Annotated in this window: 54 protein-coding genes and 2 riboswitches (2 of these 56 only partly in view); of the genes, 23 read left to right on the top strand and 31 right to left on the bottom strand. The window is 71.9% G+C overall.

Features of this window, described 5'->3' with window-relative positions; all coding sequences use genetic code 11:
- The 3 genes in view from ACGFNN_RS26480 to ACGFNN_RS26490 are tightly spaced (each overlapping or abutting the next) and all read left to right on the top strand, a layout consistent with a single transcriptional unit that may run on beyond the window.
- Positions 1-682: the 3' portion of an AAA family ATPase gene (locus tag ACGFNN_RS26480; RefSeq protein ID WP_393559533.1), read on the top strand. It extends 362 nt beyond the left edge of the window; only the last 682 of its 1,044 coding nucleotides appear in the window; its start codon lies off the left edge, out of view; its stop codon occupies positions 680-682.
- Positions 682-2,055 carry a DUF58 domain-containing protein gene (locus ACGFNN_RS26485; RefSeq protein ID WP_393559535.1) on the top strand — a complete coding sequence of 458 codons (1,374 nt, stop codon included), beginning with the start codon at positions 682-684 and terminating at the stop codon, positions 2,053-2,055. Before ACGFNN_RS26480 ends, ACGFNN_RS26485 begins: the two co-directional genes overlap by 1 nt.
- Entirely contained in the window at positions 2,052-4,472 is a 2,421-nt protein-coding gene (locus tag ACGFNN_RS26490) for a DUF3488 and DUF4129 domain-containing transglutaminase family protein (protein WP_393559537.1), read from the top strand. The genes ACGFNN_RS26485 and ACGFNN_RS26490 overlap by 4 nt, the downstream gene beginning before the upstream one ends.
- Positions 4,473-4,709: 237 nt before the next feature.
- Here the strand turns inward: ACGFNN_RS26490 and ACGFNN_RS26495 are convergent, their stop codons facing one another.
- The 3 genes from ACGFNN_RS26495 to ACGFNN_RS26505 form a co-directional block, all read right to left on the bottom strand.
- A complete protein-coding gene (locus ACGFNN_RS26495; RefSeq protein ID WP_393559539.1) occupies positions 4,710-5,114 on the bottom strand; it encodes a DUF3040 domain-containing protein in 405 nt (134 codons plus the stop codon).
- A gap of 301 nt (positions 5,115-5,415) precedes the next feature.
- The gene (locus tag ACGFNN_RS26500; RefSeq protein WP_362665674.1) at positions 5,416-6,174 is read right to left on the bottom strand and encodes a methyltransferase; all 759 of its coding nucleotides are present in this window, start codon (positions 6,172-6,174) and stop codon (positions 5,416-5,418) included.
- A gap of 102 nt (positions 6,175-6,276) precedes the next feature.
- The gene (locus ACGFNN_RS26505) at positions 6,277-6,807 is read right to left on the bottom strand and encodes an SAV_6107 family HEPN domain-containing protein (protein WP_393559541.1); all 531 of its coding nucleotides are present in this window, start codon (positions 6,805-6,807) and stop codon (positions 6,277-6,279) included.
- 172 nt (positions 6,808-6,979) lie between these two features.
- On the opposite strand from ACGFNN_RS26505, the gene ACGFNN_RS26510 reads away from it, so the two are divergent.
- The 5 genes from ACGFNN_RS26510 (at position 6,980) to ACGFNN_RS26530 (ending at position 12,989) form a co-directional block, all read left to right on the top strand.
- Positions 6,980-7,807 carry an ATP-binding cassette domain-containing protein gene (locus tag ACGFNN_RS26510; protein ID WP_393559543.1) on the top strand — a complete coding sequence of 276 codons (828 nt, stop codon included), beginning with the start codon at positions 6,980-6,982 and terminating at the stop codon, positions 7,805-7,807.
- Positions 7,779-9,866 carry a YhgE/Pip family protein gene (locus tag ACGFNN_RS26515; protein ID WP_393559545.1) on the top strand — a complete coding sequence of 696 codons (2,088 nt, stop codon included), beginning with the start codon at positions 7,779-7,781 and terminating at the stop codon, positions 9,864-9,866. The genes ACGFNN_RS26510 and ACGFNN_RS26515 overlap by 29 nt, the downstream gene beginning before the upstream one ends.
- A gap of 29 nt (positions 9,867-9,895) precedes the next feature.
- Positions 9,896-10,507 (top strand): TetR/AcrR family transcriptional regulator, encoded by a 612-nt coding sequence (locus ACGFNN_RS26520; RefSeq protein ID WP_393559547.1) that lies wholly within the window; start codon positions 9,896-9,898, stop codon positions 10,505-10,507.
- A 336-nt stretch (positions 10,508-10,843) separates the two neighbouring features.
- The gene (locus ACGFNN_RS26525) at positions 10,844-11,461 is read left to right on the top strand and encodes a DUF4126 domain-containing protein (protein ID WP_362665684.1); all 618 of its coding nucleotides are present in this window, start codon (positions 10,844-10,846) and stop codon (positions 11,459-11,461) included.
- Between the two features lie 31 nt (positions 11,462-11,492).
- Entirely contained in the window at positions 11,493-12,989 is a 1,497-nt protein-coding gene (locus tag ACGFNN_RS26530) for a phytoene desaturase family protein (RefSeq protein WP_393559549.1), read from the top strand.
- 40 nt (positions 12,990-13,029) lie between these two features.
- On the opposite strand, the gene ACGFNN_RS26535 is transcribed toward ACGFNN_RS26530, so the two are convergent.
- The 6 genes from ACGFNN_RS26535 to ACGFNN_RS26560 form a co-directional block, all read right to left on the bottom strand.
- A complete protein-coding gene (locus ACGFNN_RS26535) occupies positions 13,030-13,944 on the bottom strand; it encodes a hypothetical protein (RefSeq protein ID WP_393559550.1) in 915 nt (304 codons plus the stop codon).
- A gap of 49 nt (positions 13,945-13,993) precedes the next feature.
- Positions 13,994-14,911 carry a methylenetetrahydrofolate reductase [NAD(P)H] gene (metF, locus tag ACGFNN_RS26540; RefSeq protein WP_393559551.1) on the bottom strand — a complete coding sequence of 306 codons (918 nt, stop codon included), beginning with the start codon at positions 14,909-14,911 and terminating at the stop codon, positions 13,994-13,996.
- A gap of 137 nt (positions 14,912-15,048) precedes the next feature.
- Positions 15,049-15,720, bottom strand: coding sequence for a thiamine phosphate synthase (gene thiE, locus ACGFNN_RS26545; protein ID WP_393559553.1), 672 nt, complete (start codon positions 15,718-15,720; stop codon positions 15,049-15,051).
- Between the two features lie 167 nt (positions 15,721-15,887).
- Positions 15,888-16,253, bottom strand: coding sequence for an Rv2175c family DNA-binding protein (locus ACGFNN_RS26550; protein WP_104789789.1), 366 nt, complete (start codon positions 16,251-16,253; stop codon positions 15,888-15,890).
- Positions 16,254-16,316: 63 nt separating this feature from the next.
- Positions 16,317-17,552 carry an NAD(P)/FAD-dependent oxidoreductase gene (locus ACGFNN_RS26555; protein WP_393559555.1) on the bottom strand — a complete coding sequence of 412 codons (1,236 nt, stop codon included), beginning with the start codon at positions 17,550-17,552 and terminating at the stop codon, positions 16,317-16,319.
- A 28-nt stretch (positions 17,553-17,580) separates the two neighbouring features.
- Positions 17,581-17,922: a hypothetical protein gene (locus ACGFNN_RS26560; RefSeq protein ID WP_393559556.1), complete on the bottom strand. Its 342-nt coding sequence runs from the start codon at positions 17,920-17,922 to the stop codon at positions 17,581-17,583.
- A gap of 51 nt (positions 17,923-17,973) precedes the next feature.
- Positions 17,974-18,086: riboswitch (TPP riboswitch) on the top strand.
- On the opposite strand from ACGFNN_RS26560, the gene thiO reads away from it, so the two are divergent.
- From thiO to ACGFNN_RS26590, 6 genes are all read left to right on the top strand, one after another.
- Positions 18,084-19,292 carry a glycine oxidase ThiO gene (gene thiO, locus ACGFNN_RS26565; RefSeq protein WP_393559558.1) on the top strand — a complete coding sequence of 403 codons (1,209 nt, stop codon included), beginning with the start codon at positions 18,084-18,086 and terminating at the stop codon, positions 19,290-19,292. Its footprint overlaps the riboswitch before it by 3 nt.
- Positions 19,289-19,522: a sulfur carrier protein ThiS gene (gene thiS / locus ACGFNN_RS26570; RefSeq protein WP_393559560.1), complete on the top strand. Its 234-nt coding sequence runs from the start codon at positions 19,289-19,291 to the stop codon at positions 19,520-19,522. The genes thiO and thiS overlap by 4 nt, the downstream gene beginning before the upstream one ends.
- 2 nt (positions 19,523-19,524) lie before the next feature.
- Positions 19,525-20,319, top strand: coding sequence for a thiazole synthase (locus ACGFNN_RS26575; RefSeq protein ID WP_393559562.1), 795 nt, complete (start codon positions 19,525-19,527; stop codon positions 20,317-20,319).
- 123 nt (positions 20,320-20,442) lie between these two features.
- Positions 20,443-22,365, top strand: a complete 1,923-nt coding sequence (pknB, locus tag ACGFNN_RS26580; protein ID WP_393559564.1) for a Stk1 family PASTA domain-containing Ser/Thr kinase — start codon at positions 20,443-20,445, stop codon at positions 22,363-22,365.
- A gap of 24 nt (positions 22,366-22,389) precedes the next feature.
- Positions 22,390-23,253, top strand: coding sequence for a deoxyribonuclease IV (locus ACGFNN_RS26585; RefSeq protein ID WP_393559565.1), 864 nt, complete (start codon positions 22,390-22,392; stop codon positions 23,251-23,253).
- 69 nt (positions 23,254-23,322) lie between these two features.
- On the top strand, positions 23,323-23,835 hold the full coding sequence (locus ACGFNN_RS26590; protein ID WP_393559567.1) for a DUF4396 domain-containing protein: 513 nt from the start codon (positions 23,323-23,325) through the stop codon (positions 23,833-23,835).
- A gap of 16 nt (positions 23,836-23,851) precedes the next feature.
- On the opposite strand, the gene ACGFNN_RS26595 is transcribed toward ACGFNN_RS26590, so the two are convergent.
- The gene (locus tag ACGFNN_RS26595; protein WP_362670206.1) at positions 23,852-24,484 is read right to left on the bottom strand and encodes a sulfite oxidase-like oxidoreductase; all 633 of its coding nucleotides are present in this window, start codon (positions 24,482-24,484) and stop codon (positions 23,852-23,854) included.
- Between the two features lie 156 nt (positions 24,485-24,640).
- Here ACGFNN_RS26595 and bfr point away from each other — a divergent pair, with 156 nt between their 5' ends.
- The gene (bfr, locus tag ACGFNN_RS26600) at positions 24,641-25,120 is read left to right on the top strand and encodes a bacterioferritin (RefSeq protein ID WP_362547481.1); all 480 of its coding nucleotides are present in this window, start codon (positions 24,641-24,643) and stop codon (positions 25,118-25,120) included.
- A gap of 52 nt (positions 25,121-25,172) precedes the next feature.
- Here the strand turns inward: bfr and ACGFNN_RS26605 are convergent, their stop codons facing one another.
- Together ACGFNN_RS26605 and ACGFNN_RS26610 are read right to left on the bottom strand one after the other, a co-directional pair.
- Positions 25,173-25,442, bottom strand: a complete 270-nt coding sequence (locus ACGFNN_RS26605) for a bacterioferritin-associated ferredoxin (protein WP_393559622.1) — start codon at positions 25,440-25,442, stop codon at positions 25,173-25,175.
- A gap of 160 nt (positions 25,443-25,602) precedes the next feature.
- Positions 25,603-26,949 carry a class II 3-deoxy-7-phosphoheptulonate synthase gene (locus ACGFNN_RS26610; protein ID WP_393559569.1) on the bottom strand — a complete coding sequence of 449 codons (1,347 nt, stop codon included), beginning with the start codon at positions 26,947-26,949 and terminating at the stop codon, positions 25,603-25,605.
- 104 nt (positions 26,950-27,053) lie between these two features.
- On the opposite strand from ACGFNN_RS26610, the gene ACGFNN_RS26615 reads away from it, so the two are divergent.
- Together ACGFNN_RS26615 and ACGFNN_RS26620 are read left to right on the top strand one after the other, a co-directional pair.
- Positions 27,054-27,110 carry a trp operon leader peptide gene (locus ACGFNN_RS26615; RefSeq protein ID WP_124277238.1) on the top strand — a complete coding sequence of 19 codons (57 nt, stop codon included), beginning with the start codon at positions 27,054-27,056 and terminating at the stop codon, positions 27,108-27,110.
- Between the two features lie 96 nt (positions 27,111-27,206).
- Positions 27,207-29,171 (top strand): anthranilate synthase family protein, encoded by a 1,965-nt coding sequence (locus ACGFNN_RS26620; RefSeq protein WP_393559571.1) that lies wholly within the window; start codon positions 27,207-27,209, stop codon positions 29,169-29,171.
- Between the two features lie 87 nt (positions 29,172-29,258).
- Here the strand turns inward: ACGFNN_RS26620 and ACGFNN_RS26625 are convergent, their stop codons facing one another.
- The 4 genes from ACGFNN_RS26625 to ACGFNN_RS26640 all read right to left on the bottom strand — a co-directional run bounded on the left by ACGFNN_RS26625 (position 29,259) and on the right by ACGFNN_RS26640 (position 33,171).
- Positions 29,259-30,263, bottom strand: a complete 1,005-nt coding sequence (locus ACGFNN_RS26625) for a 2-hydroxyacid dehydrogenase (protein ID WP_362547472.1) — start codon at positions 30,261-30,263, stop codon at positions 29,259-29,261.
- 173 nt (positions 30,264-30,436) lie between these two features.
- On the bottom strand, positions 30,437-31,126 hold the full coding sequence (locus ACGFNN_RS26630) for a response regulator transcription factor (protein ID WP_362547469.1): 690 nt from the start codon (positions 31,124-31,126) through the stop codon (positions 30,437-30,439).
- Positions 31,123-32,358, bottom strand: a complete 1,236-nt coding sequence (gene macS / locus ACGFNN_RS26635) for a MacS family sensor histidine kinase (RefSeq protein WP_393559573.1) — start codon at positions 32,356-32,358, stop codon at positions 31,123-31,125. The genes ACGFNN_RS26630 and macS overlap by 4 nt, the downstream gene beginning before the upstream one ends.
- A 63-nt stretch (positions 32,359-32,421) precedes the next feature.
- Positions 32,422-33,171: a lysophospholipid acyltransferase family protein gene (locus ACGFNN_RS26640; RefSeq protein WP_362547463.1), complete on the bottom strand. Its 750-nt coding sequence runs from the start codon at positions 33,169-33,171 to the stop codon at positions 32,422-32,424.
- Positions 33,172-33,378: 207 nt separating this feature from the next.
- Between ACGFNN_RS26640 and ACGFNN_RS26645 the strand changes: the two genes are divergently transcribed.
- Together ACGFNN_RS26645 and ACGFNN_RS26650 are read left to right on the top strand one after the other, a co-directional pair.
- Positions 33,379-34,158 carry an alpha/beta hydrolase gene (locus tag ACGFNN_RS26645; protein WP_393559575.1) on the top strand — a complete coding sequence of 260 codons (780 nt, stop codon included), beginning with the start codon at positions 33,379-33,381 and terminating at the stop codon, positions 34,156-34,158.
- Positions 34,151-34,810, top strand: a complete 660-nt coding sequence (locus ACGFNN_RS26650; protein WP_393559577.1) for a hypothetical protein — start codon at positions 34,151-34,153, stop codon at positions 34,808-34,810. Before ACGFNN_RS26645 ends, ACGFNN_RS26650 begins: the two co-directional genes overlap by 8 nt.
- 28 nt (positions 34,811-34,838) lie before the next feature.
- Here ACGFNN_RS26650 and ACGFNN_RS26655 read toward each other — a convergent pair whose 3' ends face one another.
- The 6 genes from ACGFNN_RS26655 to ACGFNN_RS26680 all read right to left on the bottom strand — a co-directional run bounded on the left by ACGFNN_RS26655 (position 34,839) and on the right by ACGFNN_RS26680 (position 39,822).
- The gene (locus tag ACGFNN_RS26655) at positions 34,839-35,600 is read right to left on the bottom strand and encodes an endonuclease/exonuclease/phosphatase family protein (protein WP_362547454.1); all 762 of its coding nucleotides are present in this window, start codon (positions 35,598-35,600) and stop codon (positions 34,839-34,841) included.
- Positions 35,601-35,673: 73 nt separating this feature from the next.
- Positions 35,674-36,615, bottom strand: coding sequence for an ROK family glucokinase (locus tag ACGFNN_RS26660; RefSeq protein WP_362547451.1), 942 nt, complete (start codon positions 36,613-36,615; stop codon positions 35,674-35,676).
- Positions 36,616-36,690: 75 nt separating this feature from the next.
- Complete coding sequence (locus ACGFNN_RS26665; protein ID WP_362547448.1) at positions 36,691-37,182, bottom strand: DUF5304 domain-containing protein; 492 nt, start codon at positions 37,180-37,182, stop codon at positions 36,691-36,693.
- An 80-nt stretch (positions 37,183-37,262) separates the two neighbouring features.
- Positions 37,263-38,438 (bottom strand): ArsA-related P-loop ATPase, encoded by a 1,176-nt coding sequence (locus tag ACGFNN_RS26670; RefSeq protein WP_393559579.1) that lies wholly within the window; start codon positions 38,436-38,438, stop codon positions 37,263-37,265.
- Between the two features lie 4 nt (positions 38,439-38,442).
- Positions 38,443-38,892: an SRPBCC family protein gene (locus ACGFNN_RS26675; RefSeq protein WP_362547442.1), complete on the bottom strand. Its 450-nt coding sequence runs from the start codon at positions 38,890-38,892 to the stop codon at positions 38,443-38,445.
- A gap of 120 nt (positions 38,893-39,012) precedes the next feature.
- A complete protein-coding gene (locus ACGFNN_RS26680) occupies positions 39,013-39,822 on the bottom strand; it encodes a metallophosphoesterase (RefSeq protein WP_393559581.1) in 810 nt (269 codons plus the stop codon).
- 280 nt (positions 39,823-40,102) lie between these two features.
- On the opposite strand from ACGFNN_RS26680, the gene ACGFNN_RS26685 reads away from it, so the two are divergent.
- A complete protein-coding gene (locus tag ACGFNN_RS26685) occupies positions 40,103-41,899 on the top strand; it encodes an AMP-dependent synthetase/ligase (protein ID WP_393559583.1) in 1,797 nt (598 codons plus the stop codon).
- 61 nt (positions 41,900-41,960) lie between these two features.
- Here the strand turns inward: ACGFNN_RS26685 and ACGFNN_RS26690 are convergent, their stop codons facing one another.
- Positions 41,961-43,103, bottom strand: a complete 1,143-nt coding sequence (locus ACGFNN_RS26690) for a glycosyltransferase family 4 protein (protein WP_393559585.1) — start codon at positions 43,101-43,103, stop codon at positions 41,961-41,963.
- Between the two features lie 77 nt (positions 43,104-43,180).
- Between ACGFNN_RS26690 and ACGFNN_RS26695 the strand changes: the two genes are divergently transcribed.
- Complete coding sequence (locus ACGFNN_RS26695) at positions 43,181-44,446, top strand: glycosyltransferase 87 family protein (RefSeq protein WP_393559587.1); 1,266 nt, start codon at positions 43,181-43,183, stop codon at positions 44,444-44,446.
- On the opposite strand, the gene ACGFNN_RS26700 is transcribed toward ACGFNN_RS26695, so the two are convergent.
- From ACGFNN_RS26700 to ACGFNN_RS26715, 4 genes are all read right to left on the bottom strand, one after another.
- Positions 44,403-45,656 carry a hypothetical protein gene (locus ACGFNN_RS26700; RefSeq protein WP_393559588.1) on the bottom strand — a complete coding sequence of 418 codons (1,254 nt, stop codon included), beginning with the start codon at positions 45,654-45,656 and terminating at the stop codon, positions 44,403-44,405. The genes ACGFNN_RS26695 and ACGFNN_RS26700 overlap by 44 nt on opposite strands.
- Positions 45,657-45,839: 183 nt before the next feature.
- The gene (locus tag ACGFNN_RS26705) at positions 45,840-46,865 is read right to left on the bottom strand and encodes an NlpC/P60 family protein (RefSeq protein ID WP_362547424.1); all 1,026 of its coding nucleotides are present in this window, start codon (positions 46,863-46,865) and stop codon (positions 45,840-45,842) included.
- Positions 46,866-47,161: 296 nt separating this feature from the next.
- Entirely contained in the window at positions 47,162-48,523 is a 1,362-nt protein-coding gene (locus tag ACGFNN_RS26710) for an NYN domain-containing protein (RefSeq protein WP_393559624.1), read from the bottom strand.
- Between the two features lie 39 nt (positions 48,524-48,562).
- Entirely contained in the window at positions 48,563-48,805 is a 243-nt protein-coding gene (locus ACGFNN_RS26715) for a hypothetical protein (protein WP_018555472.1), read from the bottom strand.
- 170 nt (positions 48,806-48,975) lie between these two features.
- Here ACGFNN_RS26715 and ACGFNN_RS26720 point away from each other — a divergent pair, with 170 nt between their 5' ends.
- Together ACGFNN_RS26720 and ACGFNN_RS26725 are read left to right on the top strand one after the other, a co-directional pair.
- Positions 48,976-49,728, top strand: coding sequence for a rhomboid family intramembrane serine protease (locus tag ACGFNN_RS26720; protein ID WP_393559591.1), 753 nt, complete (start codon positions 48,976-48,978; stop codon positions 49,726-49,728).
- Complete coding sequence (locus tag ACGFNN_RS26725) at positions 49,725-50,006, top strand: Lrp/AsnC family transcriptional regulator (RefSeq protein WP_033303376.1); 282 nt, start codon at positions 49,725-49,727, stop codon at positions 50,004-50,006. The genes ACGFNN_RS26720 and ACGFNN_RS26725 overlap by 4 nt, the downstream gene beginning before the upstream one ends.
- Before the next feature lie 85 nt (positions 50,007-50,091).
- Here the strand turns inward: ACGFNN_RS26725 and ACGFNN_RS26730 are convergent, their stop codons facing one another.
- The 4 genes from ACGFNN_RS26730 to ACGFNN_RS26745 all read right to left on the bottom strand — a co-directional run.
- Complete coding sequence (locus ACGFNN_RS26730; RefSeq protein ID WP_362547416.1) at positions 50,092-51,468, bottom strand: aminotransferase class V-fold PLP-dependent enzyme; 1,377 nt, start codon at positions 51,466-51,468, stop codon at positions 50,092-50,094.
- Positions 51,469-51,649: 181 nt separating this feature from the next.
- Positions 51,650-51,767, bottom strand: a riboswitch (SAM riboswitch).
- A gap of 86 nt (positions 51,768-51,853) precedes the next feature.
- Positions 51,854-52,918 carry an anthranilate phosphoribosyltransferase gene (gene trpD, locus ACGFNN_RS26735; protein ID WP_362547413.1) on the bottom strand — a complete coding sequence of 355 codons (1,065 nt, stop codon included), beginning with the start codon at positions 52,916-52,918 and terminating at the stop codon, positions 51,854-51,856.
- A 124-nt stretch (positions 52,919-53,042) separates the two neighbouring features.
- Positions 53,043-54,668: a cytochrome bc complex cytochrome b subunit gene (locus tag ACGFNN_RS26740; protein ID WP_393559593.1), complete on the bottom strand. Its 1,626-nt coding sequence runs from the start codon at positions 54,666-54,668 to the stop codon at positions 53,043-53,045.
- On the bottom strand, positions 54,665-55,713 hold the 3' portion of the coding sequence (locus ACGFNN_RS26745; RefSeq protein WP_362547407.1) for a Rieske 2Fe-2S domain-containing protein. The gene runs 4 nt beyond the window's last position; the window shows 1,049 of its 1,053 coding nt (coding positions 5-1,053); its start codon lies off the right edge, out of view; its stop codon occupies positions 54,665-54,667. The genes ACGFNN_RS26740 and ACGFNN_RS26745 overlap by 4 nt, the downstream gene beginning before the upstream one ends.

A 55,713-nucleotide genomic window follows, 5' to 3' on the forward strand; every position in this document is an offset into this window, starting at 1 on the left:
CCCCAAGACCCAGTCGGCGCTGCTGGAGTCGATGGAGGAGCGCCAGGTCACGATCGACGGCCACTCCTACGAACTCCCCGACCCCTTCATGGTCGTGGCCACGCAGAACCCGGTGGAGATGGAGGGCACCTACCCTCTCCCCGAGGCGCAGCGCGACCGGTTCATGGCCCGGGTCTCGATCGGTTACCCCAGTGCCGAGGCCGAGCTCCAGATGCTCGACGTGCACGGCGGCGCCTCCCCGCTGGACGACCTGCAGCCGGTGGCGCACGCCCACGACATCGTGAAGCTGATCGACGCGGTGCGTACGGTCCATGTCGCGGAGGCCGTCCGCCGGTACGCCGTGGAACTGGTCGCCGCCACCCGCCAGCACCCCGAGCTCAGACTCGGTGCCTCGCCGCGTGCCACCCTGCATCTGCTGCGCGCCTCCAAGGCGTCGGCGGCACTTGCCGGGCGGGACTACGCCCTGCCGGACGACGTCCAGGCCCTGGCGGTCGCGGTACTCGCGCACCGCCTGCTGCCGACGGCGCAGGCTCAGCTCAACCGCCGCACCGCCGAGCAGGTCGTGCTGGACATCCTGCAGCGCACCCCGGTACCGGTCTCGGGCGGTTCGGCCGCTCCGGCGCAGCCCTCGCACGCGCCGGGCGCACCGGTGTACGGCCGGCCCGGCGCACGGCGGCTGTGATGACGGCCGGGGCTCCCGGCCCCGTCGACGACAGCGACTCCAAGGGTGGTCTCCGTGCGGCTCTGGGCGGTCTGACCACCCGGGGGAGGTCCTTCCTCGCCGCCGGAGTGGCCGCCACGGTCTGCGCCTATGTGCTGGGACAGGGGGACCTGCTCAGGGTCGGCCTGCTGCTGGCGGTGCTGCCGCTGGTGTGTGCCACCGTCCTGTACCGCACGCGCTACCGGGTGGCGGGCAGCCGCCGGCTGTCCCCGTCGCGGGTGCCGGCCGGTTCGGAGGCCAGGGTCCATCTGCGCATGGACAACGTGTCCCGGATGAACACGGCCCTGCTGATGCTCCAGGACCGCGTCCCGTACGTCCTCGGGCCGCGGCCCCGGTTCGTGCTGGACCGGGTGGAGCCCGGCGGTGTCCGGGAGGTGTCCTACCGGGTCCGGTCCGATCTGCGGGGCCGCTATCCGCTGGGCCCTCTGCAGCTGCGGCTGAGCGACCCGTTCGGGATGTGTGAGCTGACGCGCTCCTTCAGTGCCTACGACACCCTCGTCGTCGTCCCCCGCACCGAGCCCCTGCCCGCCCTGCGGCCGGCCGGGGAGTCGTCCGGTTACGGCGACGGCAGGCAGCGTTCGCTGGCCCTGGCCGGCGAGGACGACATCATTCCGCGCGGTTACCGTCACGGCGACGACCTGAGACGGGTGCACTGGCGCTCCACCGCGCGCCACGGCGAGCTGATGGTGCGCCGGGAGGAACAGCCGCAGCGTGCCAGGTGCACGGTACTGCTGGACACCCGGCGGATCGCCTACCAGGGCGGCGGCCCGGGGTCGGCCTTCGAGTGGGCGGTGTCCGGCGCCGCGTCGGCGCTGATGCACATGGTGGAGCGTGGACTCGCGGTGCGGCTGGTCACGGACGAGGGCACTGTGGCGCCCGGTGCGAGCGCCGACGGGTTCACGGGGTCGTCGCCCCAGGACTCCGCGGACACGGCGGGCCTGATGATGGACACCCTCGCGGTCGTCGACCATTCCGACGGGGGCGGTCTCTCCCGGGCCCAGGACGTGCTGCGCGGCGGCGGCGGCCTGCTGGTGGCGTTCCTCGGCACACTCGACGAGGAGCAGGCGGCGCTGGTCGCGAGGATGCGGCAGCGCAGCCGCGGGGCCGTCGCGTTCGTGCTGGACGGCGGCGACTGGACGCACGGCGGGCAGGACGCCGGTCCCGCCCCCGCGGTGTCCGAAGGTCTGCGCCTGCTGCGCGAGGCGGGATGGACGGCGGTGGCGGTCCGGCCCGGGGCGGAACTCGCCCAGCTGTGGCAGCAGGCGGGTCAGGGGGGCTCGGGCGCGTCGGCGCCCGCGGCCGGAACGACGGGTGTCTCCGGGGGATGGTCATGAGCGGACGTACCCGGCTGACGCTGTGCGCGTTCGCCGCCACGCTGATGGCGTCGGGGGCTCTCATGCCCTTGGTGGACACCTCCGCCTGGATCCTGCAGGCCGCTCTCATGCTGGCCGTCCAGAGCGGCGCGGGAGCGCTGGCCCGCCGGATCCACCCGGCGCGGATCCTGACGGTCTCCCTCCAGGTGCTCGTCACGCTGCTGACGCTGACCGTGGCCTTCGCCAGGCCGTACGCCCTGTTCTCCGTGGTGCCCGGCCCGCAGGCGGTCCAGTACCTGGCCGATCTGCTGTCCGCGGGCGCCGACGACGTCAGCCGGTACGCGATCCCCGCACCGGCGACCGAAGGCATCCGGCTGATGCTGATCGGCGGGGTGCTGCTGATCGGACTCGCGGTGGACGTCCTCGCGGTGACCTTCCGCGCCACGGCTCCGGCCGGTCTGCCGCTGCTCGCCCTCTACTCGGTCGCGGCCGGGCTCTCCGACGGTGGGGCCGGATGGCTCTGGTTCCTCCTCGCGGCCTGCAGTTATCTGCTTCTGCTGCTGGCCGAGGGCCGGGAGCGGCTGTCACGCTGGGGCCGGGTCTTCGGCGGTGTGTCCGGTACGTCGGGTGGTCTCGCGGCCGGGCTGAGCGGGCCCGGGTCCGGCACTCCCGTGCGCACGGGCCGCCGGATCGGCGCTGTGGCGCTGGGCATCGCGCTGGCGGTGCCGGCCGCCCTGCCCGCGCTGGACGGCGGGCTGCTGGGTTCCGCGGGCGGCGGGGCCGGGACGGGGAGCGGCGGAGGGACGATCTCCGCGGTGAACCCGCTGGTCTCCCTGCAGAACAACCTCAACCAGCCGGAGAACCGGGAGGTGTTGTCGTACCGGACCAATTCCGGGAACCCGGAGGGCTTCTATCTGCGCATCCTGGCCCTGGACCAGTTCAACGGCGGTGAGTGGCGTTCGTCGACGCGCCGGCTGAGCGACGTCCCGGACAGGCTGCCGCAGCCCGCGGGGCTGGGCAGGGATGTCGGCGTCACCGAGATCCGGACGAACATCTCGGCCTCCCGTTCGTACCAGCAGACGTATCTGCCGCTCCCCTACCCGGCGAGCGAGGTCGACGTGCCCGGCCGCTGGCGGTACGAGCCCGAGGGGCGCACCCTCGTGGGCGACGAGGGGCAGACCACGGGCGGTGCCCGCTACGAGGTCAGCAGTCTGGTGGTGGAGCCGACGGCCGGTCAGCTCGCGGCGTCGTCGGCGCCTCCGGCCGACGTGGTGCGTGAATACACGCGGGTGCCGTCGTCGCTGCCCGGCGTGGTCGAGGACACCGCCCGGCAGGTGACCGAGGGCTCCGCCGACGACTACGAGCGGGCGGTGAAGCTGCAGGACTGGTTCGCGTCGGAGGGCGGCTTCCGCTACGACACGACGGTCAGCTCGGGCACGGGCACCGCGGCGATCGAGCGCTTCCTGAAGGCCAAGGAAGGCTTCTGCGTCCACTTCTCCTTCACCATGGCGGCGATGGCCAGAACCCTGGGCATCCCCGCCCGGGTCGCGGTGGGTTTCACGCCCGGCACGGTCCAGGCGGACGGCTCGGTCTCGGTCGGTCTGCGGGACGCGCACGCCTGGCCCGAGCTGTACTTCGAGGGGGTGGGCTGGACCAGGTTCGAGCCGACACCCTCACGCGGCACCACACCGGCCTACACCCGGCCCGACGCTCCGTCGCAGAACCCGGGCAGCAGCGCGCAGCCGACGGACGGCGCCACCGCGGTGCCGTCGGCGGCTCCTTCCGCCTCGGAGACCTGTCCGGCACAGATGCGCCGACAGGGTGAGTGCGGCGCATCCACTCCTCCCGGTGCCGCCGAGTCATCAGGTCCGGGGACACCGACCGGCATGGTCGCGCTGTGGGTACTCGGCGGTCTCGCGGTGCTCACGCTCCCGCTGGTGCCGATGCTGTGGCGGGCTCGGGCCCGGCACAGGCGCCTCGGCTCCTCGGGCGGCCGGACGGCCTCGGACGCGGCCGAGCGGGTACTGGCTGCCTGGCGGGAGATCACCGACACGGCCTGGGACCACGGGATCCGGCCGGACGAGTCGCTGACCCCGCGGAAGGCCGCTGCCCGTGTCGTACGTCTGGGAGGCCTGGACGGTCCGGCCGTGGCCGCCGTCCACGGGGTGGCGGGAGCGGTCGAGCGGGTGCTCTACGCGCCCGAGCCTGGCCTGGTGTCCGCTCCCGCCGAGGAGGTGCGGGAGGTCGTCCGGGGTCTCGGAGCCGCGGCGGGCCGGTGGGGCAGGATCAGGGCGACACTGGCACCGCGTTCGGCCGTTCGGGTGATCTGGGCGGTCTCGGAGCGGCGAGCGGCTTACGGCAGCCGGTGGTCGGCCTGGACGGGGCACGACCGCTGGGCCGCGCGGGTGAGACCACGCTCCGGGCAGCAGCGAGGCTGAGGCCCGGGGACCCGGGGACGGCTCCTGAACGGCTCCGGGCCCGCTGACCGGGGCCGCGCCGAGCCGATGCCGCCGGTCAGCACCGGACCCGGGACGAACAGAGCCGGTGGGCGAACGAGTGAGGGGCGGTCGCAGTGATGCGACCGCCCCTCACCCACGAGGTGACGCCTCAGCCGGTGCGCCGGCGTACGGGCCCCGCCTGGGGGACCTTCCACCGGAGGCCGGGAGGCGAATGGCTCACTGGCCCTGTTCGTCTCGGCGGCGCTGCCACCGCTGTTCGATCCGGTTCATCATCGACCGGCGCTGTCTGGGATGTCGGCGTTCGCCTCCGCCCCCGCTCGCGCTCCCCGCGGGCTGCTGTTCACCGGGTTTCGGCGCCTTGCGCCACCCTGTGATCGCCAGCACGGCACAGCCCAGCATGACGAGGAATCCCGCCACGCTGACCCAGGTCTGCTGGAAGACCATTCCGGCCATGAGGAGCGCGATACCCACCAGAAAACCGGCCACCGCCTGGTAGACCCGTCGCCGGGTGTACCTGCGCAGCCCGCTTCCCTCAAGCGCTGTAGCGAACTTGGGATCTTCGGCGTACAGCGCTCGCTCCATCTGCTCGAGCATTCGCTGCTCGTGCTCCGAGAGCGGCACGGAGTCCTCCTCGTCGTCGGCCGCGGGGGCGACCGGTATGCGGCCCTTCCAGGATAGGCAGGGATTCGCCCCCGTGAAACCCGCCCTCTAGCCATAGCCAGTCCGGACCGCCATGTCGGCTCGGCTGCTGAGGCGTAGATTCCCCGACCTCCGATCCGTCATGCCGGATGGTGTCACCCGATCATACGGGGCTCGCGGCCCGATCGGGTGTTCTGAGCGGTACTCCGTCTGCAGCTGCGTTGCTGATCAGCCGGGCTGCGATCACCCGGGGCCCTTGCTCCGTACGTGTCCCGGCGCCGCCTCAGGGGCGCTTCTCCCCCAGAACGTGCAGCTGGGTCGCCACGGCGTGGAAGGACGGCAGCTCCGCGACTGCCGCCTCCAGCCTCAGCAGCTCCTCCATCGCACCCGGTTCGGTGTCCACCAGCACGCCCGGGACGAGGTCGGCGAAGACCCGGACGCCGTGGACCGCGCCGACCTCGACACCGGCGTCGGCGACCAGCCCGGTCAGCTGCTCGGCGGTGAAGCGGCGGGGCACCGGATCGCCGGCGCCCCAGCGTCCGGCCGGGTCCGTGAGCGTCTGCCGGGCCTCGGCGAAGTGTCCCGCGAGCGCCCTGGCCAGGACCGCGCCACCGACCCCGGCGCCGAGGAGGCTGAGGGCACCGGAGGGCCGGAGCGCGTCGGCGGCGTTCCGTACGCCCTCGGCGGGGTCGTCGGCGTACTCGAGGACGCCGTGGCACAGGACCGCGTCGTAGCCGGTGCGCTCCACGACGTCGAACAGGCCGAGGATGTCGCCCTGGACCCCGCGGACGCGGTCGGCCACGCCGGCCTCGTCGGCGCGGCGCTCCAGCGCGAACAGGGCGTTCGGGCTGGGGTCGACGACGGTGACCCGGTGGCCGAGCCGGGCGACGGGCACGGCGAAGTTGCCGGTGCCGCCCCCGGTGTCCAGCACGTCCAGGGCCTCCCTGCCGGTCGCCTTGACCCGGCGCGCGAGAGCGTCCTTGAGGACCTCCCAGACCACGGCGGTACGGAGGGAGGCTCGGGGGCGCAGCTGGTCCGACACGGCAGTTGACTCCTCGGCACGGTGCCGCCACGGACGGCGGAGCGTGAACGGTGCAGGTGGTACGACTGCCGACCACCCTATTGCCTCGTGCCGTCCCCGAGGTCACTCCACGTCGGCCCGTGCTCCCCCACGCGGGCGCGGGAGCACGGGCTGGAGCACCAGCAACCGCTCGACCAGGCGCAGGAACACGGCGACGTCCCGAAGCAGGTCGTCGGCGTCGCGGGTGGTGGCCGCGCCGGGTATGCCGGCCTCCGCCCGCGCCCTGCGCCGGGCCCCGGAGGCGAACAAGGCGCTCCATTCGGTGAGTTCGGGTGCGATGTCCGGGAGGATCTCCCAGGCGCTGCGGATCCGCGCCCTGCCCCGGGTGCCGGTCTCCGGCCGGCCGCGGGCGGCGAGCACCGCGGCGGCGGTGCGCAGCGCGGCCAGATGCGCGGTGGCGTACCGCTCGTTGGGGACGTCGAGGCGGGCGGCCTCGGCCAGGCCCTCGTGGGCCAGGGTGAGCAGATCGAGAGCGGCGGGCGGTGCGGCGCTCCGGCGCGTGACGGGGTGGACGTCGGACGCCGGGGCGGCCGGTGAGGGGGCTGGGGCGCCGGCGCGGCGCCGCGGGGCAGCGGCTGCGGATGAGCTGGTCATGACGAGCCTCCTGTCGTCGCGTGACGGCTCCGTGGCCGTATGTATCCATCGTGACCGCCCCCACTGACAATCCCTCAGAATCCACCCCTGACCAGGCGTTTTGCTTCGAGCGCGAGTTCGGGCTAACTTTTTTGCACTGACTGGTCAGTTCAAAGATTCCGGGGGTGGGGCCATGGACAGCCCGCTGGGAGTGGCGCTCAGCGCCGAGGACTTCGGCCTGAAGGGGCCGCGCGGCTGGGCCTTCCGGGGCGTGGGGTTCTCGGCGCGGCCGGGTTCCCTGATCGCGATCGAGGGCGACTCCGGCTCCGGCCGCACCTGTCTGCTCCTCGCGCTGACCGGCCGGATGCGGTCCACCCACGGCCACGCCGAGGTCGGCGGCGTACGGCTGCCCGGCCGCCTCGCCGCCGTGCGCCGGTTCAGCGCGCTCGGGCCCGTTCCCGGGGTGAGCGAACTGGATCCCTCGCTCACCGTCGGCGAGCACCTGCGGGAACGGACGCTGCTGCGGCACCGCTTCGACGATTCGTTCCGTTCCCTGCTGCTCTCCCGCGCCCGGCGCACCGCCGCGGCGAAGGAGGTGGCGGATGCCGCCCTGGATGCGGCGGGCCTCGACCTCGCGGACCTGCCCAAGTCGGAACGGACCCAGGTGCGCGACCTGGAGCGCCTGGCGGCCCTCCGGCTCTCGGTGGCTCTGGCGCTGACGAACGGTCCGGGGCTCCTCGCCGTGGACGACACCGACCTCGGTCTCGGCGCGACCGACCGGGCTTCGGCCTGGGAGCTGCTGCGCTCCGTCGCCGCGGCCGGGACCACGGTCCTCGCGGTGTGCACCGAGGCCCCCGAGGGCTCTCTCGCCGCACGGAGCCGTCCGGGGAACGTCATGACCGCTGCCGACGGGCGGACCGCGAAGACGGCCGACGCCTCCGACGACACGGACGCAGACGCAGACGCAGACGACAACGAGAAGGGGAAGGCCGATGCGATCGCCGAGGCTGGCCGCGCTTGAGCTGCGCAGGTTCGGCAGGGGCCGGATGCCGCGGGCCGCACTGGTGGCACTCCTGCTGCTGCCCCTGCTGTACGGGGCGCTGTACCTCTGGTCGTTCTGGGACCCGTACGGGCGGCTCGACCGGATTCCCGTCGCGCTCGTCAACGAGGACCGGGGCACCACCACCGGCGGCGAACACCTCGCGGCCGGGGACGAGATCACCGGGAAGCTTCTCGGCTCCCGTGTCTTCGACTGGCACGAGGTGGGCTCCGCCGAGGCGGCCAGGGGCGTCGAGGACGGGACGTACTACCTCTCGCTGACCATGCCCCGGGACTTCAGCGAGCGGATCGCGTCGAGTGCGGGGGACTCCCCCGCCACCGGCGCCCTGCGGGTGCGCACCAACGACGCCAACAACTACATCGTCGGCCAGATCTCCAGGACCGTCTTCGCCGAGGTGCGCGGTGCCGCGTCGGCCAAGGCGTCGCGCGGCTTCCTGGACCGGATCTTCATCGACTTCTCCAGCCTGCACGACGCGACCGCGAAGGCGGCCGCGGGCGCCGGTGACCTGGAGAGCGGGCTCAGCAAGGCGAAGAAGGGGTCCAAGGACCTGCTGGACGGCCTCAAGGAGGCCAGGTCGGGCAGCAAAACCCTCTCCACCGGCGTCTCCCGGCTCGACAAGGGAGCCGGCGACCTGGAGACGGGGTCCCGACAGGTCGCAGGCGGCACACAACTGCTCGCCGACAAGGTCAACGCGGTCGCCGCCGATGTGCGCCCCTTCCTCAAGGACAACGGGAAGGCCATCGGCGACACAGCGCGGCTGGTCTCGGACTCCTCGAAGGCCGTACGGGACAACCTCGGCCTGCTCGCCGAGACGGCACCGGCGGCATCGGCCGCCGCCCACACGGCTTCCGACGAGCTGACCGGCCTCTACCGGGTCCGCTGCGAGGAGCAGCCCCTGCCCGACCCGGGTACCTGCCCGCAGCTGAAGCGCGCGAAGACCGCGGCGCAGGACGTCGCGGACGTCTCCGACGACGTGAACGCCCTGGTCACGAACCAGAAGGGCGATCTCGCGAAGCTGCGCACCCAGCTGTCCACCCTGCAGAAGCAGGCGGACGCCCTGGCGAAGCGCTCGCCGCGTCTGGACACCGATCTGGAGTCCGCCGTCGCCAGGATCAACGCGCTCAACACCGGGGCGCAGAAGGTCGCCAAGGGCGCCGACGCCCTTCACACCGGTCTCGGCACGGCGAAGACGGGCGCCGGGGACCTCAGGTCCGGGGTCGGAAAGCTCACCTCGGGCGCCACCACCCTCAAGAGCGGGCTGTACCGGCTGAGCGACGGTTCCACGACGCTCGCCCAGGGCCTGAACGACGGGGTCGGCAGGATCCCCGACTACGGCAAGGAGGACCGCGACGCCCGCACCGGTGTGATGGCCGACCCGGTGCGTCTCACCTCCTCCTCGCTGCACACGGCGCCCAACTACGGCACCGGCTTCGCCCCCTACTTCATCCCGCTCTCCCTCTGGGTGGGCGCGATGGTGGCGTACATGCTGATCCAGCCGCTCAACCGCAGAGCACTGGCGGCCGGAGCGCCGGCCAGGCGCATCGCCCTGGCGGGCTGGCTGCCCGTGGCGGCGATCGGCCTCCTCCAGGTGGGCGCCCTGATGTCCGTGCTGCACTGGCGGCTCGGTCTGCGGATGGCTCACGCGGCCGGGACGATTCTCTTCCTGGCGCTGGTCACCTGCTGCTTCGCCGCGATCGTGCAGTGGCTCAACGCCCGGTTCGGGTCGGCGGGCCGGATCCTCGTACTGGCGGCGCTCATGCTCCAGCTGACCTCCGCCGGAGGGACGTACCCGGTGCAGACGAGTCCGGGATTCTTCGGGGCGCTCCACCCGTACCTGCCGATGACCTACGTGGTCGACGGGCTGCGCCGGCTCATCACGGGCGGCGGGCTCGGCCCGGTCTGGCAAGGCTGCGCGGTCCTGGCGGCCTTCACCGCGGGCGCGCTGGCGCTGACCGCGCTCTCCGCCCGCCGCAAGCAGGTCTGGACCCTCGACAGGCTCCACCCGGAGCTGACTCTGTGACCGCGCCGGGACCTGTGAGAATCGTGCGCATGGACAGCAGCAGCATCACGCGCCGGCAGGTCACCCGGCAGAGGCTCTACGAGGCGGCGGTGACCCTCATCGCGGAGAAGGGGTTCTCCGCGACCACGGTGGACGAGATCGCGGAGCGCGCCGGGGTCGCCAAGGGCACGGTCTACTACAACTTCAAGAGCAAGACCGAGCTCTTCGAGGAACTGCTGCGGCACGGCGTCGGGCTGCTCACCCGGTCGCTGCGGACCGCCGCCGAGTCGACCGAGGCGGACGGCGGTACCCGGGTGGAGGCCCTGGACGCGATGATCAGGGCCGGTCTCGTCTTCATCGACCGCTATCCGGCCTTCACCCAGCTCTACGTCGCGGAGCTCTGGCGCACCAACCGCGCGTGGCAGTCGACCCTCCTGGTGCTGCGGCAGGAGGTCGTCGCGGTGGTCGAGGAGGTGCTCCGGGAGGGGGTGTCGGCCGGTGAGCTCAGCGACGAGATCGACATCCCGCTGACGGCCGCCGCGCTGGTCGGGATGGTGCTGGTGGCCGCGCTCGACTGGCAGGCGTTCCAGCCGGAGCGCACGATCGACGACGTCCACTCCGCGCTCTCCCTGCTGCTCCACGGGCGCGTCAGCGGACGCTGAAGGACCGCACGCGAAAGGCCGGGCCGGTGGAATTCGATCCCCCCGAATTCCACCGGCCCGGCCTTCCTCCGTGCCGCGAGGCCCTCCCCCGTGACCCCGTGTCCCCCGTGGTCCCGGGGCCCCGCGTGGTGCGCCCCCGTTGCGTCGGGGGTGCGGCGCCCTCCGCCGCCCCGTGCCGGCGGTCTGGCGTCGCGCCCCTCCCGTGGGTTCCACTCTTCCGTCCGCGCAGGTGGGAGCCCATCCGTGTCCCTACTCATCTCCGGGAGTAGGTAGAGGTACTCAGACCGGTCCGGAAGGACCTGCCCGGTCCGGCCGGCACTGGCTACCATCGCGTCCGTGTCCGTACTCCCCCTGGTGTTCACGAGTGGCTGGGCGAGCGGGATCAACGCGTACGCGGTGGTCCTCCTCCTCGGCCTGTTCGGCGCGACCGGCCTGAGCGACGAGGTGCCCGAGGCCCTCCAGCGCACCGATGTGCTGGTGGTGGCCGGGGTGCTCTTCCTGTGCGAGGCGGTCGCCGACAAGATCCCTTACGTCGATTCGGCCTGGGACACCGTGCACACGGCGATCCGGCCCGTGGCCGGAGCGGTCGTCGCGGCGCTGCTGGCCGGCGAGAGCGGTTCCCTCCCCGAGCTGACGGCGGGTGCCGTGGGTGGTTCCACCGCCCTGATGAGCCATCTGGTGAAGGCCGGCACCAGGATGGCGGTCAACACCTCCCCCGAGCCGTTCAGCAACATCGGGATCAGCCTGGCGGAGGACCTCGGCGTCGCCGGGATCGTCACCTTCGCGGTGTTCAACCCGGTGGCGGCGGCGGCTGTCGCGGCGGTGCTGCTGGCACTCGGTCTGGTGATACTGGTCTTCCTCGCCTCCCGGATCCGGCGGTTCCTGCGGCGCAGGGCGCAGCGCCGCGAGGAGCGGCACATGTCCGGGACTGACTGGCACCGGCCTCCCGGATGACCCGTCCCGGACACCCCTTAAGGTCACTGACATGGCACGAATTGCGGTGATCGGCGCCGGGACCGGCGCGATGGCGGCGGCCGCCCGGCTCTCGGTGGCGGGCCACCGGGTGACGGTGTACGAGCGGTCGCAGAACTACGGCGGCTCGGTGGGGCGCTTCGCCCGCGAGGGCTTCGTCTTCGACACGGGCCCCGGGCTGCTCCATCTGCCGGCCGTCTACCGCGACCTCTTCGTGAAGACGGGCAAGGAGAGCCTGGAGCAGTGCGTCACGCTCACCCAGGTCGACCCCGCGAGCCGTCACCTCTTCGCGGACGGCACCGCCGTCTCCTTGCCGAACGCCTCCCGGGCCGGAGTCGTCCGCGCGCTCGACGAGGCGCTGGGGGACGGGGCGGGTGCCTCCTGGGGCGACTTCCTGGACCGGGCGGGGACCGCCTGGGAGCGCTCGCGCCGCCCGCTCCTGGAGGAACCCCTGCCCGAGGACCGGCGGATGCTGGCCCGGGACCCTTATCCGGCGCCGCGCCGGCGCAGGCTGCTGCGCTCCGCGCGGCAGGCGACGACGGTGGCGGAGGTGGGCGCCTGGGAGCTGGGCGATCCCCGGCTGGCGGCCCTGCTCGACGGGTACGCCCTGTCCTACGGCCTCGATCCCCGGAGCGCTCCGGCAGCCGCTGCTCTGCTGCCGTACATGGAGGAGACCTTCGGGAGCTGGTACGTCGCCGGCGGTATGCGCGCGCTGGCGGACGCGGTGTACGAGCGGTGCCTCGCGCGCCGGGTGGAGTTCGTCTTCGGTGCCGAAGCCGTCCGGGTCTCCGAGAAGGACGGCCGGGCCTCCGGGGTGGAGCTGGCCGACGGCCGGAGCGTGGAGGCCGATCACGTGGTCGTGGGCGCACAGCCGGCGCCGGGTCTCCTGCCGGTCCACGAGGAACGGCCGACCGCCTCGGACGGTGATGCCGTGCCGGGTCGTTTCCTCGTCCTGCTGTCGCTGCGGGGCGCTCGTGAAGCCGGCGCCGTGCACCGGACCGTGGTGCACCCCGGTGATCCGGTCGCGGAGCGGGAGGCGGTGTTCGGCGGACGGCCCGCCCAGCAGCCCACGGTGACGGTGCTGCGCCCGGACGACGCGTCCACACGCCCCGACGATGAGCACGAGGCGGTGACCCTGGTGGCGACGGTCGCTCCGCACGGCCGGGTCGACTGGACGGAGCCGTCGTTGCGCGACCGGTTCGCCGAAACGGTGATCGGCCGGGCCGCCGAGGCGGTGCCGGGTCTGCGTGAGCGGATCCTCCACACGGAGATCCGCACCCCCGCGGAGACCGAGGTGTCCACCGGAGCCGCCGGCGGCTCGGTACCGGCTCCGGCGCTGGCCGGGCCCGGGGGCGCCTGGCTGCACCCGGGGAACCGCAGCCCTCTGCCGGGCCTGTACCTGGCGGGCGGCTGGTCGCATCCCGGCGGTGGGCTGGCGCACGCGGGGATGTCGGGAGCGCTGGTCGCCGGGCTCGTCGTGGAGGGCGACGGCTTCCGCGGCTCCCGGTGAGACTCCCGCGGGGCCGGCTACGGGATCTCGCCGGGCCCGTTCAGTAGCGGTACTGCTCGTTCTGGCCGGTGTCGTAGCCGTTGCCGTACGGGGCGGGCTGGACCGGAGCCTCCGGAGGCAGCGGGGGGTACTGCTCGTTCTCCCGCTGCTGCGGGACCCACACCCCGCCGGGGGGCGTGTCGGTGTACCCGGTGGCGTACGGGTCGCCGGCCTGCTGCCCCGTGTCCTGGGACCGGTCGTACCCGTAGGCGTCGTAACCGGCGTACTGCCCGGTGCCCGTGGTGGTCGCGGCGTAGGGGTCGGCGTAGGGCGCGTAGCCCGGCTGTTCCACCGGCGGGTAGCCGTACTGCCCGCCCTGGTCCTGGTACGGGTCCTGGCCCTGGTAGACGCCCTGCCCCGCGTAGGGGTCCTGGGCGGCGTAGCCGTCCTGGGGGTGCTGCCCGCCGTACGGGTCGTAGGCGGCGTACTGCTGCTGCGGTTCGCCGTGCCCGCCTGTCCAGCCCTCGCGGCCTGCCGGGGCGGGGTCGCTGTAGACGCCGTACTGCCCGGTGTCGTCCGGCATCGGCTCGGGTTCGTAGACCGCGGCCGGGGCCGGCGGCGCGTCCTGCGGGGCTTCTTCGTACTCCAGTCCGGAGACCTCGAGGGTCGGCCGCCCGCTGTCGGGCGCCTGAGCGCCGCGCCGGCGACGGCTCTCACCCGGGCTGCCGCCTATGGCCCAGCCCGTCGAGAAGCCACGCCGGAAGGAGAGCGTCACATAGGTCTGCCCCGTCGCGAAGGCGATCGCCCCGAGGGCGATCACCAGGACCGAGGGGATCAGGACGCCGAGCACCACGCCGAGGAAGCCGGCGAAGGCGAGCAGCCTCCAGCGCAGGCGCGCCTTGTACTGCAGCAGCACCTCGCCCAGCAGCCAGAGCGCCACTATGCCGAATGCGATGTAGAGGACCGTCCAGCCCACGCCCGCCCCCTCCTACGGCCACCGCCCCGGTCGGAGGCGGTGCGGCCGGTCACGACTGCTTGTGCAGTCCGAGATTCTCGTAGATCTCGAGTGTCGCCGTCGAGTTGTTGAGCGTGATGAAGTGCAGCCCCGGGACACCCTCGGAGAGCAGTTTCGCGCAGAACTCCGTGGCGAACTCGATGCCAATGGAGCGTACAGCGGCCGGGTCGTCCTGCGCGGCGAGGATCCGCTCTTTCAGTACGGAGGGCAGGGACGCGTTGCTGAGCTGCGCGAACCGCTCGAGCTGTTTCACGCTCGTGAGCGGCATCACCTCGGGGATGACCGGGGTGTCACAGCCTGCGGCAACCACGCGGTCACGCATCTGGAGGTAGCTCTCCGGCTGGAAGAACATCTGGGTGATCGCGTAGTCGGCTCCGGCACGGCACTTGTCCACGAAGTGCGCGATGTCCGAGTCCCAGTCGGTGGACCGGGGATGCATCTCGGGAAACGCCGCGACGCCGACGCAGAAGTCACCGGCCTCCTTGATCAGCCGCACGAGATCCGCGGCGTAGCGCACACCTTGGGGGTGCTCGACCCACTCGCCCATCGGGTCGCCGGGCGGGTCGCCCCGGACCGCGAGGATGTTGCGGATCCCCGCGTCCGCGTACTGCCCGACCATGTTGCGCAGCTCGGCGACGGAGTGGTCGACCGCGGTCAGGTGCGCGACGGGGGTGAGCGTGGAGTCCGCCTCGATCTGCTGGGTCGCCCGGACCGTTCCGGCACGGGTGGAACCACCGGCCCCGTACGTCACGGAGACGAAGCTCGGTCGCACCGCCTCGACCCGGCGCAGGGCGTTCCAGAGGTTCCGTTCACCCTTCTCGGTCTTGGGCGCCCAGAACTCGAACGAGAACGACGTCTCGCCGGTCGCGAGCAGCTCACGCACGGTACGCGCGTGATCTGTCCTGGTGGAAGGTGTGCCAAGGGCCATACTGGGAGGTTAACCAGGGCCCGGCGGTACCCCAACCAGAGAGGGCGTATTGACCGGAATGAGGTTGTTTTTGTCCACCCATCGGACACCGTCGAACGGGGGCGCACCGCCCGTGAGCGGTGCGCGGCCGGCGCCGCTCACCGTGCGCCGGGTGCGTCCCGGAGGTCGCGCTCGCGGATGCGCCGGGCGAGCGAGGCGGTCGCCGCGGCCGGGTCCTCGGCCTCGGTGATCGCCCGTACGACGACGATCCGGCGTGCTCCGGCGTCCAGCACCTGGTCGAGGTTGCTCTCGTCGATGCCCCCGATGGCGAACCACGGCCGGGAGGTGCCGAGCGAGGCGGCGTGGCGGACGAGGCCGAGCCCCGGGGCGTGCCGGCCGGGCTTGGTCGGGGTGGGCCAGCAGGGTCCGGTGCAGAAGTAGTCCACGCCCTCCTGGGTGGCGGCGGCGTCGACCTCCGCCTCGGCGTGGGTGGAGCGGCCGATCACCACGTCGGCGCCGATGACGGCGCGCGCGGCGGGCACGGGCAGATCGCCCTGGCCGAGGTGCAGCACGCCGGATCCGGCGGCGTGGGCGACGTCGGCGCGGTCGTTGACGGCCAGGAGTGCGCCGTGGCGCTCGCAGGCGTCCGCGAACACCGCGAGGTGTTCGAGCTCCTCCGCCGCCTCCATCCCCTTGTCCCGCAGCTGCACGATGTCGACGCCGGAGGACAGCACGGCGTCCAGGAACTCGGGGAGGTCTCCCTGCCGCTTGCGGGCGTCCGTGCAGAGATAGAGCCGGGCGCCGGAGAGCTGGGAGCGAGGCGTGGACATGAGGATTCCCCCGTGGTGACGTCGATGGATCACTGCTGCGGCGACGGTACCGGGGGCGCGGGAGGGTTGGGGACGACGGGGTGCGGGCCGTGTGCGGGACCCGCGGGTCGACGACGGGGTGCGGGCCGTGTGTGCACACGGCCCGCACCCCGCTCACGGTCGTCCCGTCAGACGGCGAGCGCCTGGGCCCGGCGCTTCACCTCCGTGCCGCGATTCTCGCTCAGGGCCTGCGCGGGCGTGCCCGGCAGGGTCGGGTCGGGAGTGAAGAGCCAGTCGAGCATCTCTTCGTCGTTGTAGCCGTCGTCCCTCAGGAGCGTCAGGGTCCCGGCGAGGCCCTTGACCACCTTGTTGCCGTCGATGAAGGCGGCAGGCACCTGGAGCGCCCGGTTCTCACCACGTCGTACGGCGATGAGCTGGCCTTCCTTGACCAGCTGCCGTACGCGCGTCACCTCGACATCGAGCATTTCCGCGATGTCGGGAAGGTGGAGCCAGGCAGGGACGAGAGCATCGATCTTTGCGTCAATCTCGGTCACAGGGACAAGCGTGCCATCCCGGACCGACAGCCGGTAGCCGGGCCGGGCGTACGGGGCCGTGGCCTACCCCTGGAGCACCGTGGATTTCAGCGGTACGGAGGAGTCGGCGGCCCGCGCCGGGTCGATCCGCGCTCCCGCTTCGATCAGCTTGCGTCCCTGGGCCAGGTCGCGTGGCCGGCTGACGGCCAGCAGTGCCACCAGGACACCCTGGCGCAGCCAGCACACGGTCCAGGACGGGTCGGCCGGATCGCCGCGCCACAGCAGGGTGTCGGCGGCGGCGTGATGTCCGGCGTACTGCACGAACCGCCCGAACTGCTCGGACCAGAAGTACGGCACCGGGTCGTACGTCCTGGCCACCCCGTCCGCCAGGGCGGCGGCGACCGCGCCGGGGCCCTGCAGGGCGTTGTCCCAGTGGTGGACCAGCAGCCGCTCCCCGTAGCGGGCCGAGGGGAAGGAGGCGCAGTCGCCGACCGCGTGGACGTCGGGGAGCGAGGTGCGCAGGGAGGCGTCCGCGGTGACCGAGCCGTCGGCGCCGAGCGCGATGCCCGAACCGGCGAGCCATCCGGTGGCGGGCCGGGCGCCGATGCCCACGACGACCGCGCCGGCGGGGACGGTCCGGCCGTCGGCCAGGTGCACGGCGTCCTGTTCGACGCGGGCGACACGCGCCCCGGTGAGGAGCACGGCCCCGCTCTCGGCGTACCAGCCGGCCATCGGGGCGGCCACCTCGGCGGGCATCGTGCCGGCGAGGGGCCGGTCGGCGGCCTCGACCACCGTCACCGCGCAGCCCGCGGCGCGCGCCGCCGTGGTGAACTCTGCACCGATCCACCCGGCCCCCACGACGACGATGTCGTGCTGCCGCTCCAGGACGGGGCGCAGCCGGGCCGCGTCGTCGACGGTGCGCAGCAGGTGGACACCCGGCACGCCTTCGGAACCGGGGAGCGCGACGGGCTCGGCGCCGGTGGCGAGGACCAGCGCGTCGTAGCGGACGGGGCCCTGGAGGGTGTCCAGTTCGTGCGCGTCGGCCCGCAGCCCCGTCACGTCGAGCCCCAGTCGCAGGGTGACGTCCAGGGCCTCGAAATCGACGTCGAAGGCGGAGTCCTCGGCCTTCCCGAGCAGGACCGCCTTGGAGAGGGGCGGCCTGTCGTAGGGCTGGTGCGGCTCGGCGCCGATCAGGGTGACCGGGCCGGCGAAGCCCCGTTCGCGCAGGGCGACGGCCGTCTGCACACCGGCCATGCCGGCGCCCACGATCACCACGCCGTGCGGCCCGTCCACCGCCGTACCCTCTGTCTGCTGGCTCACCTGTCCACCCTAGTCATGTGACGTTCCGTCAGTCGGCGAGTTCTTCGACCACGCTTGTGCCGCTCCCGGCCTGCGACTCCCATTCCCACGTCTCGTCCAGGCGGACCCGCCCGTCGGGGAGGTCCGTGACGGCGGAGACGCAGTGCCCGCCCGACGTCGTGCCGTCCCGCTTCAACTGGACGTAGCGGAAGTCGAGACGGTCCGCCTCCCTGGTGCCGACGAGGTGGCCGCGGACCACGTCGCCGCCCGCGTACTCGGCCCAGATCCGGCCCTCCTCCTCGTGGTACGTGAAGCGGGTGCCGGTGCCGACCTGGCCGGGGGCCTGGTCGGCGACCGGTGCGAGGACGAGTCCGTCGAGCGAACGGGCCATGGGGGCGGCTCCCTTACGGGCCGGGGCGGGCGGGGTCTAGGCTGGCCACCGTAAGACACTCGCGGGAGTCCGGACGCACCGGGCTGAGAGGGAGGCTGGACGGCCTCCGACCGTACGAACCTGATCCGGGTCATGCCGGCGAAGGGAGGGGCTGGACGCCCATGCGTATCTCCGCGGACACCTCCGACGTCCTGGTCGTGGGGGGCGGCATCATCGGTCTGGTGACCGCGTGGCGGTCCGCCCAGCGCGGCCTGTCCACGACCGTGGCCGACCCGGATCCGGGCGGCGGGGCCGCCATGGTCGCGGCCGGGATGCTCGCCGCCGTCACCGAGCTCCACTACGGCGAACAGATGCTGCTCGGCCTCAACCTGGCCTCGGCGGAGCGCTATCCGGCGTTCGTGGCCGAGCTGGAGGAGGCGAGCGGACAGGGGACCGGCTTCCGCGCCTGCGGGACCCTGGCGGTCGCGCTGGACGCGGACGACCGCGCACACCTGCGGGAGCTGCACGCGTTGCAGCTGCGTTCGGGGCTGGAGTCCGAGTGGCTCACCGGCCGCGAGTGCCGCCGTCTGGAACCGATGCTCGCCCCCGGCGTGCGCGGCGGACTGCGGGTCGACGGCGACCACCAGGTGGATCCCAGGCGACTGGCCTCGGCGCTGGTCACGGCGTGTGAGCGCGCGGGGGTGGTCTTCCGCCGGGCCTGGGCCGAGCGGCTCTCCGTCACGGGCGGCCGGGCGGCCGGGGTCGTTCTGACGGACGGTACGGAGCTGTCCGCGGGGCAGGTGGTGCTCGCCGGGGGCAGCCTCAGCGGGCGTCTCGGCGGGGTGCCCGAAGCGGTCCTGCCGCCGGTGCGGCCGGTGAAGGGCCAGGTGCTCCGGCTGCGGGTGCCGCCCGCGTACGCCCCCTTCCTGAGCAGGACCGTGCGGGCCGTCGTACGCGGGAGCCAGGTCTACCTGGTGCCGCGCGCGGACGGTGAGCTGGTGGTGGGAGCGACCAGCGAGGAGATGGGCTGGGACACCACCGTCACCGCGGGCGGTGTCTACGAGCTGCTGCGCGACGCGCACGAGCTGGTGCCCGGGATCACCGAGCTTCCGCTGACCGAGACCCGTGCGGGCCTCCGGCCCTCCTCGCCGGACAACGCGCCCCTGCTGGGCCCCACGGCGCTTCCCGGTCTGCACCTCGCCACCGGGCACCACCGCAACGGGGTGCTCCTCACCCCGGTCACCGGCGACGTGATGGCCCAGGTGCTGACCACCGGCGAGCCGCCCGAGGTGGGCCGTCCGTTCACGCCGTCCCGCTTCGCCCCGGCCGCCGGATCCCCCGAGCCCTCGCACTCCCCCGCCGTCACCACCCCGCAGGAGCAGCACGCATGACACAGCCCGTACCTCCCTCCGCCGACCTCGTGCAGGTGTCCGTCAACGGGGACCGGCGCTCGTTCCCCGCCGGTACCGCGCTGGACACCCTCGTCGCGGCGTTGACCTCGGCGCCGTCCGGGGTCGCCGCCGCGGTGAACGAGGCCGTCGTGCCACGCGGCCGGTGGTCGTCCACCGCGCTCGCCGACGGCGACCGCGTCGAAGTCCTCACCGCCGTCCAGGGAGGCTGACGGTGTCCGACGACCTCTTCTCGCTGGGCTCCGCGACCTTTTCGTCCCGGCTGATCATGGGGACCGGCGGGGCGCCCAGCCTCGACGTGCTGGAACGCTCCCTGATCGCCTCCGGCACCGAGCTGACCACCGTGGCGATGCGCAGGCTGGACCCGACCGTGCAGGGTTCGGTGCTCTCCGTGCTCGAACGCCTGTCCATCCAGGTTCTGCCGAACACCGCGGGCTGCTTCACCGCCGGGGAGGCCGTGCTGACGGCCAGGCTGGCCCGCGAGGCTCTGGGCACCGACTGGATCAAGCTGGAGGTGGTGGCGGACGAGCGGACCCTGCTGCCCGACCCGGTCGAGCTGCTGGACGCCGCGGAGATCCTCGTCGACGACGGGTTCACGGTCCTGCCGTACACCAACGACGACCCGGTCCTGGCCCGCAAGCTCCAGGACGTGGGATGCGCGGCGATCATGCCCCTGGGCTCCCCGATCGGCTCCGGCCTCGGTATCCGTAACCCCCACAACTTCCAGCTGATCACCGAGCGGGCCGAGGTCCCGGTGATCCTGGACGCGGGAGCCGGGACCGCGTCGGACGCGGCGCTGGCCATGGAGCTGGGCTGCTCCGCCGTGATGCTCGCCTCGGCGGTCACCCGCGCCCAGGAGCCGGAACTGATGGCGGCGGCGATGCGCCACGCGGTGGACGCCGGACGGCTCGCGTACCGGGCGGGGCGGATACCGCGCCGCCATTTCGCCGAGGCGTCCTCGCCGGCCGAGGGCAGGGCGGTGCTGGACCCCGAGCGTCCGGCGTTCTGACCCGGCGGAAGCCGTCCTTCCCGGTCACAGCACGTGCATACCTCTGTCACGGCTCGGCACCGGAGGGCCCCGGGGACTTCCCGTGGCACTCGGGCTGTCCGTGACAGCTCGTAGACTCGCCCCGTGGACACGACCCTCCAGGACCCCCTCGTCGGGCAGCTGCTCGACGGCCGCTACCGCGTCGATGCGCGTATCGCCGTCGGCGGGATGGCCACGGTCTACAGGGCCGTGGACACCCGGCTCGACCGTGTGCTCGCACTCAAGGTCATGCACCCCGCGCTGGCCACGGACGCGGCGTTCGTCGAGCGCTTCATCCGCGAGGCCAAGTCCGTCGCCCGCCTCGCCCACCCGAACGTGGTGGGAGTCTTCGACCAGGGCGCCCAGGGCGCCTACGTGTACCTGGCGATGGAGTACGTCGCCGGGTGCACGCTGCGCGACGTGCTGCGCGAGCGCGGGGCGCTGCAGCCGCGCGCCGCGCTGGACATCCTCGAACCGGTGCTCGCCGCCCTGGGCGCCGCGCACCGCGCCGGCTTCGTCCACCGCGACATGAAGCCGGAGAACGTCCTGATAGGGGACGACGGCCGGGTGAAGGTCGCCGACTTCGGGCTCGTGCGCGCCGTGGGGACGGCCACCGACACCACCGGTTCGCTGCTGGGCACGGTCTCCTACCTCGCCCCGGAGCAGATCGAGCAGGGCACCGCCGACACCCGCTCCGACGTGTACGCCTGCGGTGTCGTCCTCTACGAGATGCTCACCGGCGGCAAGCCGCACTCCGGGGACACCGCCGCCCAGGTCATCTACCAGCACCTCAACCAGGACGTCCCGGCGCCGTCGGCCGCCGTGCCGGGCCTGGCCGGAGGGCTGGACGAGCTGGTGGCGGCCTCCACGGCGCGCGATCCCGAGGCGCGTCCCGCCGACGCGGTGGAGCTCCTCGCGCTGTCCCGCCGGATACGCGCGGGCCTCACCGAGGAGCAGCTCGACGCGGTGCCCCCGCAGGCACTCGCCGAGGCCCACGACGCGGCCGAGGACCGCACGAGCGTGATCCCCCGGGTGATCCCGGCCGGCCAGGGCACGGCGCATCACACCAGCCGCCTGGAGATGCCGCCGTCCGGGCCCGTCGGGCCGGGGCGCGGCCGGCTCGGGTCCCTCACTCGCCGTGGCAGGCGTGGGATGGCGGCCGCCGCTGTCGCGGTGCTGCTGGTCCTGGGGCTCGGAGCAGGCGTCTGGTACATCAATTCCGGTCAGTTCACCCGGGTCCCCGCGCTCCTTGGCCAGACCCAGAGCGCGGCGGAGAAACGCCTCTCCCAGGAGGGCCTCGATCTCAAGGGGGTCGAGAAGGCCTGGAGCGACACGGTGAGGCGCGGCTCGGTGATCAGCAGCGATCCGGGCTCCGGTGAGCGGATCAGGGGCAACGACGCGGTGAAGCTGGTGATCTCGCGCGGCCCGGAGATCGTGAAGGTGCCGGATCTGGAGGGCCTCGCCCTCGGCGACGCCAGGCGGGAGCTGACCGGGGCGGGCCTCGCGCCCGGAATGGTGACCCGTGAGTTCAGCGAGGACGTCGACCGGGGCAGGGTGATCCGCACGGATCCCGGCACCGGCACCGAGCGCCACGCCGACTCCGCGGTCGCCCTCGTCGTCAGCAAGGGCTCCCCGGTGGACGTCCCGGACGTCACCGGTCTGTCCGTCGAGGACGCGAGGGCGGCTCTGGACGAGGCCGGTCTCGACACCGAGGTGCTGACCGACCGGGTCCACTCCCCCGAGGCCGCGGGCGACATCGCCCGGCAGAGCCCGGGCGGCGGGGCCGAGGCCGCGGAGGGCGACACCGTGGAGCTCACGGTCTCCGAGGGGCCGCGGATGGTCGCGGTCCCCGACGTCACCGGCCAGGACGTCGACGAGGCCCGGAGCACACTGGAGGAGGCCGGGTTCGAGGTCAAGGTCGACCGCCCCTTCCTCTCCTTCAGCGACACCGTCGGCAGTCAGTCGGTCGAGGGCGGCGAGAAGGCCGCGGAAGACTCCACGATCACCATCAGGACCAAGGGCCTGTAGACCCTTCGAGAACGGGCAGCACACATGCGCAACCCCATCGGTGGCCACGTACCCGTCGCCGGCGGACTGGCCAAGATCGGTCTCGGCTACGCCCGGGAGCTGGCGGCGGAGACCGTGCAGGTCTTCGTCGCGAACCCTCGCGGCTGGGCGACGCCCGCGGGGAACCCTGCGCAGGACGAGCTGTTCCGCTCGGAGTGCGAGGCACAGTCCATACCCGCGTACGTCCACGCCCCGTATCTGATCAACTTCGGCTCACACACCGAGGCGACGGTCGAGCGTTCGGTGCTGTCACTGCGGCACTCGCTGCGCCGGGCGAGGCAGATCGGCTCCCTCGGCGTGGTGGTGCACACCGGCTCGGCGACCGGGGGCCGCCCCCGCGAGACGGCTCTCGCCCAGGTGCGCGAGCACATGCTGCCCCTGCTGGACGAGCTGACCCATGAGGACGACCCGTTCCTGCTGCTGGAGTCGACGGCGGGCCAGGGCTCCTCGCTCTGTTCGCGGACCTGGGACTTCGGACCGTACTTCGAGGCCCTGGACTCGCACCCCAGGCTGGGCGTCTGCCTGGACACCTGTCACATCTACGCCGCGGGACACGACCTGGCCGGTCCGTCCGGTATGCGGCAGACCCTGGATCTGCTGGTGGAGACGGTGGGCGAGGGGCGGCTGAAGCTGATCCACGCCAACGACTCCAAGGACGTGGTGGGGGCCCACAAGGACCGGCACGAGAACATCGGTTCCGGGCACATCGGGGCCGCACCGTTCCGCGAACTGTTCGCGCACCCCGCCACCGAGGGGGTGCCCCTGATCATCGAGACGCCCGGGGGCAAGGCCGGGCACGCCGCCGACGTCATGCGGCTCAAGGAGCTCCGGGGCTGCCACCGACCGTGACCGGGAATACCCCACGGGGGTATCCAGTTTCCCGGGTGTCAGGAACCTTGCCGGACCTCGGGAGCCCTCATGCGGCACGACACGCCTCACGCATCCGACGCACATCAGGGACATCACTCCGGGGACCACACCCACGGCGGCGGGGGCTCCTCGTGGGCCGTGGCCGCACGCGCGACCCTGCACTGCCTCACCGGCTGTGCGATCGGCGAGATCCTCGGCATGACGATCGGGACCGCGCTGGGCTGGGACAACGTCCGGACCATGGTGCTCGCCATCGTCCTCGCGTTCCTCTTCGGCTACTCGCTCACCCTGCTCTCGGTGATGAGCTCCGGGCTGGGGCTGCGCCCGGCCGTCCGGATCGCACTGGCGGCGGACACCGTGTCCATCGCCGTGATGGAGCTGATCGACAACGGGGTGATCGCGCTGTGGCCCGGCGCCATGGACGCCCATCTCTCCGACGGGATGTTCTGGGCCGTGCTGGCCATCGCCCTGGCGGCGGCCTTCGTCGTCACGACACCGGTCAACAAGTGGATGATCGGCCGGGGCAAGGGCCACGCCGTCGTGCACGGACACAGCCACTGACCAGCGACTCCGGGCCTCAGAGCTCGGGGCCGTCCCCCGGCTCCTCCTGGTAGGAGTAGCGCTGCTCGCTCCACGGGTCGCCGATGTTGTGGTAGCCGCGCTCCTCCCAGAAGCCACGGCGGTCGGCCGTCATGTACTCGATGCCCCGGACCCATTTGGGGCCCTTCCACGCGTACAGATGCGGGACGACCAGGCGCAGCGGGAATCCGTGTTCCGCGGTGAGGAGTTCGCCGTCCTTGTGGGTGGCGAAGAGCGTCCGGTCCGACATGAAGTCGTCGATCCGCAGATTCGAGCTGAATCCGTACTCCGCCCAGACCATCACATGGGTGACCCCGGGTGCGGGCGGCGCCAGCGCCACCACCTCGCGGGCGAGGATCCCGCCCCATTCGGCTCCCAGCATGCTGAATTTCGTCACGCAATGGAGATCCGCGACGACCGACGAGAAGGGCAGTGCGGAGAATTCCCGGTGATTCCAGCAGTGTTTGTCGCCGTCGGCCGTGGCGCCGAAGACCCGGAACTCCCAGCGGTCCGGTTTGAACTTCGGCACGGGCCCGTAATGGGTGACCGGCCAGCCACGCTGCAGCCTCTGCCCCGGCGGAAGCGCGGACTGCTCTGCTGTGCCGCTTTCCCGGCTCTCCGGCTGACCCATGCCTCCATGGTGACAGACAGGCAGGGGTGGTCATGACCAGGGGAAGCGTCGATCAGGTCAACTCGTACTAAGCGTGCACTTACTGGACGGTCGGGTGGCCCGATGCGAGGATGCGCGCAAACATGCCCAGTTCACCGGTTGGAAGGAGCCTCTGCGATGCAGGGCGACCCCGAGGTCCTCGAGTTCCTCAACGAGCAGCTGACGGCCGAATTGACTGCCATCAATCAGTACTTCCTGCACGCGAAGATGCAGGAGAACTTCGGCTGGACGAAGCTCGCCAAGTACACCCGGGCCGAATCGTTCGACGAGATGAAGCACGCGGAGATCCTGACCGACCGGATCCTGTTCCTCGACGGGCTGCCCAACTACCAGCGGCTCTTCCATGTGCGGGTCGGCCAGACGGTCACCGAGATGTTCCAGGCCGACCGGCAGGTCGAGGTGGAGGCGATCGACCGTCTCAGGCGGGGCATCGATGTGATGCGCGGCAAGGGTGACGTCACGTCCGCGAACATCTTCGAGTCGATCCTGGAGGACGAGGAGCACCACATCGACTACCTCGACACCCAGCTGGAACTCATCGAGAAGCTCGGCGAGCCCCTCTACATCGCCCAGCTGATCGAGCAGCCCGAGAGCTGATCCGCGGGCCCGTCCGGCGATGGACGGCCCCCGGCGGGGCCGCGCGGGCGGCTCAGGCGGCGTCGGAGAGCCTGACCTCCGGCGTGGCCCCCAGGGCGGCGGGCGCGCCGACCGGGGCGCCCGCCGGCGCCTTGCGGCCCTCGACGAGCTCGCGGCGCGGGCAGTCGCCGCGGCCGAGCAGCGCCTGGATCCTGCGGACACAGCCACCGCAGTCGGTGCCGGCCTTGCAGGCGGAAGCGATCTGGCGGGGCGTGCACGCTCCGCCGTCCGCATGCTTCTTGACCTGGTCCTCCGTGATGCCGAAGCAGGAGCAGACGTACACGCGGTTCACCTCCCGGCGGATCGATCGCTGCGCCATCCCGATCATTCGGTGAGGCTAACCTAACCTTACCCATGACGGCGCGCGCGCAAAAGCCCCGGTACGCCTGTGGGGCACGGATCACATCGATCCGTGCCCCACAGGCGTGTATGGCGGGTGATCCCTACTGGTCGCGGTACATCTCGGCGACGAGGAAGGCCAGGTCGAGGGACTGGCTGCGGTTGAGGCGCGGGTCGCAGGCGGTCTCGTAACGCTGGTGCAGGTCGTCCACGAAGATCTCGTGGCCGCCGCCGACGCACTCGGTGACGTCGTCACCGGTGAGCTCGACGTGGATGCCACCGGGGTGCGTCCCCAGCTGCTTGTGCACCTCGAAGAAGCCCTTGACCTCGTCCAGGACGTCGTCGAAGCGGCGCGTCTTGTGGCCGGAGGCCGCCTCGAAGGTGTTCCCGTGCATCGGGTCGGTCACCCAGACGACCTTCGCACCGGACGCGGTGACCTTCTCGACCAGCTCGGGGAGCTTGTCGCGGACCTTGTCTGCGCCCATGCGGACGATGAACGTCAGCCGGCCGGGCTCGCGCTCGGGGTCGAGGCGGTCGATGTAGCCGAGGGCCTCGTCGACGGTGGTCGTCGGGCCGAGCTTGATCCCGATGGGGTTGCGGATCCTGGAGGCGAACTCGATGTGCGCGCCGTCCATCTGGCGGGTGCGCTCGCCGACCCAGACCATGTGGCCCGAGGTGTCGTAGAGCTGCCCGGTACGCGAGTCGGTGCGGGTGAGCGAGGACTCGTAGTCGAGGAGCAGGGCCTCGTGCGAGGCGTAGAACTCGACCGCCTTGAACTCGGCCGGGTCCGTGCCGCACGCCTTCATGAAGTTGAGGGCGTTGTCGATCTCGCGGGCCAGTGCCTCGTAACGCTGACCGGACGGCGAGGACTTCACGAAGTCCTGGTTCCAGGCGTGCACCTGGCGCAGGTCGGCGTACCCGCCGGTGGTGAAGGCGCGGACCAGGTTCAGCGTGGACGCGGACGCGTGGTACATCCGCTTGAGCCGCTCGGGGTCCGGGACACGGGCCGCCTCGGTGAACTCGAAACCGTTGACCGAGTCGCCGCGGTACGTCGGCAGGGTCACGCCGTCGCGGGTCTCGGTCGGCTTGGAACGCGGCTTCGAGTACTGCCCGGCGATGCGGCCGATCTTGACGACCGGCACGGAGGCCGCGTACGTCAGGACGGCGCTCATCTGGAGCAGCGTCTTCAGCTTGGCCCTGATGTGGTCGGCGGAGACGGCGTCGAATGCCTCGGCGCAGTCACCACCCTGCAGCAGGAACGCCTCGCCCTCGGCGACGGCTCCCAGGCGGGCGCGCAGTTGGTCACACTCGCCGGCGAAGACGAGCGGGGGATACGACTCGAGGTCCGCGAGTACGTCGCGCAGAGCCTCGGCATCGGGGTACTCGGGCTGCTGCGCCGCGGGAAGGTCTCGCCAGGTGTGGCCACCGGCGACGGAGGTATTGGCGTTCACGGTCACCTTGACAACACTACGGGGTCCGGGGGGCCGCCCCGTCCGCGCGCTCAAGAAATGAGACACGCGCTCGTTTGCCCACTTCATCGGCTAGGGTACGTGGCATGTTCGCGCAGACGACTCAGAACTGGTGGTGGACCGCTCATCCGGCGGCCCGCTGACACATCGCGCGTACAGACTTCGCGAAGGCCGCCCGAGGGGCGGCCTTCTCTGCGTTTCACAGCCGGAAGCCGTTCCTCCCCCAGGAAGGAACGCCCATGCAAGACCGCTCAGCCGGTCCTCTCTCCGCCCTGCTCCGTGACGACGCCCCGCCTTTCGCCCTGCTGCGCAGGCGGACCCCGGGCCGGGACCACGACACCGTCGAGCTGCTGACCGGCGCGGTGCGGGAGGTGGAACGGCTCGCCGACATCCCCGTGGGCGACCTGCCGTCGCTGGCCCTCGTGCCGTTCCGGCAGATCGCCGAGCGCGGCTTCGACGTCCGGGACGACGGGACCCCGCTCTCCGTGCTGGTGGCCGAGGAGGTGCACGAGCTGCCGCTGGCCGAGGCGCTCGCACAGCTGCCCGATCACGGGGTCCGGGTGGAGGGCGGGGCCTTCGACGTCCCCGACGAGGCGTACGAGGACATCGTCCGGCAGGTGGTCGAGAATGAGATCGGCCGCGGCGAGGGCGCGAACTTCGTGATCCGCCGGACCTTCACGGGTGAGATCCCCGGGTTCGGCAGGGCGGACGCGCTGGCGCTGTTCCGGCGGCTGCTGGAAGGCGAACGCGGGGCCTACTGGACCTTCGTCGTCCATACGGGTGGCAGTGAGCCCGTCGTCCACACGGATGGCAGTGAGCCCGGAGGGCTCTCCCTTTCGGGGCGGCGGCGGGCGACGGGTGGGAGGACCCTGGTGGGCGCGAGCCCGGAGGTCCATGTGCGGATGTCGGGCGGCACGGTGGTGATGAATCCCATCAGCGGGACGTACCGCTACCCGGCCGGAGGGCCGACCGCGGAGGGGCTGCTGGAGTTCCTGGACGACCGCAAGGAGACCGAGGAGCTCTCCATGGTGGTCGACGAGGAGCTCAAGATGATGTGCACCGTGGGTGACATGGGCGGCGTGGTGGTGGGCCCCCGGCTGAAGGAGATGGCCCACCTCGCGCACACCGAGTACGAGCTGCGCGGGCGCTCCTCGCTCGACGTCCGCGAGGTCCTGAGGGAGACCATGTTCGCCGCCACCGTCACCGGGTCCCCGGTGCAGAACGCCTGCCGGGTGATCGAGCGGTACGAGCCGGGCGGCCGCGGGTACTACGCGGGGGCGCTGGCCCTGGTGGGCCGGGAGCCCGGCGGCGCGCAGACCCTGGACTCGCCGATCCTGATCCGTACCGCCGAGGTCTCGGCGGCCGGACTGCTGCGTGTGCCGGTGGGGGCGACGCTGGTGCGCCACTCCGATCCGGCCGGGGAGGTGGCCGAGACGCACGCGAAGGCGGCGGGAGTCCTCACGGCGCTGGGGGTGCTGCCCGGCCGGCCCGCTTCCCTGGCGCAGAGCCCCCGCCTGGCCTCCGATCCCAGGGTGAGGGCCGCCCTGGACGGCCGGCGCGGCGGGCTGGCCCCCTTCTGGCTGCGGATGCAGGAACGCACCCGGGAGCTGTCGGGCCGGGCTCTGGTGGTGGACGCCGAGGACACGTTCACGGCGATGCTGGCACATCTGCTGCGCTCGTCGGGGCTGTCGGTGTCCGTGCGCCGGTACGACTCCCCTGATCTGCGCGATGCCGTGCTGGCCCACGAGGGCCCGGTGATCCTCGGACCGGGGCCCGGCGATCCGGGGGATCTCACGGATCCGAAGATGCGGCTGATGAGGGATCTGACGGCCGGACTCGTGCGGGAGCACCGGCACGGCCTCCTCGGGGTGTGCCTGGGCCACGAGCTGATCGCGGCGGAGCTGGGGCTGGAGATCGCGCGGAAGGCCGTCCCGTACCAGGGCGCGCAGACGAGGATCGAGCTGTTCGGCAGGCCGGAGACCGTGGGCTTCTACAACAGCTTCACCGCGCTCTGCGACGACTCCGCGGCCACGGAGCTGGGCGCCCACGGCATCGAGGCGAGCCGCGACGAGGAGTCCGGGGAGCTGCACGCACTGCGGGGCAGCGGCTTCGCCTCGGTCCAGTTCCATCCGGAGTCGGTGCTGACGCTGCGCGGTGCGGCAATCGTCACGGAGCTGCTGGCCGCGCTTCCGGTGGCCGGCTGAGACCGGCGGTGGCGGCACATGCCGGATCGACGGCTTCGCCTTCTTGAAGGACCACGCCGGCCCTCCCCCTGTTCCGAACGGGAGAACTCAGGGGGAGGGCGGCGCCGGGACGAGGAAGTTGTCGCCGCGGCGGCCGGCCAGGTAGTCGGTGACGTTCTGCACGGTGGCGTCGATGATCTGCCCCACGGCGTCACGCGTGTAGTAGGCCTGGTGCGAGGTGACGATGACGTTGGGGAAGGTGACGAGCCGGGCGAGGGTGTCGTCGTCGATGCCCTCCACGGACTTGTCGACGTAGAAGAGCCCTGCCTCCGCCTCGTAGACGTCGAGCCCGACGCCGGTGAACCGGCCGGCCCGCAGCTCGGTGACGAGGGCGCCCGTGTCGATCAGGCCGCCACGGCTGGAGTTGACCAGGATGGCGTCGTCCTTCATCACGGACAGTGCTTCGGCACCGATGAGGTGCTGGGTGGCGGGGAGCAGCGGGACGTGGAGGCTGATCAGGTCGGCCTCGGCGAAGAGCCGTTCCTTGTCCACGTACGTCATTCCGAGCGCGGTGCAGGCGGGGTTCTCGGCGACGTCCCAGCCGAGCAGGTTCATGCCGAAGCCGTGCGCGATCCGGGTGAAGGCCTCGCCGATCTTCCCGGTGCCGACCACTCCGGCGGTGCGGCCGTGCATGTCACGGCCGAGGAGTCCGGCGAGCCGGAAGTCGAAGTCCCTGGTCCGGCTCACCGCGCGGACGATACGGCGGTTGACGGCCATGGCGAGTGCCCAGGCGAACTCGGCCACCGAGTAAGGCGAGTAGTACGAGACACGGGCGACCTGCAGGGCCAGCCGCTCGGCGACGGCGAGGTCGATGTTGTTGAAGCCGGTGGAGCGCTGGGCGATCATCTGTGTGCCGCCCGCGGCGAGGGTCTGGAGGACCTTGCCGCCGAGATCGGCGTTGACACTGGTGGAGACGATCTCGTGGCCGGCGGCGATCGGGGCGGTGTCCTCGGTGAGGAACACATCCAGGCAGCGGACGTCGTGTACGCCTTCGAACGCCTTCTCGATCAGCGGCTTCTCGTCGGACTGCACACCGAATGCCAGGATTTCCACGACGTCTCCCGGGTCAGGGGGCGGGGCCGGTCCTCCGCGAATATACGGCCCGCACCGCCCTCGCGCCGCTCGGAACGGGCCCACCGGGACGCCGCTCCGAGCGCCACCGCCCCGGGCCCCGTCGGGGACGGCTCCTCGCCCGGTACGCCCCTCGGTTCACGGAGCGGTCCCCGTCAGCCCTCGTCGAGGCCGGTCTCGATGGCGTACCGCACAAGCTCCACCCTGTTGTGCAGCTGGAGCTTGCCCAGGGTGTTCTGAACATGGTTCTGCACCGTGCGGTGCGAGATGACCAGCCGCTCCGCGATCTGCTTGTACGAGAGCCCCTTGGCGACGAGCCGGAGGACCTCGGTCTCCCGGTCGGTGAGCTGCGGGGCCTTCGGCCGGTCCGGGGCCGCGGGGGCCGGGTCGGAGGCAAGCCTGCGGTACTCGCCGAGGACCAGCCCGGCCAGGCCGGGGGTGAACACCGGGTCACCGGCCGCGGTGGCCCGCACCGCGTCGGTCAGTTCCCGGGTGCTGGCCGACTTGAGCAGATAGCCGGTGGCTCCCGACTTCACGGCCTCCAGCACGTCGGCGTGCTCACCGCTGGCGGAGAGCACCAGGACGCGCAGGCCCGGCAGGGACCCGACGAGCTCCTTGCAGACCTGGGCGCCCGGCATTCCGGGGAGGTTCAGGTCGAGCACCAGGACGTCGGGCCCCGCCGCCCTGGCCCTGCGTACGGCTCCGGGGCCGTCGCCGGCGGTCGCGACGACGTCGAATCCCGACTCCGCGAGGTCGCGGGCGACCGCGTCGCGCCACATCGGATGGTCGTCCACGACCATGACCTTGATCCGGTCCTCGGACTGCTGCGTGTGGTCTGTACTCATCGGGCCGATCCTGCCTTCCCCCGTGAAACCTTCGGAACCTTCAACTCGACCTCGGTGCCCTGTCCGGACACCGAGATCAGCTCTGCCGTGCCGCCCAGGTCGCGCAGCCGTCCCCGGATCGAGAGGGCGACACCGAGCCGGCCCTCCCCCTCCGCCTGGTCGAGGCGGCCCTCCGGGATACCGGGGCCGTCGTCCCGCACCGTGACGATCACCGTGTCCGGCTCGTCCTCGACCAGGATCCAGGCCCGGGCGTCCGGCCCCGCGTGGACCCGGACGTTGTCGAGCGCGGCGCTCACCGCGGCGGCGAGCTCGCGCGCCGCCTCCGTGGCGAGCGGCACCGGGGTGCCGGGCTCCGAGAAGGTGACCCGGGAGCCCGCGTGCGGGGCGAGCAGCGCGCGCAGGTCCGTCTCGGTGCCCGAGGTGCCGTCCGTGTCGTCGGAGTCGTCGGTGTCGACGGCCCGGACAACCGCGCCCTGGCCGCTGTCCTCGGAGAGCCGGCTCGTGGGCACCAGACCGGTGGAGACCAGGGTCCGCAGGGCGACCTCCTGTTCCCCGGCCATCCGCCCGAGTTCGGCGGCCTCGCCGCCGAGGGCGGTTCCGCGTCGCTGGACCATGGCCAGGACCTGGAGGACGCTGTCGTGGATGTCGCGGGCGAGCCGCTCGCGCTCCCGGGTGGCCGCCTCGATCTCCAGGGCGCGGGCCAGGGTGCGCTCGCTGGCCCGCGCGACCTCTACGACGTACCCGATCGCGATCGAGGCCACCCAGACCAGCAGGACGTTGTGGAAGGTGTCCCTGCTGGGCTCGCCGCGCTCGACGATGTTCGCCGCGGCAACGAGGGTGGAGGCGAAGGCCGCCCAGCGCCAGCCGCCCTTGAGCGCGAAGGCGAGGACGGAGCCCGCGGTCCAGATCGACGGAAGCGTCGGGCCGTCGGAGTGCTGGGCGTCGAGGTCGGCCAGCGGGGTCAGCAGGATGCCGGTCAGGGCGACCGCGAGATCGAGGCCGAGAAAGCGCTTGGTGCAGCTCGCCGCACCCGCCACCCTGCGGAGGGTGACCAGCGTCCAGAGGGCGAGGAAGCTGAGGAACGCCGCGGCGATCCAGGGGCGCTCGTACTTCTCGGCGCCGAAACCGGCGAGCAGCGCCGCGTAGATCAGTGTCAGTACGCGGTACGCGGTCAGCGCCCGCCACAGCGGTTGCTCGACCGACATCCGCACGACCCGTTCACGCCTGGTCATGTCCCCCGTGTCCTCCCCCGGTGTCCCTGCCATGGTGCCCGCTGCGGACACCCGGCGGCACGTCTACGCGCCGGACTGCCCGGTGCCCTTCTTCCTGGCCTCCTCGGCGGCCTGCCGCTTGCTCTTCGCCTCCTCGGCGATCTGCCGCTTGGCCGCGGTGGCGTAGATGTCCACGTACTCCTGGCCGGAGAGCTTCATGATCTCGTACATGACCTCGTCGGTGACCGAGCGCAGGATGAAGCGGTCGCCGTCCATGCCCTGGTAGCGGCTGAAGTCGAGCGGCTCGCCGATCCTGATGCCCGGCCTCATCAGCTTGGGCATCACCTGGCCGGGAGGCTGGATCTTCTCGGTGTCGATCATGGCCACGGGGATGACGGGGGCGCCGGTGGCCAGGGCCACCCGGGCGAGGCCACCGGGCTTGCCCCGGTAGAGCCGCCCGTCGGGCGACCGGGTGCCTTCGGGGTAGATGCCGAAGAGCCCGCCGCTCTCGATCACCTGGATTCCGGCCCTGATGGCCGCCTCACCGGCCCCGCGGCCGCCGGAGCGGTCGACGGGAAGCTGGCCCACGCCCTTGAAGAAGGCGGCGGTGAGCTTTCCCTTCACCCCGGGTGCGGTGAAGTACTCCGACTTGGCGATGAAGGTCACCTTGCGGTCGAGGACCGCCGGGAGGAAGAAGGAGTCGGAGAAGGACAGGTGGTTGCTCGCGAGGATCGCCGGCCCGTGTGCGGGGATGTTCTCCAGGCCCTCCACCCACGGCCTGAAGGCGAGCTTCAGGGACCCGCCGATGGAGAACTTCATTGCGCCGTAGATCAACTCTGGTGCCTCCTGTGTGCCGTCCGACAGACCTTAACCCGTGGCGCCGTGACCTCCCCCGTCGCCCGGGAGCGGCGTCCGTCCCCGGACGGGGCCTGGAGTCACGGCCGCACGGGCGGTGACGGCCCTGGTCGGTGTCGGCCCGGTCGCGTACGGTGAGGTAATCCTTTCGCGCACCCCGCCCCGCTTCATGAACAGGAGACCCCGGTGCCGGTCCTCCCTGGAGCCGAGCCGTTCCGCCACGAGGGCGGAGAGGTCGGCGTCCTCCTCTGTCACGGATTCACGGGTTCCCCGCAGTCCCTGCGGCCCTGGGCCGACTCCCTGGCCGCACGCGGACTGACCGTCTCGCTCCCGCTGCTGCCCGGACACGGCACGCGCTGGCAGGACATGGCGGTCACCGGCTGGCAGGACTGGTACGCGGAGGTGGACCGGGAGCTGCGGGCGCTGCTGGCCCGTTGCGAGCGGGTCTTCGTCCTCGGTCTCTCCATGGGCGGCGCCCTGGCGCTGCGTCTCGCCGCGAAGCACGGGGACGAGGTGTCCGGCCTGGTGCTGGTGAACCCGGCCAACAAGGTGCATGGCCTGTCGGCGTACGCCCTGCCGGTCGCCCGGCATCTGGTGCGGACGACGAAGGGCCTGGTCGGCGACATCGCGCTCGAAGGGGCCGAGGAGGTCGGGTACGACCGGGTGCCGCTGCACGCCGCACACTCCCTGCGGGGTTTCTTCCGGCTGGTCGACACCGATCTGCCGCAGGTCACCCAGCCGGTGATGCTCCTGCACAGCCCGCGGGACCACGTCGTGCCGCCGGCCGACTCGGCGCGGATCCTCAGCCGCATCTCGTCCCGGGACGTCGAGGAGATCCTCCTGGAACAGAGCTACCACGTGGCGACGTTGGACCATGACGCGGAGCGGATCTTCGAGGAGAGTTACCGGTTCATCGACCGCATCGCAGCCGACGCCGGCAGAAAGGGGAGCACGTCCGGTGGCTGAGCACGACGCGGATCGCGCGGGAAGTGACGAGGAGCGCGAGCCGCGCCCCACGGAGGGAACGCCTGTTCCCGAGGGCGCGGAGCGGGCCGAGCCCCTCGACGAGGCGGCGGCCTGGGAGGCGATCGTCGCGGGATACGGCGAGGAGCCGCCGGACCCGCCGGGCGCCAAGCCGTTCAAGCCCGTCGAGGACCTGGCGCTGCTGGAGGAGGACCAGCTCAACGTCCTGGACCCGGCACCGGACTCCGGTACGGGTGACGACGCGGACAAGGGCATGAGCGGGAAGGCGGGCGGGGCGGAGAAGAAGCCGCTCGGCGGTTCCGTCGTCTTCGCCCCGGGGGTCGCGGGACCTCGCGACTACGACCTCGCGGAGCCGTCGGACGGCGACGATCCCGACGACAGCGAGGAGGGCCACTTCGTCCCGCCGGAGCCGCCTCCCCTGCCGGAGGCCGACGTGACGGCGAAGTTCGGCTGGCTCGCGGTCGTCGGCGGGCCGGTGCTGATGCTGCTCGCGGTGCTGATGCAGTGGGAGATGACGTGGTGGCTCACCACGCTCTGCATCGGCGGATTCCTGGGCGGTTTCGTCACCCTGGTGGCGCGCATGCCGGACGACGACGAGGAGGACGACAACCCGGGGCGCGGCGCGGTCGTCTGACCCCACCGCGTGTCGCGGGCGTCCCGGCTCAGCCGGCCGCGGGCACCCGGAGGGCGGCCAGCACGGGCAGGTGGTCCGTGGCCGCCCTCAGGTCGGCGTCGGTGACACCGGGCAGTTCCGCGGGCACCCCGCAGCCGAGCACCTCGATGCCACCGGTCGCGAACACCGCGTCGATGCGCCTGTCGGGCGAGCCGGGCGGGAAGGTGTGCTCGCCGCCCCACGGCCGTACGGTCCGGCAGTCCTGGAGTCGCCCGGCCAGCCTCCCGAACGCCCGCCCCTCGGGAACGTCGTTGAGGTCCCCGGCCACCACGGCGTGCGGGACGTCCATGGTGTCGAGCTGGTCGAGGAGCAGGCCCGCCTGTGCGTGCCGCTCGTCGCTCCGCAGACTCAGGTGACAGCTCACCACCCCGAGCCTGGCCCCGGCGAAGCGTACGACCGCGGTGGCCAGCCCGCGCCGGTGCTGTCCCGGGGTGAGCGGCAGCAGCACGTCCTCGGTGCGCTCCACGGTGGCGCGCAGGGAGCAGAGCAGCATCGGCCCGGCGGCCGTGGCGCCCCCGCTGAGCATCACCAGGTCGGTCATCGCCGCGAGTCGGGCCGCGGCCTTGCGCCAGCGGAAGAAGCGCGGGGCCTCCTGGACACACACCAGGTCGGGTGCGCAGGCGCGGATGACGCGGGCCAGCGCCTCGGTGTCGTCGCGCAGGGAGCGGACGTTGTAGCTCAGCACCCGGATGACGGCTGAACCGTCCGGCTCGGTACGGGAGTCGGGCAGGGGCATCGGCGTGGTGACCATGCACCGCACGATACGACGGACGCCCGCCGCTCCCCGGAGGGCGCGACGGGCGTCGGACGTGGTGTGGCGGAGATCAGCCCTGGCGTGCCAGGTCGGCGGCGCCGACCAGACCCGCCTTGCCGCCGAGTTGGGCGGCGAGGACCTGCGCGTGCGGACGCCACTCGCCGCCGATCAGCCAGCGCCGGAACGACTTGCGGATCGGGTCGAGGACCAGCTCGCCCTCGTCGGAGACCCCGCCGCCGACGATGAAGGCCGAGGGGTCGAAGAGTGAGGCGAGGTCCGCGAGCCCTGCCCCTGCCCAGCGGGCCAGCTCGCGGAAGGAGTCGACGGCCACGGGGCAGCCCTGCCGGGCGGCCTCGCTGATGTGCTTGCCCTCGATGCCCTCGATCGTGCCGTCACCGAGCCCCAGCAGGATCGCGGCGTTCTCCGGGGTGGCGTTGGCGCGCTGCCTCGCGTACCGGACGAGGGCGCGGCCGGAGGCGTACTGCTCCCAGCAGCCCTGGCTGCCGCAGCCGCACAGCAGGCCGTCGGGGACGACCCGGATGTGGCCGAATTCCGCCGCCACGCCGAAGCGTCCGCGGCGCAGCTTGTTGCCGATGATGATGCCGCCGCCCAGGCCCGTGCCGAGCGTGATGCAGATGACGTCGTCGTGGCCCTGGCCGGCGCCGAAGCGGTATTCGCCCCAGGCCGCGGCGTTTGCGTCGTTCTCGACGACGACGGGCAGGCCGACCCGCTGCTCGACCTTGTCCTTGAGCGGCTCGTGCCGCCAGTTGATGTTGGGTGCGAAGAGCACCGTGGCGCGCTTGTCGTCGACGTATCCGGCGGCGCCGATGCCGACGGCCTCGACGTCGTGTCCTTCGCTGGCCCCGGACACCGCGGAGCTGATCGCGTCCACGATGCCTTCGGCGGTCGGCGGAGTCGATACCTTGAACGTCGAGAGGATCCGGCCCTCTTCGTCGACCACTCCAGCCGCGATCTTCGTGCCGCCGATATCGACGCCGATGGTGAGTCCCATGAATCCCTCAGTTTCGGTCGAGCCCCGCTATGGCCAACCGTACCCGAGCCGGGGACGGGTATTTCCTGCCCTGGCTCAGTCCAGGTCGATGTGTTCGCTGCCGCCGGTGCCCTCGTCGCGCGGGTCCGAGGGGTCCTCCGCCGCCTTCTTGCCGGCGTCGGGGGCGTTTCCGGCGCCGCCCGAGGCCCCTCCGGCACCCTCGGTGCCCTTGGTCCAGCGGCCTTCCTGGCCCTCGACGGCCGAGCGGTAGGCGGCCAGGAGCTCGTTGCCCGCGGCGGCGAGATGGTCGAAGAGTTCCGGGTTGCGCTCGATGACCGGTTCGACCGCGGTCCTGGCCTGGCGGATCACCTGCTGGACGGTGCCCTGGGCGGCCATGCCGAGCAGGGGCGTCTGCAGGGAGGACACCTTGTCGGCCACCGCGTCGATGAGCTTGCGCAGCTCCTCGGCGGCGGAACCCTGCTGCTGTCCGTACTGTGCCCGGCGGCGTGCCTTCTCGGCTTCGAGATCCTCGGCGCAGGCCTCCGCCCACGCGTCGTCGTCGACGGGACGATCGGTGGATTCACTCATGGCGGACTCCTGCGACACGGTTGCCTGCGCGGCCGGACGGGCCACGTACTACCGACGTTACCCGAACGGTGGCGGGCCGTTCACTGCGTGCGGGGCCAGAGCGCGGGGTCCGGCGTGAACCGGACACGCAGCACCCCGTCGGTCAGCGCGGCCCCCGAGACGGTGCAGCGGCGCAGCGCGGACTCCAGGCGCACGACGCGGTGGAACGGGCCCGCGGTCAGGAACAGTTCGTCCCCGCGCCGGACGAGCCGCAGGTCCTCCTTGGCCGCACCCGGCAGGGGCAGGCACCAGGAGATGACGCCGTCACCGGAGTCCTCGGTCCACCAGGGGTTCCCGGCGTGTCCCGGCTCTCGGTGGCCGGGCTCGCAGGCGGGGGCGAGCTGGGCGAGGTCCTCGGCCGTGCGCGGCTCGCGGCCCAGGTGGGCCGTCTCCCGCACGGGTGTCTCCGGAGCCCAGTCCTGGCGCCAGCGGTCCAGGCACTTGTCCTGGGCGGCCGCGAGGTCGGCGAACCACGGGTCCGCCGAGTGCCGGGGCAGGACCCGGGTGGCGACGACGGAGTCGACGCGCAGCCCGTGCAGGGCGAGTGCCGTGCGGGCGGCGCTCAGCGCCTCACCCGCCGCCCGCCCCGGTTCCGCCACGAGCCGTACGGTGGTCGCGCCGTCCTGGATCAGCGCCTCGACCGCGGCGAGTCCGGCGTCCTTGCGGGCCGCCGTCTCGTACAGCCACTGCGCGGGCATGGGGACACCGGCGAGCTGGGCGAGGACCGGCCGCAGAGCGCGGGCGGCCTGGCGTTCCCGGGGCAGCAGCCTGCGCAGGTAGCGCCGCAGTTGGCCGGGGAGCGCGAGCAGGGCGAGAGCCTCGGCGAGCGGGGGCAGGTCGACGACGACGACCTCGTAACCCTGCTGCGACAGATCGCCCTCGGCCACCCGGAGCAGGGTGTGCGTCAGGGCGAGCTGGGTGGCGCCAGGCAGTTCGGTGAGCTCCTCGGCGTCGAGGCGGTTGGCGCCGAGGAGGTCGAGGACCCCTGACGCCCGTTCCTGGAGTTCGAGGAGTTCCGCGCGGAAGTGCGCTGCGGCGTCGACCCGGAGGACGGAGAGCCGCTCGTCGGCCGGTCCGCCGTCCGCGGAAAGGGCGGGTACGGCGTCGGAGGAGATCAGGAGGGTGCGCCGGCCGCCACGGGCGGAGGCGAGAGCGGTGGCCGCCGCGACGGTGGTACGGCCCGCCCCGCCGGGGCCGGTGACGAGGACCGTACGCACCTGGTCAGGCCTTCGGGCCGGACTCGACGCGCTTCTTCAGCCCGGCGAGGGCGCGGTCGATGATGACCTTCTCCGCCTTGCGCTTGATCATGCCCAGGAGCGGGATCTTGACGTCGACGGCGAGCCGGTAGGTGACCTGCGTGCGTTCGCCGTCGCCGAGGGGCGCCAGGGCGTAGCTGCCGTCGAGGGACCGCAGCATCTGGGACTTCACCAGGGTCCAGTCGACCTCGTACTCGCTGTTCCAGGTGTAGGCGAGGACGTGGTCGTCCTTGATCGCCCCGGCGTCGAGGACCAGGCGGACCTGCTCGGCGCGGCCCTGGTCGTCGGTGGCGAGGATCTCGGCCTCCTTCACCTCGCCGGTCCATTCCGGATAGCGCGCGAAGTCGGCGATCACTCCCATGACGTCGGCCGGTGCAGCCTCGATCGTGATGCTCGAGCTGGTGTGTTCAGCCATCGCCGTGGCCCTCCAGTGCGGTGTACCGGTCGCGTTCGGCAGAGGCCTGCCGTGTGCAGGCTATCGCGTGCGGACTGCCCGCCCGTCCGCGCCCCGGCCCGTGGGCGGCGGCCGTGTCGCTCACCACTCCAGGGCCCACGGGCGGCCGGTCGAGGCGAAGTGGCCGACGTTCACGCACTCGGTGGCCCCGATCCGCATCCTGCGGACCAGGGGCTGGTGCACATGGCCGAAGAGCGCGTAGCGGGGCCGGGTGCGGTGGATGGCGTCCAGGAGGGCGCGGCTGCCGCGTTCGAAGCGCCGGGCGACGGTGTCGTACGTCAGCTCGGGGACGTCCGGCGGGATGTGCGAGCAGAGCACGTCCACGGGGCCGAGCGCCTCGACCTTGGCCGCGTACTCCTCGTCGCTGATCTCGTAGGGGGTGTTCATGGGTGTCCGGAGCCCTCCCCCGACGAATCCGAAGACACGGCCGCCGATCTCCACACGCTCCCCGTCCAGCACGGTGGTACCGGAGTTGGCGTATTCGGGCCAGAGGTCCGGTACGTCGACGTTGCCGTAGGTGGCGTAGGTCGGGGTGGGCATCACCGCGAACATCTCGGCGTACTGCTTCCGTACGGCGGACAGGATCGCCGCGTTGCGGTCCCGGCCGGCCCACAGCTCGCGTCCGAAGGCGCGGGCCTCCTCGAAGCGGCGGGCGGTGCGCAGCTCGACGATGCGGTCGGCGTTGGCGACGCCGAACAGGTCGGGGAAGATCCCGCGCGAGTGATCGGCGTAGTCGAGGAAGAGGACGAGGTCCCCAAGGCAGACGAGCGCGTCCGCCCCGTCCCCGGCGCGCGCCAGCGCCTCGGTGTTGCCGTGGACGTCGCTGACGACGTGCACGCGTGTCCTTCTCGTGCGGATCGTGTGCTGATCGTGCGGTGTGCCGGCTCGCATGGAGTTCACCCTAGGTCGCGGTTCGCCGCTCTGGGTAGAGGCCGTCGGACCTGCGATTACTTCCGGATCGGGACACGGGTGGACTAATGTGCGCCGAAGGACCACCGATATGTGTGACGCACGAGACATCTGGCCGGGCCCCCCTTTCCGGAACCGCGTACCGGTGGGTAACGTCCGGCCCGTCCAGTCGTGCTCACCCCACTGAGCATCTGCCAGTCTTGGACCGATCCGGTGCGTCGCACAGAGCCGTGGAACCGGAGCCCGATGAGGAGCAGCAGTCTTGCGTGAGTTCAGCCTTCCGGCCCTGTACGAGGTCCCCGCGGACGGAAACCTGACGGATCTCATCCGCCGCAACGCCGCTCAGCATCCCGATGTCGCGGTGATGAGCCGGAAGGTCGCCGGAGCCTGGACCGATGTCACGGCGACGCAGTTCCTCGCCGAGGTCAGGGACACCGCCCGGGGTCTGATCGCCGCCGGTATCCAGCCCGGTGACCGGGTCGCCCTCATGTCCCGCACCCGCTTCGAGTGGGTCCTCCTGGACTTCGCCATCTGGAGTGCCGGTGCCGTCACCGTGCCGGTCTACGAGACCAGCTCCCCCGAGCAGGTCCAGTGGATACTCGGCGACTCCGGCGCGGTCGCCGTGATCGTGGAGAGCGACACCCACGCGGGGTCGGTCGCGTCCGTGCGGGACCGGCTTCCCGGCCTGCGGCACGTGTGGGAGATCGACCGCGGAGCGGTCGGCGAGCTCGTCCGGGCGGGCGCCGCGGTCTCCGACGAGGCCCTGGACCTGCGCATGACGAGTGCCAGGGCCGACGACCCGGCGACGATCGTCTACACCTCGGGCACCACCGGCCGTCCCAAGGGCTGTGTGCTGACGCACCGCAGCTTCTTCGCCGAGTGCGGCAACATCGTGGAGCGGCTCAAGCCCCTCTTCCGTACGGGCGAGTGCTCCGTACTGCTCTTCCTGCCCACCGCGCACGTCTTCGGCCGGCTGGTCGAGGTCGCCTCGGTGATGGCCCCGATCAAGCTCGGCTGCGCGCCGGACATCAAGAACCTCACCGACGAGCTGGCGTCGTTCAGGCCGACGCTGATCCTCGGCGTGCCGCGCGTCTTCGAGAAGGTCTACAACTCGGCGCGCGCCAAGGCGCAGGCCGACGGCAAGGGGAAGATCTTCGACCGGGCGGCGGACACGGCTATCGCCTACAGCCGCGCGCTGGGCACCGCGCAGGGCCCGTCGGTCAGTCTGAAGCTCAAGCACAAGGTCTTCGACAAGCTGGTGTTCAGCAAGCTGCGCGCCGTGCTCGGCGGGCGGGGCGAGTACGCCATCTCCGGCGGTGCGCCGCTGGGCGAGCGGCTCGGGCACTTCTTCCGCGGTATCGGCTTCACGGTGCTGGAGGGCTACGGCCTCACCGAGACCTGCGCCGCCACGGCCTTCAACCCGTGGGACCGCCAGAAGATCGGTACGGTCGGCCAGCCGCTGCCGGGTTCGGTGGTGCGGATCGCGGACGACGGCGAGGTGCTGCTGCACGGCGAGCACCTGTTCACCGGGTACTGGGGCAACGAGGCGGCGACCGCCGAGGCGCTGGCCGACGGCTGGTTCCACACGGGGGACATCGGCACTCTCGACGAGGACGGCTATCTCGCGATCACCGGCCGCAAGAAGGAGATCATCGTGACGGCGGGGGGCAAGAACGTCGCCCCCGCGGTGATCGAGGACCGCATCCGCGCTCACGCCCTGGTCGCCGAGTGCATGGTCGTGGGCGACGGGCGCCCGTTCGTCGGCGCGCTGCTCACGCTCGACGAGGAGTTCCTCTCCCGCTGGGCGGAGGAGCACGGCAAGCCGGCCGGTTCGACGGCCTTCTCGCTCCGTGAGGACCCCGAGCTCCTGGCCGAGGTCCAGCGGGCGGTGGACGAGGGCAACGCCGCGGTGTCGAAGGCGGAGTCGGTGCGCAAGTTCCGTGTCCTGGGTGCGCAGTTCACCGAGGAGGCGGGGCACATCACGCCGTCGCTGAAGCTGAAGCGCAACGTCGTGGCGAAGGACTTCGCGGACGAGGTCGAGGCGATCTACCGCGGCTGAGCCGGATCACCCGACGCGGGGGCCGCACCGGTGATCCGGTGCGGCCCCCGCGCGTCGTGTCTCAGAGCAGTGCCCGGAGCTTCTCCGCGAGCAGGTCCCAGCGCCATTTCTCCTCGACCCACTCCCTGCCCCTCTCGCCCATGCGCCGGCGAAGCTCGGGGTCGCCGAGCAGGGTGACGATCCGGTCGGCGGACTCCTCGGCGGAGCCGCCCCGCACCACCCACCCGGTCTCGCCGTCGAGCACGGCGTCGGGCGCTCCGCCCGAGTCGCCCGCGACGACCGGCAGTCCGGTGGCGGAGGCCTCCAGGTAGACGATGCCGAGGCCCTCGACGTCGAGACCGCCGCGCCTGGTACGGCAGGGCATGGCGAACACGTCGCCGGCGCCGTAGTGCGCGGGCAGTTCCGCCCAGGGCACCGGCCCGGTGAAGCGCACCGAGTCCGAGACTCCGGTCTCCTCCGCGAGCTTCTTCAGCTGCCCCGCGTACGGGCCGCCTCCCACGACGAGCAGGACCGCGTCGGGCACCCGCGCCAGGATGGCCGGCATGGCGAGGACGAGGGTGTCCTGGCCCTTGCGCGGGACCAGACGGGAGACGCACACGACGACGGGCCTGTCCCGGAGCCCGAGCCGCTCCCTGACCCGGTCTCCCCCGGAACCCGGGTGGAAGGTCTTCTCGTCGACGCCGGGCGGCAGTTGGACCATGCGGTCCGCGGCCGCGGGGGTGAGCGCTCCCGCGATCCTGGACCGGGTGTACTCGCCGAGGTAGGTGATCGTGTCGGTGCCCTCGCCGATCCGGCGCAGCAGTTGCCTGGAGGCGGGGAGCTGGGCCCAGCCCGCCTCGTGCCCGTGGGTGGTGGCCACGATCCTGCGGGCGCCCGCCTCGCGCAGCGCGGGTGCCATCAGCCCGAGGGGCGCGGCGGCGCCGAACCACACGGAGGAGCAGCCGTGTTCACGCAGCAGCCGGACGGCCCGCCGGGTGACCCTGGGGGTGGGCAGCAGCATCGTCGTACGGTCGCGCACCACGGTGAAGGGCTGCTCGGCGTCGAAGGCGGCGGTCGCCTCGGCGCCCTCCGTGCCACGCTTCCAGGTGGAGGCGTAGACGACGATTCGGTCCGGTTCCATGCGCAGGGCCATGTTGTGGAGAAAGGCCTGGATGCCTCCCGGGCGCGGCGGGAAGTCGTTCGTCACGATCAGCGTCTTGTCCATCGCCGCCGACAGTACCGGGCGGCCCGACGGCCCTGCCTGACGGCTCCCGCACCGCGGGGGCCTGCATCATGGCGTGCATGACGGTCAGGACGGGTACACGTGGCCGGCTGGGCCGGGGTCCGCAGCTCACCGTGTGGGGCCTCACCCGGGCGGTGCTGATGCTCTGCGTCCTCAAGGTGTTCACGGTGCCGGGACCCGACGTGACCAGCGATGTCTCGGTGATCTACCGGGGCTGGTACGAGGTCCTGCGGGACGGGTCCTACCCGCTGGACGACGTCACCTGGCAGTACCCGCCCGCCGCCGCGCTCGCCGTGCTCTCCCCGGACCTGCTGCCGTTCCTCGGGTACGCCACCGCCTTCTTCGTCCTCGCCCTGCTCTGCGACGCGCTCGTGTTCGGCCTGCTGCTGTGCGCGGGCGGGCGGCCCGGCGGGCGCCAGGCGGGTGTCTGGCTGTGGGTGGCGGGGGTGCCGCTGCTCGGGCCCACCGTGTACGCCCGCTACGACCTGATGGTGACCGCCGTCGCGGTGGCGGGGCTGCTCGCGGGTGTACGGCACCCCCGGGTGCTGGGTGCGCTCGCGGCGTTCGGCGCGATGCTGAAGGTCTGGCCGGTGCTGCTGCTGGTGGGGACCGCCCCGGGCCGGTACACCCGCCGGTCCTGGTCGGCCGCGGCGGTGACCGGAGCGGTGCTGGCCGTGGCCGCGGCGCTCGCGCTGCCCGGGGCGTACGCCTTCCTGACCTTCCAGCGGGACCGCGGTCTGGAGATCGAGTCGCTGGGGGCGCTGGTCTTCCACGTCGCCCGGCAGTTCGGCTGGGAGGGGGCGGTGGAGCTCCGCTACGGCTCGATGGAGTTCGCCGGGCCGCATGTGGCGCTGGTGAGCACCCTGACGCTTGCGCTGAGCGTTTTCGCCTTCGGCTGGCTCCTGGTGTGGCGGCTGCGAGCCCGCACCTTCGAGGCGCACACCCCGGCCGAGGCCGCGTTCACCGCGGTGCTGCTGTTCACGGTGACCAGCCGTGTCATCAGCCCTCAGTACATGGTGTGGCCGCTCGGCGTGGGCGCCGTCTGCATGGTGTTCCGGCGCAGCGGCATGGCGCTGCCCGCCCTGCTGGTGCTGGTGGCCACCGGTGTGACCCTGCTGGAGTTCCCGCTCGGTTTCGCGCACGTGGTGGCCAGTGACGCGCAGGGGGTGGCGCTGATGGCCGTGCGCAACGGACTGCTGGTGGCCGCGGTGCTGAGCGCCGGGTGGCGGCTGTGGCGGACGACCGTGACGGGAGCGCCGGAGGACGGGACGTCGGAGCGGGTCAGGCCAGCCGGTCGCGCAGATAGTCCCGCCAGCGCGCCGTGAAGTCCTGGGGTGTGGTGCCGAGCACCGTCTGCATGGCCTGCTCCACCGCCCCGTCGCGCTCCTCGCGACTGCCCACGGCCTTGTAGAAGGCGATCAGCTCCTCCTCGCCCCAGTCCCTGGCTATCAGCTCGCAGGCCAGCCAGGAGCCCTCGTAGGCCCGTGCGAGCCCTCCCGCGTCCCCGCCGAACCCGAACTCCTCGTCGGTGGGCAGCTGGGCCGGAAGGTCACCGGCCCGGACCGCGTCGGCGAGCTCGGGGGCGATCTCGGCGGCGGTGCGGCTCTCGTGCCGGTAGGCGGTGCGGTCGGCGAAACCCTCGGACAGCCAGACCGGGGTGGCCGCGGAAGTGTAGGCGCGGGTCGCCACATGGGTGGTCTCGTGGGTGAGGACGACCCGCCGGCCGAAGTCACCGAGCATCCCGTATGCCTGCGGGTTGATGATCACCCGGTCCGCCGGGCTCCGCCCGCTGCCGCCCACCTCGCCGGTGGTGACGGCGGCTATCCCCCGGTAGCTGTCCGCGGGCGAGTCCAGGAGCCCCGCCATGTCCTCCACCGAGCCCGGGACGAGCACCACGACGTGCCGGGCCCAGGGCTCCGGCCAGGAACCGCTGACGGACGGCACCGCCCGGTCCGCGGTCTCCGCGATCCGGCGGAGCTCGGCGGTGGTGCGCCCGACCCCGAGGACGAGTGCGCTCTCCCCGCGTACGGCCTCGACGTCGCCCTGCTCCCAGAGCTGCGCGGGGGCGCCGTCGGCGGCACGGTCGGCGGCGATGTACCAGGCGCCGTCCCCACCGCGGCGCACCAGCTCCACGGTGCGGGAGGAGGAGACAGGTGCCTGGTCGTAGCCCTGGATCCGGTAGCGCAGCTCGACCTCGGCGGTGACCCGGTCGTCCCCCTCGGCGTTCAGCCCGTCGACCTCGTAGGCCCAGGACTCCAGAGGTACGTCGGCGAGGTTGCGCAGCTCGGCGCTCTGGGCGGCCCTGAAGGACGTGGCCCGCGGGTCGAGCCCGGCCAGGTAGGCGCCGGTGTCGTGGGCCAGGACGGCGGCGGCCCGGCGGTCCAGGGTTGCGGCGACCTCATCGGCCGTGATCCCGGCCGCGGAGTCCTCCGGCGGGGTGCAGGCGGGCGCGAGCAGCAGGACGGCGAGCACGGCGCCCGCCGTGCTCCGTCCGCGGGTACGGTCCCGCCGCGCGTCCTGCGTTCGAACAGCCATCCAGCCGATCGTACGGTCAGAAGCGGGCGGCCGGGCTGACGGGTGCGGGGCGGCCGATGCGCGAGGTCGCCGGGGCGCCCGGGCGCCGCCCCCGTCACGCACGAATACGACGACGCCCCGCCGAGGACCCGTGGTCCTGGCGGGGCGGGATGCCGTGGGGTGCGCGATTCGCCCGTCCGGGCGTCAGGGGCGCACGCCGAACTGGAAGGTGCCCATGTAGTCCATCGACTCGTACCGGACCACGGCGCCCGGCTTCGGGGCGTGCAGGATCTGGTTGTTGCCCGCGTAGAGACCCACGTGCGAGGTGTTGTTGAAGAAGACCAGGTCGCCCGGCTTGAGGGCGCTGCGGCCGACCCGCGGGCCGTCGTTGATCTGGGTGTACGTGGTGCGGGTGAGCTGCACACCGGCCTGGGCGTAGGACCACTGGGTCAGGCCCGAGCAGTCGAACGAGTTCGGGCCGGTGCCGCCGGAGACGTACGGCTTGCCGAGCTGGGTGGCGGCGGCCCGGAGGGCGGCGGCACCACGGGCGGAGGCGGGGAGCTCGTTGCCGAGGTCGACCCGGTCGCCGGCCGCACGGCTGGCGCGCTGCTCGTCCTCGGCCATCTTGGCCCGCTCGGCGGCGGTGAGGGTGTTGAGCAGCTTCTGCGCGTCCGCGAGCTTGCCCTGGTACTTCTTCTTGTTCTCGTTGAGCGACTTGCGGACGTCCGCGAGGTCGTCGAGCTTGCCCTGGGCCTCCTTGCGCTGCTGCGCGAGGGTCCGCTGCTTCGCCTGGATCTTCTGCAGCGACTCGGCCTGCTTGGCGGTCAGCTGGTCGAGGGCGGAGGCCTTGTCGAGGAAGCCGTCGGGGTCCGAGGAGAGCAGCAGCTGCACGGAGGGGTCGAGGCCTCCGGAGCGGTACTGCGCGGTGGCCAGCGAACCGAGCTCGCCCCGCAGGGCGTTGAGCTCCTCCTGGCCGCGGGCGACCTTGTCCTGGAGCGCGTCGGCCTGCTTCTTGAGCTCGTCCTGCTGCTCCTTGGCGCCGTTCGCCTTCTCGGTGGCGACCTCGGCCTCGTGGTAGAGCTTGTCGACCTTCGCCTTGACCTCGCTCTTGGTCGGCTTCGGGTCGGCGTGAGCCGCCTGGGAGGTCAGAGCCACGGCAGCGGCGGCGGTCGCGGTGAGCACGGTCACGCGGGTGCGGCTCGGCTGCTTGGGACGACGGTGGGACGCCACGAAGGCGAGCTCCTTCTTCCTCGAGCCGCCTACCGGGCTGTGGGGGACAGGGTCGCATCCCCGGCTCCGTGCACGTCACGGACTCGGCGGTTCCTTCGCCGTCACCCCGGATGGGCAATCAACCGTGCGAAGGTTCGAGGCCTGACCCTAGTGACCATCTTGTGATCAGTTCAAATCCTCAAGAGCAAAATCTCGTCACACCAGGCACTTCTTCACATCGATCGCACTGCGTGTAGCGGCGACTTGACGGTCCGTTCCGTGAATTCCGGCAAGCCACCCATGTCACACAAGACGCCTCAGACGCGCGAAAGGCGCTTCAGGAGCAAGACGGACGCGACGGGCCTGGCCCCCGACTTCGCGACCCCGTCCGCGACTTCACGGTCCGTGGAGACCACCACGACGGGGCGGCCCGGCGGTTCGGCGCGGGCGAGCTGACGGATCAGCTCGTCGGCCGTGACCCCGGCCTTGCTGAACAGCACCCGGACTCCGCGCGGCGGCGCGAGCAGTACCGGCGCGGCCAGTTCGGCCCCGTCGAAGACACAGGTCATCTCGGCGCCGGTCTGCGCGGCGAGGACCGAGAGGCCGCCGAGGAGGCGCAACCGCTGCTTCTCCAGAGGCATCTGGGGATAGCCGGTCTTGGTGACGTTGTAGCCGTCGACGATCAGATGCGCCTGCGGCAGGGCGAGCAGTTGGTCCAGAAGAGCCGGATCGGTCTCCGAGAGCGCCCTGGCCGCGATGTCCTTCGGCGACATCCGCCCTGGCTCCACCGCCTCCACCCCGTCGGCGGGACGGATCGAGGCGGGCGGCAGGGCGAGTTCACGGCGCAGGCCCTGGGCGGCGTCGAGCACGGTGTCCAGGAGCAGCCGCAGCCGCATGTCCTCGACCGACCGGCCTTCCCGCGCGGCCCTGCGGCCCGCCTCGACGGACGCCTCCGCCTCCGCGAGCCTCGCCTTGAGCCGCCGCGACTCGCTCTCGGCAGCGGAGACCTGGGCGGCGGCCTCGGCGCGCACCGTGTCCGACTCGGCTCCGGCCTTGCGCAGGGCGGCCTCCCCGCGCTTCACCTCGCTCAGGGCACTGCGCAGCTTGCGGTGCAGGGAGTCGGCCTCCTTGCGGGAGGCTTCCAGCTCCGCCCGCAGCCGCTCGGTGTCCGCCCTGGTCTGATCGCGCGCACGGTCGAGTTCCTCGCGCAGCCGCTCCACCTCGCGTCTGGACTCCTCGTCCGCCCGCTCGGCGTGCGCCCGCTGGACCTCCTCGCCCGCCGCGGCGACGAGTTTCACCCACCCCGCGGGGCGCAGCACGTAGGCGGCCGCCGCCACGTCGGCGGGATCGGCGGCGGCGGGCGGCGCACCGGAGGTGAGGGCCTCGGCCAGCTCCGGCTGGGTCTGAGCGATCCGCTCACCGATGCGGCGGCGGAACGACGGGTCGCTCTCCAGCGCCGCCGCCATCGCGTTGCCCGCGAACTTGGCACGCCGGCTCGGCGTGAACCGGGCGTACTGCCGGAGCTGCGAGGGGAGTTCGCCGACGGTCAGGCCGCCGAAGGCGTCCGAGACCAGCGCCACCACCTTGCGGCGCACCCCCTCCGGCAGCGGACGGTCGAGCGACTCCGCGGTGCCGTCGGCCGCACCGGCCGGTCCGGCGCCGCCTGTCGGCTGCTCCACCATCCATCACTCCCGTATATGTCTGTCCGTCCGGCCCCGTCAGGAGTCGGCGCCGGGCCTGTCGACCAGCTCGATCTGGTCCACGGCGTTGCACCAGCGGCAGCGCACCGACTCGATGGTCTCACTGACCACCTCCCGCTCCTCGACACTCGACTCCCCGGCCAGGTCGAGGTGGACGTACTCCACGACCTTCGAGGAGCGCGTCACGTCGAAGCGCGTGAGGTTGCCGCAGAGCGTGCAGCGCCAGCGAGTCGCGTCCGTCGGCTGGGGAACCGTCGTCATCGTTGCGTCCTCTTTCGTGGTTCGTCGAGCGTCGTACGTGGCCTGGTCGTCGATCTCGCGGTGCGCCGTCGAACTGCGGATGTCGTGCTGCAACCCTACGGCCTCACACATCCGCGCCGGCACGGCGAGGCGGTCTGTCCCGTTCTCAGCCGGTGCGTCATGCTCTGTACGTGACCGATGTACGGGAAGTCCGCTGGCGGCGCAGGCTCAGGGAGCTGGGGGCGGCCGCCGCGGCGGGGGGCGCCCCGGTCACGTACGGGCTGATCGCCCTGTGCTGCGCGGTGTTCCTGGTCAGCCCGCTCTCCGGCCTCAACCCCGCCTACGGCAGCAGCGCCGACGCCCTCCTGGCCGCCCAGGCCGGGTACTTCGAGCGGTGGGGTGTGATCCCCAGCGAGCTGCTGGACGGCACCGCGCGCGCGGCGCTCACCCCGCTGACCGCCCTGTTCGTGCACGGGAGCTGGCTGCACCTGCTGGGCAACATGCTCTTCCTCTACGTGTTCGGCGCCATGGCCGAGGAGCGGATGGGCCGCACCGAGTTCACCGTCTTCTACCTCGTGTGCGGCTACTTCGCCCTGGCCGCCTACGCGGTGGTGCACGCGGATTCCGACCAGACCCTGGTCGGTGCGTCGGGGGCGATCTCGGCGGTGCTCGGCGCCTTCCTCCAGCTCTTCCCCCGGGCCCGGGTCACCAGCCTCTTCCCCTTCCTCTTCTTCCTGCCGCTGCGCTTCCCCGCCTGGATGGTGCTGGTCTTCTGGTTCGTCCTGCAGTGGCTGGCGGCGCAGAACGCGGGCAGCGGCCCAGGTGTCGCCTACCTCGCGCATGTGGCGGGGTTCGCGGCCGGCTTCCTCTACGCGTGGGTGAGATTCCGGGGGACTAGAGTGAAAGCTCAAGCCACGGCCACCGAGGGAGATAGCCAGCCGTGATCACCGCGATCGTTCTCATCAAGACCAGCGTGGACCGGATTCCGGAGATCGCCGAGGCCATCGCCGCGCTGGACAGCGTCAGCGAAGTCTTCTCGGTCACCGGAACGTACGACCTGATCGCCATGGTCCGGGTGGCCAGGCACGACGATCTGGCCGACGTCATCCCGGGCCGGATCAGCAAGATCCAGGGTGTCGAGGCCACGGACACCCACGTCGCCTTCCGCACCTACTCCCAGCACGACCTCGAGGCGGCCTTCGCCATCGGGCTCGACGCATAACGGGACCGCCGGCGACGGCGATACGGCTCCGGCCGGGCACAAGGGCATCGCGCCCCCTGTGCCCGGCCGGAGCCGTATCCGCGGGTCAGTTCTGGGCCGCGTCCCGGTCCGGCACGCAGCGGCCGTCCTCGGTGCGGTAGGCCCAGCGGGCGCCGTCGTGCACCAGTTCGCGGACGGCCCCCAGGAACCTCTCGATGTGCTCGTCCGGCGTACCGGCGCCGAAGCTCACCCGGATGGCGTTCAGGGACCGCTCCCCCGGCGCCGCCTCCGGCGCACCGCACTCACCCGGGTCCTGAGACTCGCCGCCGAGCAGGGTCCGCACGAGGGGGTGGGCGCAGAACAGTCCGTCGCGGACCCCGATGCCGTACTCGGCGGAGAGCGCGGCGGCGAAGTGCGAGCTGTTCCATCCCTCGACCACGAAGGAGATGACGCCCACCCGCGGGGCATCGTCGCCGAAGAGCGAGAGGACCTTGACCTCGGGAACGTCGGCCAGGCCCTCACGGACCCGGGCGACCAGGCGCTGCTCGCGCTCGACGAGCCGTCCGAAGCCGGCCTCGGTGAGGGCCTTGCAGGCCGCGGCGATGGACAGCACGCCGATGACGTTGGGCGATCCCGCCTCGTGCCGTGCCGCGGTGGTGTGCCACTCGACGTCGACGCCGCCGTCCGTGCGCCGGGAGACCTTGCGGGAGGCGCCGCCGCCCGCGAGGTACGGCTCCGCGGCCACCAGCCAGTCGGCCCGTCCCGCGAGGACACCCGAGCCGAAGGGCGCGTACAGCTTGTGCCCGGAGAAGGCGACCCAGTCGACGTCCAGCTCCGCGATGTCCACGGGGTGGTGCGGGGCGAGCTGAGCGGCGTCCAGCACGATCCGCGCACCGTGTGCGTGGGCGGCGGCGGCCAGTTCCTTCACGGGCCACAGCTCACCGGTGACGTTGGACGCGCCGGTGACGCAGACCAGCGCCGGACCGTAGGGGTCGCGGGCGGCCAGCGCGCGCTCCAGCGTCTCGACCGCCTGGCCGGGGGTGCGGGGCGCGTCGAGGAAGGTGACCCGGGCGTCGCGCCAGGGCAGCAGCGAGGCGTGGTGCTCGGTCTCGAACACGAAGACCTGGCAGTCGGCGGGCAGTGCGGCGGCGAGCAGGTTGAGGGAGTCGGTCGTCGAGCGGGTGAAGACCAGCTGGTCGTCGGCGCGGCAGCCGAGGAACTCCGCGACGGTCACCCGGGCGGCCTCGAACAGGTCGGTGGACAGCTGCGAGAGGTAGCCGGCCCCGCGGTGCACGCTGCCGTAGTACGGCGCGTAGGCGGCGACGTCGTCCCACACCCGCTGGAGTGCCGGGGCGCTGGCCGCGTAGTCGAGCGCGGCGTAGGTGACGTTTCCGCCCGTGACCAGCGGAACGGTGACATCGGCACCCAGGACCGGCAGAGGGGTACAGATCGACTGGTCGGCGGCAGCGGTGGAGACAGACATGGCGAACTCCCGTAAGAGGCAGGCGAGATCCTCGCACCGGCGGACAGAGGCACGCGGCGGCGCGGGATGAAGAAGAGAAAAAGGGTGTGCGGAGAAGGGCTCGGTGCCCTATCGCATTCGCTTGCTCACAAGAGTCTCCCTGGGACCAGGACCCCAAGGGGTGGCGTCGTAGACGCCGAGGGGCCCGCGCTTGCCGCAGACCTCGCTGCCTGCGGCCTGGTCTTCACCCGGGGCACCCCGCCACGGACGGAGGGTTGCCGGACAGCGGGCCGGGGCCGTAGTCGCTGTCACTCATGACCTGGTGAGCATCTTGCCATACGTCCGCCGACGCGCAAGGGCGCGGTCCGCCATGCGGACCGCGCCCTTGCTCACATCCAGTGCCGCGTCAGGCGTTGCTGGCCGCCACCCAGCGCTCCAGCACGCGCTTGGCCGCGCCGGAGTCGATGGACTCGGCGGCCCGTGCGATACCTGCCGTCAGCTGGTCGTTCAGCGTGGCGTCGGCCGGGTCGAGGGCGACCAGCGCGGCGGCGGAGTTCAGCAGCACCGCTTCGCGCACGGGGCCCGTCTCGCCGTCCAGCAGCCGGCGCGCCACATCCGCGTTGTACGACGCGTCGGCGCCGCGGAGCGCCTCCACGGGCACCAGCTCCAGCCCGACCTCCCGCGGGTCGAAGGGCTCCTCGCGGACCGCGCCGTCGCGCACGATCCAGACCCGCGAGGTGGCCGTGGTCGTCAGCTCGTCGAGGCCGTCGTCCCCCCGGAAGACCAGTGCCGAGTTGCCCCGGGCCGCCAGCACTCCGGCGACGATGGGTGCCATCCTCGGGTCGGCGACCCCGATGGCCTGGGAACGCACCCCGGCCGGATTGGTGAGCGGGCCGAGGATGTTGAAGGTGGTCTGCGTGCCGAGCTCCTTGCGCGCCTTCGCCGCGTAACGCAGGGCCGGGTGGAACTTCACGGCGAAGCAGAAGGTGATGCCCGCCTCCTCCGCGACCTCCACGACGCGCTTCGGCGTGAGGTCCAGATTGACGCCGAGCTTCTCCAGTACGTCCGAGGCGCCGCTCGCCGACGAGGAGGCGCGGTTGCCGTGCTTGACGACCTTGGCGCCCGTCCCCGCGACGACGATCGCCGACATGGTGGAGATGTTGACGGTCTTGGCCATGTCCCCGCCGGTGCCGACGATGTCGACCGTACGGCCGGGCACCTCGATGGTGCGGGCGTGCTCGTACATGGCGCGGACGAGGCCGGTGACCTCGTCGACGGTCTCGCCCTTGGCCCGCAGCGCGATGGCGAAGCCGGCGATCTGCGCGTCCGTGGCCTCGCCGCTCATGATGCGGTCCATGGCCCAGGCGGTGTCGTCCGCGCCGAGGTGCTCTCCGCGCAGGAGGGGGGTCAGCACGCCGGGCCAGGTACGGGCCGCCACGCTGTCGCCGCCGTCCGGGGTCACAACGTTCATGGTCCGCTCCTGGGGTCCACAGCCGATACAAGGAAGGCCTCCACCCTATCCAGCTCCGGGGACAGCGAAGAGCCCCGTCCATCGGATGGACGGGGCTCCCGCTGTGGCGTTCAGCTGAGGTCGATCAGTGGTGGCCGTGGCCGCTGGTGATCTCCCTGTACTCCTCGGCGGTGGGCTTGGCGATCTGGTTGTTCTCGCCGTAGTAGCTCTTGCTGAGCCGTGCCCGCAGCTTCTGCAGGGCCGAGGGCTTGCGCTCGACACCGTTCTCGTCGACCGTCGGGCCGATCTCGAGCGGCTTGTACTGCTCGTGCGCGGTGAGCGTGTGCAGCTGGCCCGGGCCGAGCGGCTCGTGGATCTCGACGAACTCACCGTGCGGCAGGCGCTTGATGGTGCCGGACTCGCGCCCGTGCAGCACCTTCTCCTTGTCGCGGCGCTGGAGGCCGAGGCAGATCCGCCGGGTGGCGATGAACGCGAGGACCGGGCCGACGAAGAAGGCGATCCGGACGAACCAGCTGATCGCGTTGAGCGACAGGTGGAAGTGGGTCGCCCAGATGTCGTTGCCGCCGCCGATCAGCATGACGAAGTAGATCGTCACCCAGGCGACACCGAGTCCCGTGCGGGTCGGGGCGTTGCGCGGGCGGTCCAGGATGTGGTGCTCGCGCTTGTCCCCGGTGATCCAGGACTCGATGAACGGGTAGAGCGCGAGCGCCCCGAGGATCACACCGAACAGGACCAGCGGGATCAGCACACCCAGGACCAGCGTGTGGCCCCAGAGGTTGATCTCCCAGCCCGGCATCACACGGACGAAGCCTTCGGCGAAGCCCATGTACCAGTCCGGCTGGGCGCCCGTGGACACCTGGTCGGGACGGTAGGGGCCGAGCGCCCAGATCGGGTTGATCGTGGCGATCGCCGCGATGATGGCGATGAAGCCGAAGACCAGGAAGAAGAAGCCTCCGGCCTTGGCCATGTACACCGGGAGCAGCGGCATGCCGACGACGTTCTTGTTCGTACGGCCCGGACCCGCGAACTGCGTGTGCTTGTGGAAGAAGACCAGGATGAGGTGGCCGACCACGAGCCCGAGCATGATGCCCGGCAGCAGCAGGATGTGGATCGAGTAGAACCGGGCGATGATGTCGCCGCCGGGGAACTCCCCGCCGAACAGGAACATCGAGATGTACGTGCCCACGATCGGCATCGACAGGATGGCGCCCTGCGTGAAGCGCACACCCGTGCCGGAGAGCAGGTCGTCCGGGAGCGAGTAACCGGTGAACCCGGTGAACATGCCGAGGACGAACAGCAGGAAGCCGAACAGCCAGTTGATCTCACGCGGCTTGCGGTACGCGCCGGTGAAGAACACCCGGAACATGTGCACGAACATGCCGGCGAGGAAGATCACCGCTGCCCAGTGGTGGATCTGCCGGACCAGCAGACCACCGCGGACGTCGAAGCTGATGTCCAGCGTCGAGGCGTAGGCCTCGGACATCCGGATGCCCTGCATCGGCTCGTACGAGCCGTGGTACACGACCTCGTTCATGCTCGGGTGGAAGAACAGCGTCAGGTACACACCCGTGAGGATGATGATGATGAAGCTGTAGAGGCAGATCTCACCGAGCATGAAGGACCAGTGGTCCGGGAAGATCTTGCGCATGTTGGCCTTGGCCAGGCCGTAGATGCCGAGCCGGCCGTCCGCCCAGTCGGCGACCCGCTCACCGGCGGGCGCCTTGCGCTTTGTATCCGTCGCAGTACTCATCCGCGCTCCCAGAAGGCAGGACCGACGGGCTCTTCGAAGTCACCGAGCGCCTCGAGGTTGCCCTCGCTGTTCACACCGATCCGCAGCTGCGGAAGGGGGTGACCGGCCGGACCGAAGATGACGCGGGCGCCGTCGGAGAGGTCGAAGGTGGACTGGTGGCACGGGCAGAGCACGTGGTGCGTCTGCTGCTCGTACAGGCTGATCGGGCAGCCGACGTGGGTGCAGATCTTGGAGAAGGCCACGATTCCCTCGTGGGCCCACTCGCGCTCGCGCTTGTCCTTGATGTTGTCCGGCTCGATGCGGATGATCATCAGGGCGGCCTTGGCGATCTGCGTCTGGAAGTCGTGCGCGTCCTCCTCCAGGCCCTCGGGCATGGCGAAGGTCAGCGAACCGACGACGACGTCCTCGGGACGCAGCGGCTCCATGGTGTTCATGTTGACGAGCTGCTTGCCCTTGGCCCACAGCGTCGAACGGAGCTTCTTCTCCGGCAGCGGACCGAGGTCGCGCAGCAGCACCACACCGGAGAGCGGCACCAGGGCCAGCGCGCCGAACATGGTGTTGCGGATCAGCTTGCGCCGGCCGAGAGCGGACTCCTGGGCGCCGGCCGCGAAGTCGGCCATGACCTTGGCCTTGACCTCGGGGGTCGCCTCGATGGCGTGCCGGTCGTCGGCGACCTCCACGTCGGACATCAGGGTGCGCGCCCAGTGGACGGCGCCCGCGCCGATCAGGAAGAGCGCCAGGCCCAGGGTCAGACCCAGGGAGAAGTTCAGCGCGCTCACATGACCGAACGGCCAGATGTAGACGATCTTGTCGACGGGGAAGATGACGTACGAGGCGATGAAGCCGACCGTCGCCAGCATCGACAGGGTGAACATCAGTGCCACGGCCCGCTCGGAGCGGTCGGCGGCGCGTTCGTCGATGTCCTGGATGCGCGGCTTGTGGGCCGGCAGCCCCGGGTCGGCGAACGGGTCGCCCGCACCCTCTACCGCGCCGTGCGCGGTGCCCTGCTCTACCGGCAGGTTCTCTTCTGGAATCTGTTGGCTAC

It is taken from the genome of Streptomyces sp. NPDC048590, assembly GCF_043199535.1.
Taxonomy (GTDB): domain Bacteria; phylum Actinomycetota; class Actinomycetes; order Streptomycetales; family Streptomycetaceae; genus Streptomyces.

Coding starts and splice junctions, on each gene's coding strand:
- ACGFNN_RS26700 (WP_393559588.1), bottom strand. CDS start 45,656: ATGGCTGTTCGAACGCAGGACGCGCGGCGGGACCGTACCCGCGGACGG.
- ACGFNN_RS26560 (WP_393559556.1), bottom strand. CDS start 17,922: ATGGCCCGTTCGCTCGACGGACTCGTCCTCGCACCGGTCGCCGACCAG.
- ACGFNN_RS26655 (WP_362547454.1), bottom strand. CDS start 35,600: ATGGTCACCACGCCGATGCCCCTGCCCGACTCCCGTACCGAGCCGGAC.
- ACGFNN_RS26675 (WP_362547442.1), bottom strand. CDS start 38,892: ATGGCTGAACACACCAGCTCGAGCATCACGATCGAGGCTGCACCGGCC.
- ACGFNN_RS26530 (WP_393559549.1), top strand. CDS start 11,493: ATGGCACGAATTGCGGTGATCGGCGCCGGGACCGGCGCGATGGCGGCG.
- ACGFNN_RS26515 (WP_393559545.1), top strand. CDS start 7,779: ATGCGATCGCCGAGGCTGGCCGCGCTTGAGCTGCGCAGGTTCGGCAGG.
- trpD (WP_362547413.1), bottom strand. CDS start 52,918: ATGAACGTTGTGACCCCGGACGGCGGCGACAGCGTGGCGGCCCGTACC.
- ACGFNN_RS26620 (WP_393559571.1), top strand. CDS start 27,207: ATGCAAGACCGCTCAGCCGGTCCTCTCTCCGCCCTGCTCCGTGACGAC.
- ACGFNN_RS26505 (WP_393559541.1), bottom strand. CDS start 6,807: ATGACCAGCTCATCCGCAGCCGCTGCCCCGCGGCGCCGCGCCGGCGCC.
- macS (WP_393559573.1), bottom strand. CDS start 32,358: ATGACCAGGCGTGAACGGGTCGTGCGGATGTCGGTCGAGCAACCGCTG.
- ACGFNN_RS26680 (WP_393559581.1), bottom strand. CDS start 39,822: ATGCGAGCCGGCACACCGCACGATCAGCACACGATCCGCACGAGAAGG.
- ACGFNN_RS26485 (WP_393559535.1), top strand. CDS start 682: ATGACGGCCGGGGCTCCCGGCCCCGTCGACGACAGCGACTCCAAGGGT.
- ACGFNN_RS26590 (WP_393559567.1), top strand. CDS start 23,323: ATGCGGCACGACACGCCTCACGCATCCGACGCACATCAGGGACATCAC.
- thiO (WP_393559558.1), top strand. CDS start 18,084: ATGCGTATCTCCGCGGACACCTCCGACGTCCTGGTCGTGGGGGGCGGC.
- ACGFNN_RS26595 (WP_362670206.1), bottom strand. CDS start 24,484: ATGGGTCAGCCGGAGAGCCGGGAAAGCGGCACAGCAGAGCAGTCCGCG.
- ACGFNN_RS26490 (WP_393559537.1), top strand. CDS start 2,052: ATGAGCGGACGTACCCGGCTGACGCTGTGCGCGTTCGCCGCCACGCTG.
- ACGFNN_RS26585 (WP_393559565.1), top strand. CDS start 22,390: ATGCGCAACCCCATCGGTGGCCACGTACCCGTCGCCGGCGGACTGGCC.
- ACGFNN_RS26665 (WP_362547448.1), bottom strand. CDS start 37,182: ATGAGTGAATCCACCGATCGTCCCGTCGACGACGACGCGTGGGCGGAG.
- thiS (WP_393559560.1), top strand. CDS start 19,289: ATGACACAGCCCGTACCTCCCTCCGCCGACCTCGTGCAGGTGTCCGTC.
- ACGFNN_RS26510 (WP_393559543.1), top strand. CDS start 6,980: ATGGACAGCCCGCTGGGAGTGGCGCTCAGCGCCGAGGACTTCGGCCTG.
- ACGFNN_RS26695 (WP_393559587.1), top strand. CDS start 43,181: ATGACGGTCAGGACGGGTACACGTGGCCGGCTGGGCCGGGGTCCGCAG.
- ACGFNN_RS26740 (WP_393559593.1), bottom strand. CDS start 54,668: ATGAGTACTGCGACGGATACAAAGCGCAAGGCGCCCGCCGGTGAGCGG.
- ACGFNN_RS26730 (WP_362547416.1), bottom strand. CDS start 51,468: ATGTCTGTCTCCACCGCTGCCGCCGACCAGTCGATCTGTACCCCTCTG.
- metF (WP_393559551.1), bottom strand. CDS start 14,911: ATGGCCCTTGGCACACCTTCCACCAGGACAGATCACGCGCGTACCGTG.
- ACGFNN_RS26660 (WP_362547451.1), bottom strand. CDS start 36,615: ATGGGACTCACCATCGGCGTCGATATCGGCGGCACGAAGATCGCGGCT.
- bfr (WP_362547481.1), top strand. CDS start 24,641: ATGCAGGGCGACCCCGAGGTCCTCGAGTTCCTCAACGAGCAGCTGACG.
- ACGFNN_RS26715 (WP_018555472.1), bottom strand. CDS start 48,805: ATGACGACGGTTCCCCAGCCGACGGACGCGACTCGCTGGCGCTGCACG.
- ACGFNN_RS26690 (WP_393559585.1), bottom strand. CDS start 43,103: ATGGACAAGACGCTGATCGTGACGAACGACTTCCCGCCGCGCCCGGGA.
- thiE (WP_393559553.1), bottom strand. CDS start 15,720: ATGTCCACGCCTCGCTCCCAGCTCTCCGGCGCCCGGCTCTATCTCTGC.
- ACGFNN_RS26630 (WP_362547469.1), bottom strand. CDS start 31,126: ATGAGTACAGACCACACGCAGCAGTCCGAGGACCGGATCAAGGTCATG.
- ACGFNN_RS26520 (WP_393559547.1), top strand. CDS start 9,896: ATGGACAGCAGCAGCATCACGCGCCGGCAGGTCACCCGGCAGAGGCTC.